General features: G+C 34.6%; 58 protein-coding genes, 6 pseudogenes and 1 CRISPR repeat array (2 of these 65 running past the window's edge). Of the genes and pseudogenes, 50 read left to right on the top strand and 14 right to left on the bottom strand.

The genetic code is table 11. The features are described from left to right. The 29 genes and pseudogenes from TETH514_RS03640 to TETH514_RS12525 all read left to right on the top strand — a co-directional run. Positions 1-1,739, top strand: partial view of a VirB4 family type IV secretion system protein gene (locus TETH514_RS03640; protein ID WP_009052195.1) — the 3' portion only. It extends 97 nt beyond the left edge of the window; the window shows 1,739 of its 1,836 coding nt (coding positions 98-1,836); its start codon lies beyond the left edge, outside the window; it ends in the stop codon at positions 1,737-1,739. Continuing rightward, positions 1,702-3,270, top strand: a complete 1,569-nt coding sequence (locus TETH514_RS03645) for a hypothetical protein (RefSeq protein ID WP_009052196.1) — start codon at positions 1,702-1,704, stop codon at positions 3,268-3,270. Before TETH514_RS03640 ends, TETH514_RS03645 begins: the two co-directional genes overlap by 38 nt. A gap of 96 nt (positions 3,271-3,366) precedes the next feature. After that, positions 3,367-3,642 carry a hypothetical protein gene (locus tag TETH514_RS03650; protein ID WP_009052197.1) on the top strand — a complete coding sequence of 92 codons (276 nt, stop codon included), beginning with the start codon at positions 3,367-3,369 and terminating at the stop codon, positions 3,640-3,642. A gap of 766 nt (positions 3,643-4,408) precedes the next feature. Next, positions 4,409-4,798 (top strand): annotated as a pseudogene (locus TETH514_RS13115) (M23 family metallopeptidase); the annotation flags it as partial. 84 nt (positions 4,799-4,882) lie between these two features. Continuing rightward, positions 4,883-5,368 (top strand): lytic transglycosylase domain-containing protein, encoded by a 486-nt coding sequence (locus tag TETH514_RS13120; RefSeq protein ID WP_353784562.1) that lies wholly within the window; start codon positions 4,883-4,885, stop codon positions 5,366-5,368. Between the two features lie 10 nt (positions 5,369-5,378). Continuing rightward, complete coding sequence (locus tag TETH514_RS03660) at positions 5,379-6,443, top strand: hypothetical protein (protein WP_009052199.1); 1,065 nt, start codon at positions 5,379-5,381, stop codon at positions 6,441-6,443. Positions 6,444-6,457: 14 nt separating this feature from the next. Further along, a complete protein-coding gene (locus TETH514_RS03665) occupies positions 6,458-6,991 on the top strand; it encodes a hypothetical protein (RefSeq protein ID WP_009052200.1) in 534 nt (177 codons plus the stop codon). Then, entirely contained in the window at positions 6,975-7,520 is a 546-nt protein-coding gene (locus TETH514_RS03670) for an SAF domain-containing protein (protein WP_009052201.1), read from the top strand. Before TETH514_RS03665 ends, TETH514_RS03670 begins: the two co-directional genes overlap by 17 nt. 5 nt (positions 7,521-7,525) lie before the next feature. Further along, entirely contained in the window at positions 7,526-8,242 is a 717-nt protein-coding gene (locus TETH514_RS03675) for a MinD/ParA family protein (protein WP_009052202.1), read from the top strand. Next, complete coding sequence (locus TETH514_RS03680) at positions 8,211-9,368, top strand: CpaF family protein (RefSeq protein WP_009052203.1); 1,158 nt, start codon at positions 8,211-8,213, stop codon at positions 9,366-9,368. Before TETH514_RS03675 ends, TETH514_RS03680 begins: the two co-directional genes overlap by 32 nt. 1 nt (position 9,369) lies before the next feature. After that, positions 9,370-10,275, top strand: a complete 906-nt coding sequence (locus TETH514_RS03685; protein ID WP_012268623.1) for a type II secretion system F family protein — start codon at positions 9,370-9,372, stop codon at positions 10,273-10,275. Continuing rightward, positions 10,272-11,021 (top strand): type II secretion system F family protein, encoded by a 750-nt coding sequence (locus TETH514_RS03690; protein ID WP_009052205.1) that lies wholly within the window; start codon positions 10,272-10,274, stop codon positions 11,019-11,021. Before TETH514_RS03685 ends, TETH514_RS03690 begins: the two co-directional genes overlap by 4 nt. Before the next feature lie 33 nt (positions 11,022-11,054). Beyond that, positions 11,055-11,276 carry a hypothetical protein gene (locus tag TETH514_RS03695; RefSeq protein ID WP_009052206.1) on the top strand — a complete coding sequence of 74 codons (222 nt, stop codon included), beginning with the start codon at positions 11,055-11,057 and terminating at the stop codon, positions 11,274-11,276. A 16-nt stretch (positions 11,277-11,292) separates the two neighbouring features. After that, complete coding sequence (locus TETH514_RS03700) at positions 11,293-11,676, top strand: TadE/TadG family type IV pilus assembly protein (RefSeq protein WP_232195929.1); 384 nt, start codon at positions 11,293-11,295, stop codon at positions 11,674-11,676. Beyond that, a complete protein-coding gene (locus tag TETH514_RS03705; RefSeq protein ID WP_009052208.1) occupies positions 11,673-12,080 on the top strand; it encodes a hypothetical protein in 408 nt (135 codons plus the stop codon). Before TETH514_RS03700 ends, TETH514_RS03705 begins: the two co-directional genes overlap by 4 nt. Further along, positions 12,080-12,898 (top strand): AAA family ATPase, encoded by an 819-nt coding sequence (locus tag TETH514_RS03710; protein ID WP_009052209.1) that lies wholly within the window; start codon positions 12,080-12,082, stop codon positions 12,896-12,898. The genes TETH514_RS03705 and TETH514_RS03710 overlap by 1 nt, the downstream gene beginning before the upstream one ends. 383 nt (positions 12,899-13,281) lie before the next feature. Next, positions 13,282-13,410: a hypothetical protein gene (locus TETH514_RS13025; protein WP_013337649.1), complete on the top strand. Its 129-nt coding sequence runs from the start codon at positions 13,282-13,284 to the stop codon at positions 13,408-13,410. Beyond that, entirely contained in the window at positions 13,407-14,108 is a 702-nt protein-coding gene (locus TETH514_RS03715) for a hypothetical protein (RefSeq protein ID WP_009052211.1), read from the top strand. Before TETH514_RS13025 ends, TETH514_RS03715 begins: the two co-directional genes overlap by 4 nt. 91 nt (positions 14,109-14,199) lie before the next feature. Continuing rightward, positions 14,200-17,469: a peptidoglycan-binding domain-containing protein gene (locus TETH514_RS13085; protein WP_009052212.1), complete on the top strand. Its 3,270-nt coding sequence runs from the start codon at positions 14,200-14,202 to the stop codon at positions 17,467-17,469. Next, positions 17,466-17,852 carry a prepilin peptidase gene (locus TETH514_RS03725; RefSeq protein WP_009052213.1) on the top strand — a complete coding sequence of 129 codons (387 nt, stop codon included), beginning with the start codon at positions 17,466-17,468 and terminating at the stop codon, positions 17,850-17,852. Before TETH514_RS13085 ends, TETH514_RS03725 begins: the two co-directional genes overlap by 4 nt. Before the next feature lie 29 nt (positions 17,853-17,881). Next, the gene (locus TETH514_RS03730) at positions 17,882-18,400 is read left to right on the top strand and encodes an HD-GYP domain-containing protein (RefSeq protein WP_009052214.1); all 519 of its coding nucleotides are present in this window, start codon (positions 17,882-17,884) and stop codon (positions 18,398-18,400) included. Next, entirely contained in the window at positions 18,393-19,421 is a 1,029-nt protein-coding gene (locus TETH514_RS03735) for a ParM/StbA family protein (RefSeq protein ID WP_009052215.1), read from the top strand. The genes TETH514_RS03730 and TETH514_RS03735 overlap by 8 nt, the downstream gene beginning before the upstream one ends. Positions 19,422-19,434: 13 nt before the next feature. Further along, on the top strand, positions 19,435-19,611 hold the full coding sequence (locus TETH514_RS12695) for a hypothetical protein (RefSeq protein ID WP_009052216.1): 177 nt from the start codon (positions 19,435-19,437) through the stop codon (positions 19,609-19,611). Between the two features lie 268 nt (positions 19,612-19,879). Then, positions 19,880-20,188 (top strand): hypothetical protein, encoded by a 309-nt coding sequence (locus tag TETH514_RS03745; RefSeq protein WP_009052217.1) that lies wholly within the window; start codon positions 19,880-19,882, stop codon positions 20,186-20,188. Positions 20,189-20,407: 219 nt separating this feature from the next. After that, positions 20,408-21,256, top strand: a complete 849-nt coding sequence (locus tag TETH514_RS03750) for a radical SAM protein (RefSeq protein WP_009052218.1) — start codon at positions 20,408-20,410, stop codon at positions 21,254-21,256. A 121-nt stretch (positions 21,257-21,377) separates the two neighbouring features. Further along, positions 21,378-22,463 (top strand): three-Cys-motif partner protein TcmP, encoded by a 1,086-nt coding sequence (gene tcmP / locus TETH514_RS03755; protein ID WP_009052219.1) that lies wholly within the window; start codon positions 21,378-21,380, stop codon positions 22,461-22,463. 484 nt (positions 22,464-22,947) lie between these two features. Beyond that, on the top strand, positions 22,948-23,571 hold the full coding sequence (locus TETH514_RS03760) for a replication-relaxation family protein (protein WP_009052220.1): 624 nt from the start codon (positions 22,948-22,950) through the stop codon (positions 23,569-23,571). Further along, positions 23,540-25,213 carry a type IV secretory system conjugative DNA transfer family protein gene (locus tag TETH514_RS03765; protein ID WP_009052221.1) on the top strand — a complete coding sequence of 558 codons (1,674 nt, stop codon included), beginning with the start codon at positions 23,540-23,542 and terminating at the stop codon, positions 25,211-25,213. Before TETH514_RS03760 ends, TETH514_RS03765 begins: the two co-directional genes overlap by 32 nt. A gap of 771 nt (positions 25,214-25,984) precedes the next feature. Beyond that, a CRISPR array of direct repeats spans positions 25,985-26,346; the repeat unit is 30 nt; unit sequence GTTTTTAGCTTACCTATAAGGGATTGAAAC. 143 nt (positions 26,347-26,489) lie between these two features. Further along, complete coding sequence (locus TETH514_RS12525) at positions 26,490-26,660, top strand: hypothetical protein (RefSeq protein ID WP_009052222.1); 171 nt, start codon at positions 26,490-26,492, stop codon at positions 26,658-26,660. Positions 26,661-26,747: 87 nt separating this feature from the next. Here the strand turns inward: TETH514_RS12525 and TETH514_RS03770 are convergent, their stop codons facing one another. Then, on the bottom strand, positions 26,748-28,181 hold the full coding sequence (locus TETH514_RS03770) for an ATP-binding protein (RefSeq protein WP_009052223.1): 1,434 nt from the start codon (positions 28,179-28,181) through the stop codon (positions 26,748-26,750). Between the two features lie 422 nt (positions 28,182-28,603). Here TETH514_RS03770 and TETH514_RS03775 point away from each other — a divergent pair, with 422 nt between their 5' ends. From TETH514_RS03775 to TETH514_RS13030, 3 genes are all read left to right on the top strand, one after another. Then, positions 28,604-29,155: a hypothetical protein gene (locus TETH514_RS03775; protein ID WP_009052224.1), complete on the top strand. Its 552-nt coding sequence runs from the start codon at positions 28,604-28,606 to the stop codon at positions 29,153-29,155. Positions 29,156-29,490: 335 nt separating this feature from the next. Then, entirely contained in the window at positions 29,491-29,631 is a 141-nt protein-coding gene (locus TETH514_RS12700; protein ID WP_009052225.1) for a hypothetical protein, read from the top strand. 111 nt (positions 29,632-29,742) lie between these two features. Continuing rightward, positions 29,743-29,871, top strand: coding sequence for a hypothetical protein (locus tag TETH514_RS13030; protein ID WP_019908050.1), 129 nt, complete (start codon positions 29,743-29,745; stop codon positions 29,869-29,871). Between the two features lie 25 nt (positions 29,872-29,896). Here TETH514_RS13030 and TETH514_RS03780 read toward each other — a convergent pair whose 3' ends face one another. Next, positions 29,897-30,469 (bottom strand): hypothetical protein, encoded by a 573-nt coding sequence (locus tag TETH514_RS03780; RefSeq protein ID WP_012268625.1) that lies wholly within the window; start codon positions 30,467-30,469, stop codon positions 29,897-29,899. After that, positions 30,439-30,726 (bottom strand): annotated as a pseudogene (locus tag TETH514_RS12210) (transposase); the annotation flags it as partial. The gene TETH514_RS03780 and the pseudogene TETH514_RS12210, both read right to left, overlap by 31 nt. A 175-nt stretch (positions 30,727-30,901) precedes the next feature. Here TETH514_RS12210 and TETH514_RS03785 point away from each other — a divergent pair. The 4 genes and pseudogenes from TETH514_RS03785 to TETH514_RS03800 all read left to right on the top strand — a co-directional run. Further along, a pseudogene (locus tag TETH514_RS03785) lies at positions 30,902-31,458 on the top strand (Rpn family recombination-promoting nuclease/putative transposase); the annotation flags it as partial. A gap of 156 nt (positions 31,459-31,614) precedes the next feature. Further along, on the top strand, positions 31,615-31,839 hold the full coding sequence (locus tag TETH514_RS03790; RefSeq protein ID WP_013337648.1) for a DUF3006 domain-containing protein: 225 nt from the start codon (positions 31,615-31,617) through the stop codon (positions 31,837-31,839). An 85-nt stretch (positions 31,840-31,924) separates the two neighbouring features. Next, positions 31,925-32,587, top strand: a complete 663-nt coding sequence (locus tag TETH514_RS03795; protein WP_009052227.1) for an SdpI family protein — start codon at positions 31,925-31,927, stop codon at positions 32,585-32,587. A 13-nt stretch (positions 32,588-32,600) separates the two neighbouring features. Then, positions 32,601-32,792, top strand: coding sequence for a hypothetical protein (locus tag TETH514_RS03800; RefSeq protein ID WP_004398746.1), 192 nt, complete (start codon positions 32,601-32,603; stop codon positions 32,790-32,792). On the opposite strand, the gene TETH514_RS03805 is transcribed toward TETH514_RS03800, so the two are convergent. The 4 genes from TETH514_RS03805 to TETH514_RS03820 all read right to left on the bottom strand — a co-directional run bounded on the left by TETH514_RS03805 (position 32,778) and on the right by TETH514_RS03820 (position 35,489). Next, positions 32,778-33,014 (bottom strand): methyl-accepting chemotaxis protein, encoded by a 237-nt coding sequence (locus tag TETH514_RS03805; protein WP_009052228.1) that lies wholly within the window; start codon positions 33,012-33,014, stop codon positions 32,778-32,780. The genes TETH514_RS03800 and TETH514_RS03805 overlap by 15 nt on opposite strands. Positions 33,015-33,277: 263 nt before the next feature. Then, the gene (locus TETH514_RS12855) at positions 33,278-34,108 is read right to left on the bottom strand and encodes an EAL domain-containing protein (RefSeq protein ID WP_009052229.1); all 831 of its coding nucleotides are present in this window, start codon (positions 34,106-34,108) and stop codon (positions 33,278-33,280) included. Between the two features lie 17 nt (positions 34,109-34,125). Beyond that, entirely contained in the window at positions 34,126-34,560 is a 435-nt protein-coding gene (locus TETH514_RS12860; RefSeq protein ID WP_232195898.1) for a GGDEF domain-containing protein, read from the bottom strand. Between the two features lie 140 nt (positions 34,561-34,700). Beyond that, positions 34,701-35,489, bottom strand: coding sequence for a thiamine pyrophosphate-dependent enzyme (locus tag TETH514_RS03820; protein WP_009052231.1), 789 nt, complete (start codon positions 35,487-35,489; stop codon positions 34,701-34,703). A gap of 601 nt (positions 35,490-36,090) precedes the next feature. On the opposite strand from TETH514_RS03820, the gene ltrA reads away from it, so the two are divergent. Beyond that, positions 36,091-37,503: a group II intron reverse transcriptase/maturase gene (ltrA, locus tag TETH514_RS03825; RefSeq protein WP_009052232.1), complete on the top strand. Its 1,413-nt coding sequence runs from the start codon at positions 36,091-36,093 to the stop codon at positions 37,501-37,503. 170 nt (positions 37,504-37,673) lie between these two features. Here the strand turns inward: ltrA and TETH514_RS03830 are convergent, their stop codons facing one another. Then, on the bottom strand, positions 37,674-39,404 hold the full coding sequence (locus TETH514_RS03830) for a sigma-54-dependent Fis family transcriptional regulator (protein WP_012268627.1): 1,731 nt from the start codon (positions 39,402-39,404) through the stop codon (positions 37,674-37,676). A 1,316-nt stretch (positions 39,405-40,720) separates the two neighbouring features. On the opposite strand from TETH514_RS03830, the gene TETH514_RS03840 reads away from it, so the two are divergent. From TETH514_RS03840 to TETH514_RS03850, 3 genes are all read left to right on the top strand, one after another. Continuing rightward, on the top strand, positions 40,721-41,947 hold the full coding sequence (locus tag TETH514_RS03840; RefSeq protein WP_009052234.1) for an ROK family transcriptional regulator: 1,227 nt from the start codon (positions 40,721-40,723) through the stop codon (positions 41,945-41,947). A 124-nt stretch (positions 41,948-42,071) separates the two neighbouring features. Then, entirely contained in the window at positions 42,072-43,361 is a 1,290-nt protein-coding gene (locus TETH514_RS03845) for an extracellular solute-binding protein (protein WP_009052235.1), read from the top strand. 66 nt (positions 43,362-43,427) lie between these two features. Continuing rightward, positions 43,428-44,402, top strand: coding sequence for a carbohydrate ABC transporter permease (locus TETH514_RS03850; RefSeq protein WP_009052967.1), 975 nt, complete (start codon positions 43,428-43,430; stop codon positions 44,400-44,402). Between the two features lie 181 nt (positions 44,403-44,583). Here TETH514_RS03850 and TETH514_RS03855 read toward each other — a convergent pair whose 3' ends face one another. Then, positions 44,584-45,615: an IS6-like element ISTsp1 family transposase gene (locus TETH514_RS03855; RefSeq protein WP_003868888.1), complete on the bottom strand. Its 1,032-nt coding sequence runs from the start codon at positions 45,613-45,615 to the stop codon at positions 44,584-44,586. Between the two features lie 122 nt (positions 45,616-45,737). Here TETH514_RS03855 and TETH514_RS03860 point away from each other — a divergent pair, with 122 nt between their 5' ends. From TETH514_RS03860 to TETH514_RS12530, 5 genes and pseudogenes are all read left to right on the top strand, one after another. Continuing rightward, positions 45,738-46,571, top strand: coding sequence for a carbohydrate ABC transporter permease (locus TETH514_RS03860; protein ID WP_003868296.1), 834 nt, complete (start codon positions 45,738-45,740; stop codon positions 46,569-46,571). 39 nt (positions 46,572-46,610) lie between these two features. Then, positions 46,611-48,443 carry a glycoside hydrolase family 66 protein gene (locus tag TETH514_RS03865; RefSeq protein ID WP_009052966.1) on the top strand — a complete coding sequence of 611 codons (1,833 nt, stop codon included), beginning with the start codon at positions 46,611-46,613 and terminating at the stop codon, positions 48,441-48,443. Between the two features lie 17 nt (positions 48,444-48,460). Next, positions 48,461-49,552, top strand: coding sequence for a glycoside hydrolase family 15 protein (locus tag TETH514_RS03870; RefSeq protein ID WP_003868298.1), 1,092 nt, complete (start codon positions 48,461-48,463; stop codon positions 49,550-49,552). 4 nt (positions 49,553-49,556) lie between these two features. Continuing rightward, positions 49,557-51,242 (top strand): glycoside hydrolase family 66 protein, encoded by a 1,686-nt coding sequence (locus TETH514_RS03875; RefSeq protein WP_009052965.1) that lies wholly within the window; start codon positions 49,557-49,559, stop codon positions 51,240-51,242. 395 nt (positions 51,243-51,637) lie between these two features. Further along, positions 51,638-52,476 (top strand): annotated as a pseudogene (locus tag TETH514_RS12530) (IS3 family transposase). Between the two features lie 145 nt (positions 52,477-52,621). On the opposite strand, the pseudogene TETH514_RS13125 reads toward TETH514_RS12530, so the two are convergent. The 4 genes and pseudogenes from TETH514_RS13125 to TETH514_RS03895 form a co-directional block, all read right to left on the bottom strand. Further along, positions 52,622-52,776: pseudogene (locus tag TETH514_RS13125) on the bottom strand (UPF0236 family transposase-like protein); the annotation flags it as partial. After that, positions 52,761-52,889: a hypothetical protein gene (locus TETH514_RS13130; RefSeq protein ID WP_003868302.1), complete on the bottom strand. Its 129-nt coding sequence runs from the start codon at positions 52,887-52,889 to the stop codon at positions 52,761-52,763. The pseudogene TETH514_RS13125 and the gene TETH514_RS13130, both read right to left, overlap by 16 nt. 233 nt (positions 52,890-53,122) lie before the next feature. Then, positions 53,123-53,407: an SHOCT domain-containing protein gene (locus tag TETH514_RS03890; protein WP_003868303.1), complete on the bottom strand. Its 285-nt coding sequence runs from the start codon at positions 53,405-53,407 to the stop codon at positions 53,123-53,125. A gap of 24 nt (positions 53,408-53,431) precedes the next feature. Next, complete coding sequence (locus tag TETH514_RS03895; protein WP_009052963.1) at positions 53,432-53,626, bottom strand: hypothetical protein; 195 nt, start codon at positions 53,624-53,626, stop codon at positions 53,432-53,434. A gap of 258 nt (positions 53,627-53,884) precedes the next feature. Between TETH514_RS03895 and TETH514_RS03900 the strand changes: the two genes are divergently transcribed. The 3 genes from TETH514_RS03900 (at position 53,885) to TETH514_RS03910 (ending at position 56,251) form a co-directional block, all read left to right on the top strand. Continuing rightward, the gene (locus TETH514_RS03900; RefSeq protein WP_009052962.1) at positions 53,885-54,580 is read left to right on the top strand and encodes a response regulator transcription factor; all 696 of its coding nucleotides are present in this window, start codon (positions 53,885-53,887) and stop codon (positions 54,578-54,580) included. Next, the gene (locus TETH514_RS03905) at positions 54,543-55,928 is read left to right on the top strand and encodes an ATP-binding protein (RefSeq protein ID WP_003868306.1); all 1,386 of its coding nucleotides are present in this window, start codon (positions 54,543-54,545) and stop codon (positions 55,926-55,928) included. Before TETH514_RS03900 ends, TETH514_RS03905 begins: the two co-directional genes overlap by 38 nt. Positions 55,929-56,002: 74 nt before the next feature. Then, complete coding sequence (locus TETH514_RS03910; protein WP_009053008.1) at positions 56,003-56,251, top strand: SHOCT domain-containing protein; 249 nt, start codon at positions 56,003-56,005, stop codon at positions 56,249-56,251. A gap of 231 nt (positions 56,252-56,482) precedes the next feature. Here TETH514_RS03910 and TETH514_RS12225 read toward each other — a convergent pair. After that, positions 56,483-56,578 (bottom strand): annotated as a pseudogene (locus tag TETH514_RS12225) (DUF1540 domain-containing protein); the annotation flags it as partial. 417 nt (positions 56,579-56,995) lie between these two features. On the opposite strand from TETH514_RS12225, the gene TETH514_RS03915 reads away from it, so the two are divergent. After that, positions 56,996-57,361: a helix-turn-helix transcriptional regulator gene (locus tag TETH514_RS03915; protein ID WP_009053006.1), complete on the top strand. Its 366-nt coding sequence runs from the start codon at positions 56,996-56,998 to the stop codon at positions 57,359-57,361. Between the two features lie 20 nt (positions 57,362-57,381). After that, positions 57,382-57,671: the 5' end (the start) of a heavy metal translocating P-type ATPase gene (locus TETH514_RS03920; protein WP_009053005.1), read on the top strand. It continues 1,810 nt past the right edge of the window; the window shows 290 of its 2,100 coding nt (coding positions 1-290); its start codon is at positions 57,382-57,384; its stop codon lies off the right edge, out of view.

Here is a 57,671-nt window from a genome sequence, read left to right on the forward strand (position 1 = left end):
GATACTTGATAGAGAAAGATTATATAAGGGTTGGGAAGAAATTTTACAGGCTTTATGTGCTTACAGATTTCCCTCAGGCCGTTTACGTAGGGTGGCTGGAGGATATTAAGCTTCTTGGCAATGTGGATGTGTCAGTCCATCTTACGCCTGTAGATGCAAGAGATGCTGTAAATCAGCTTACAAGGAAGATAACTCAGTACCAGTCGCAGTATATGCTGGACGACCAGAGAGGAAACATATATGAGCTGGGAATTTTGAGAAAGGCGGTGGAGGACCTTGAAAGGCTGAGAGAAAGCATACAGATGAACAGAGATAAGCTTTATTATGTTACAGCGGTTGTTTCAGTTTCTGCAGACTCAGTAGAAGAGCTTGAAAGAAGCTCAAAAATTCTGGAAGAGGTTTTAGCAGGTAAAAGCATAAGAGCAAGAAGAATGTTTCTGAGGCAGAGCGAAGCTTTTAAAAGCTTTGTGCCGATTTTAGAAAATCACTGTGAGGATTTATCAAGAAATTTCAACAGCGGTGCTGCTGCATCACTTTTTCCTTTTGCATCTCCGGAGTTTTCGCACAAGAAAGGCATACCGCTTGGAATAAATCTTTTTACCGGAAGCCCTGTAATTTTTGACAACTTCATAGGTCCACCTTTTATGACAAACTACAACTTAGGTATATTTGCTACATCGGGAGCAGGAAAGTCGTTTCTCATAAAGCTTTTGTCCATGAGGGGAGCGCTTTTGGGCATAAAAACGGTTTTTGTGGACCCCGACGGCGAGTACAGCCGCATGGTTCAGAAGATGGGGGGAAGCGTTGTTAAGATAAGCACAGAGACTGAGAACATAATTAATCCCTTTGATGTGGAAGAAGAGGAAGATGAGAATGAAATAAGGTATGTGGACATAGTTCAGAAAATAGCCGAGATAAAAGCTTTGGTCGGGATGATAGTGGAAGGAGTTATGAAGGACAAAATTTCAGCAGAAGAATTAGCTGCTGTGGAAGAAGCGGTAAGAGATGAGTATGAGGCAAGAGGAATAAACAAAAGCCCGGAGTCTTTATATGAGAAGAATATTGCAGACAGTGAAGAGTTTTATTTTAAAAAGAAAAAAGAAATGCCCACACTGTCAAGCTTTGTAGAAAGGCTAAAGAAAAATCCAAGGGGAGAGAGAATTGCTGCAGTTATGAAGCCTTTTTTAAAAGGAGGTACTTTAGGTATATTTGACGGACAGACAAATGTTTCATTAGAAGACTCTTACTTAGTTAATTTTGATGTATCAGAGATAAGGGATAGGTTTTTGAGGACGTATGCAATGTATGTCATAACAAACTGGATATGGGAGAAGTTCGTTAAGAAGGATGTTAAGCAGAAAAAGAGGGTTGTAGTGGATGAGGCGTGGATGTTTATGAAGTACAAAGACACAGCTTACTTTCTTGAGAATTTATCGAGAAGGGCAAGAAAAAGAAACACCTCCCTTACTGTTGCTAGTCAGTCCTTTATTGAGTTTTCAAATTCACAGGAAGGAAAAGCAGTGCTTACAAATTCTGCAGCAGTGTTTTTAATGAAGCAGGCTGCTACAGATATAGATTCTGTTCAGGAGGTGTTTCACCTTTCACAGGGTGAAAGAGATTTTTTAACCTCCTGTGGGGTTGGTGAGGCTTTATTTTTAGTCGGCAGGAACAAGACTGCCATTAAGGTGGTGGCAAGTGATTATGAGAAGAAGCTCATTTCTACAAATCCGAATGAGTAGGCTGATTATTTTTGCTGTGGCTTTGGCTCTTTTATTCAGTATAACTGCTTTTGCTGAAACACCTTCTGTTACAAGCCCAAGTAATTCTCCGCAGCCGCAGGAGGACCAGGGCAGTCTTATTGAAGAGCTTATTGCCGCACCAATCAATGGGCTTTATTCGGCAATTCAGATTTTAGGGCTTAAAAACTTTGATGAGCTTATATTCAACACCTCCTACGGTGATCTGGCACCTTACAGCCCGCAGGAGTGGGATATTGTGATGACGTGGTATAGAAGAATAAGAGATGCTGTGTGGGTGCTCCTTTTAATTGCAGTAGCGGCACAGGGATACAGGTTTATGACATCCAGTGTCAATCCATCAAAAAGGATAAACTTCATGCAGAGTGTTTCAAGTGTGATATATGCCTTTTTCATAATTCTGTTTATGCCGTACTTTATGAGGATTATGTTTCAGGCGAACAATGCTCTTGTGGATCTGTTTCACAGTATTGCGCAAAGCATGGGAGCAGTGGGAAGTACTTTTGATATAAATGATATAAAAACGGGAAATGTGCTTGCTACAGCAATTGTCAAGCTGGGCTACATTGGGATTTTGCTTTATTTTAATTTTCTGTACCTGATAAGAAAATTTGTTTTGACCTCAATGTTTATACTGACACCCATTGTAGCATGGAGCTGGACAATATCAGGAAGAAAAGAAGGAATAGGCGTTATAATAGGTGAAACTGCTTCCAACGCTTTCATGCAGGCAGCCCATTCATTGGTTTTATCACTGTATCTGGTGCTCATAAAGGCTGGGGTTTCAACGGATTTTTCTCCCTGGTGGGCGCAGATATTCGGCATGGTGTGCTTAATACCTACTGCAAATGTTATTAGAGACCTGCTTCAGGGCTGGCTCAAATTCTTGGGAGTCAATGAAGAGAAGTGGGCAGGAGCAGCAACTTTGGGTCTTACTGGCCTTTTGGGGCTTGCAAATATTGCAAAGACTACAGCAGCTCCAAAAGCTTCTTTTCCTTCAAGCACTTTTTCGGGGACCCTTCCATCTGGACCTGCAGGAACAGGTGCTGTATCAGCGGGTGTTAAAGCAGGATCAGTTGCAGGCACAATAGGAAGTGCTGTTGGCAGCCTTATAGGCTCTGCAGCTTCTATTCCTTTAAGGACTATGGGTGTGGATGTGACAGAGCACTTCAGGAGTGCCGGTGGCGTAATAGGCAGGAGCACAGCAGCTCCTGCTGCAACAGCTGTTGCCTTAATAAAAGAGGCATATGACAAAGGCAGAGATACCGGTACTGGCTTTATTGGAGGCCTTTCACAGTCTGTTGGAATAGAAAGAATTTTAAATGAGAAAGATGCAGCGGAAGCAGTAGGGAGAGCTGGAGGAATGATTTTGGGCTCTGCCTATGGATACAAAGGAAGTGAGGTAGGTAAAAAAATAGGAGGAGCAATTGGAAGATATGGATTTCATATGGCCTCCTTCATTGCTCCGACTGTCCTGACGTCAAATACTGATATGTTCAGGTGGAGAAACTAGGCTTTAAAAGGCTTTTTAAGTTTTGAAAAAAGGCAGGGGATATATCTTCCTGCCTGTTTTTTTAGACGCTAAAAAGGGAATATGGGAGGGTTTAATGTGCTTGATGAAAGAGATGAATATGGAGAATACTTTAAAAAAGCAGTTATTATGAGAGCTGCTGAGGAGTGGGAGGAACCCATATCATTTCAAAATGCAGAAGTATATGAAGGAGCTGGCTTTGGTATTATTGGTTTTTTAGCAATTTTTTATCTGCTCGACAAAGTAGTGAATTTTTTAATTAAAGCAGAGATGGTGATAAGGCCCTATTTTAAAGAGCTTATGTCTTTTTTGAACTGGGTGTTAGGATACATTCATTTGTTTAACTTGTCCTGAAAAATTCCCGATAGAACCCCTTCGGGAACCTATCAGGAATTTTTCAGGCGTAAATCTTATGGAATTTTAAATAAAAATATAGCTTTAGGTGAGGATATATATGGATAACCAGGTTATGATTCTTAAAAACAGAGTTAAAAACATAATATCAAGATACCTGTGGAAAGCTGTAAAACCTGTGCTCCTCACTTTTTTGCCCTACTTGATAATAATGGGTCTGGTAATACTTATACTTCTTTCAATTTTTGGTGCAGCTCCTAAACAGATGGCTGAAGGAAAAGAAAAGGTGAAGAAGTATGTGGAAAGCATTAAGCCGGAAGTAATATCAAAGTACAGGCAGGAAGAAAATTTTCAGCTGCCGTGGGGTATAGTTTATGCAGTTGAGGAGTATGCAAACGGCTGGAGCAAAGATGTTGATATGACAAGAGTCAGAAGAATAGCTGAAGGGCTTAAGCCGGAGTTTGAGTATATGGACTATACGGAGAAGATTGTAACAGTTAGATTTGAAGTTAATGCTGAGGGAAATGTGACTGCTAAGGAGGAAGTTGCTTATGTGCCTGTTAAACTGCTTACTCAGGTAAGAACTTATGAAGGGATTTATGTGTTTGAGTATCAAGAAGTGACCGATGTAAAAGGAAATGAATCACGCACATATATGGCTTTAAAAGGGATGGAGTTTTATGAGGACTATTCTAAACTGGATGCAGTAATAGCAGGAGAAATTAAAACAAGCTTTTACAGTAGTTATAAACGAGAAACTAAAACCATTGAGCTTTCTGGAGGAAAGCTTTTGTGGCCTGTTCCTTCAAGTCATACAGTAACATCGCCTTTTGGCATGAGGTTTCATCCAGTGACAGGAACATACAAAATGCACACGGGAATAGACATAGCGGCAAACACAGGAGATGAAATAGTTGCAGCAGCTGACGGTGTCGTGACAACATCAGGGCCTTATGGAGGGTATGGGAATACAGTGGTGATAGACCACAGCGGAGGCATTTCAACCTTGTATGCACACAACTCACAGGTGCTTGTTAAGGTTGGAGATGTTGTAAAGAAGGGACAGAAGATAGCACTGGCAGGAAGCACAGGTATTGCTACAGGGTCTCACCTTCACTTTGAGGTGAGAGTAAGCGGAACTCCTGTAAATCCTTTAGGAGATATAAATGTGCCGGCAGGGAGTGTTGCAGTAAATGACAGTATTGACAGAAAGTTTATTCTGGAGACGGGAATTGCTTTTATGAAAGGTGATCAAAACTTGGAGTGGCTGCTGGGCATTGGTGCGAGCAAAGAATATGCGGCAAAACCCGGCAGAATACCGGAAAATTTGCTCCCTGTGTTTAAAGAAGCAGGAAGAGAATACGGTATTCCGTGGTATGTGCTTGCAGCAATAGCTTTTAGAGAATCAAGTTTTAATCCAAACGCAATAGGTCCATATTTGCCTGAGCTGAAAACAAGGGCTGTGGGTATGATGCAGTTCCTGCAAAGTACATTTGACGAGTATGCTGTAGACGGCAACAACAATGGAACAAAAAGTCCTTTTGAGCCCGAAGATGCAGTTTTCACTGCTGCGAGATATTTAGCGGCAAATAGAGATGTTTATTTAAGGAAAGGGTTTAATGAAGATGAGGCTTTAAGATATGCGGTATGGCACTACAATCACGCATGGTGGTATGTAGACCAGGTAATGGCTATTGGAGAAAAGTATAAAAATAATTACCCGTGAGGTGTTTTTTATGGAGAGGAGAAATAGAGCTGCTGCTTTAGCGAGCAGGATAATTCCTTATCATCCGGAATACAGAAAAATAACTGGTTCTGTAACAGCCGCAATTTTATTTGAGCAGCTGGAGTACTGGTTTGACAGGTATAACTACAACAGCTTTTATAAATTTCTTGAGCCAGCACCAGACCATCCTTCTTATGCTCCCGGCGATAGCTGGGTAGAAGAGCTGGGATTTTCTGTTGAGGAGTTTAGAACTGCTTTTGATAAGATTGGTGTAAGGTACAATTCAAAGACAGAGTTTTTAAAAGCCCAGGAGGAGGGAAGGCTTTTCATCAAAAACGGAGAAGAAAAGCTGTACTGCAGCTTTATAGACAAGCAGAAAAATGTAACCTACTATGTAAGAAACAATGAGGTGGTGGATAGACTGCTGGACGAACTCACTCACAAAGAAGTAGAAGGAGAACCTCAGTTTATAAAGCCGGAGATAAAAAATGAAAAGGCTGTGTATCCTGATATTTTAGTGAAAAAGGAGGGTGGTCAATCTCCAGAGATGGGAAATCCCAATCTCCCGAGATGGGGAAAGTCTATCTCTGGAGATAGGGAAAGTCCATCTCCCGAGATGGTAAATCCCGACCTCCCTATATCAATAGATTACATCAGTAGATTACATCATAAGATTACATCAGTCAGTCAGTCAAAAAATATGGAGATGGAGCAGGATGGACTGACTGACGGACAGACTTTAAATCAGTCAGTCAATCAGTCAGATGATTTTGACAGTGAGGTTATAAAGGAACTTAAAGAAAAGTACATGCTAACAGATGAAGATATAAAAGTCTGTTTAAGGAAAATGAAAGGGCGGAACATACGAAGCCCTGTTAATTTTTTAGAGAAAACAATTGAAAACTATATCAAAGAAAAATCGGTAATAGATGCTGTAAAAAAGGCAGATAGAGACAGCAGTACCTTTTCTGTACCTAAAAACTACTTTAACAGCTACTCACAGAGAAAATATGACGTAGAAGAACTGGAGAAAAAACTGCTGGAGCGGTCAATGAAAAGAGAAGACGATGGATGAAGGAGGAGATGAGTGTGATACTTCTTGCAACCGGAATCGAAGCGCTGGACAAAAAGCTTTCTGATGTACTTCCTAATACTGCAGCGGTGTACTACAGGGAAGCTGTTTTTAATTTTAATTTTGACACCCTGATTTTTTCCGAGGCTCTTACAGGCAGCTTACCAGCAGAAAATCTGCTTTTTGAGGTGAGAAAAAGAGGAAGGAGGGTTATTTTCCTTGCAGGAGAAAGCATTAATAAAGACCTCACAGCCAAACTTTTCATAATGGGAATATATGACTTAGTATTTGAGCCTGTAACAGCTGAGAAAGTAAAAGAGGTCCTTGAAAAGCCCAGAAACTTTGGAGATGTAAGCTATCTGCTGACGGATTTAACTAGCAGTGAACTGAAAATTGAAAGCTTTGCAAAGAGTGTAGAAACTGCAAAGAAGCAGATAGAGGGCATAGTTAAATTTTTAGGCGAAAGCTACAGATGCACTGACCTAAACGAAGGCTTATTAAAAATTGAACAGCTTTTAGTAAAGGAGGTTCTTTATGAGCAGGATTATTAAAATTGCTTTAATAACAGCTGCTGTTTCTGCAGCTTTTATGCTTGTGTTTATGCAGAACATCCAGAAGACAGAAAAGGTGGTCATTGTGGAAAAAGACATACCTGCAGGCACTGTTATCTCAGAGGATGCGGTAAAGGTTGTTGATATACCTGCTTCAGCAGTGAGGCCTGACTATGCCAGAAGTCTAACTGATGTTGTGGGGAAAGTTGTGAAGGAAGGAAGAGTAAGAGGAGACTTCATTCCAGTTGAAATTTTAACGTCAAAAGATGCTGAAGCCTTAGGTCCTGACCACGCTGTAATGACAGTGCCTGTAACTTCTGTAGAGGCAAAAACACTTCAATCGGGAGACACAGTAAGCTTTATAGTCTTTGACCAGACAGGCTCTAAAGTTCTTGATGGCTTTAAGGTAATCTCAGTTGTGAAGGAAGACTCTGATAAAGCTAATTTAATTTTAAATGCAGATTTAAACGCTGCTTCAGAGCTTGCACCGTATATTAAACTTAACTCATTTAAAATTGTAAGAAGGTGATAAAAATGGTTATTACAATATTCAGTCCTAAAGGTGGTGTGGGAAAGACTACACTTACTTTAGCACTTGCAAAAGTGCTAAGTGAAAAGAGTAGAGTATGTGTTTTAGAATGTGATTTTTCTCCAGGCGATTTTGTATCTTTACTTGATTTAGATAAAGAGAAAAACATAGTCAATGCATGTTTAGGAGACTATAAAGCCTGCATTCAGAGGCCTCAGGGAGAAAAATTTGACGTCATAGTCGGTGGTTTTCCAGACATGCAGGAAAACTTAAAGTATGCGGATATGGAAAAGCTTATTAAAAGTCTTTCAAATGAATATGATTATGTGCTGATAGACTTACAGCCTCAGATTTCTGAGGTTACTGTCGCAGCACTTTTAAAAGCTGACAAAGTTTTGTTTGTAATGGAAGATGATATATCCGCAGTCTCAAGAACAGTTGGAATGTTTGAGTATTTAAGACTGCATGGATTTTTAGATGCAGGCAGGACCTGTGCAGTAGTTAATAAAGTGAGAGGGAAAAAGAAGTACATCACTGCTGTAGACCTAGGGATACCGGTTATTTACCACATCCCCTATCTTCGAAAATTAAATGAGTACAAAGATAAGAAAATGCTGAAGCATGCCAGAAACTTAAAAGATGCTCTTTTTGGAGTAAAAAAAGAAAAATCCTTGTGGAGGAGGCTTGTGAATGGCTTTAAGAGAGTTAAGCAGAAGAATTAATGATGGAGCAGTGGATGTTGAGAAAATGACAGATGAGATAAGGGAAATTATGATGAAGCACCACGGAAAGCCCAACATCAAGGATATACTGAGAGAAGAAGTGAAAGAGTATCTCAAAAAGAAATATCCTTTTGCACTAGATAGACTTATAGAATACACGGAAATGCTCTACTCTTCTCTTTACGGTTTGGGAATTATAGAGAAGTACCTTAAGGACCCGGAAGTTACAGACATACATGTGAACGGCACAAAAATAATGTACAAGAAAGCAGGAGTAAAAATAGACGCAGAAGAAGAGTTTCCAAACGAACAGGCTGTGAGGGTTATACAGGACAGAATCCTTGCACCTTTAAATAAATCAATCAACATAGCAAATCCTTCACAGGATGCAGAGCTTTATGACGGCTCTCGTGCTCTTTTAGTTATACCTCCAGAGTCTGATAAGCCTGTCATAATTATCAGAAAGCACAATCTCTTAAATGTACCTTTAAAAGAACTAGTAAAAACTACAATAGGTCTTACGAAAGAAATGCAGGAGTACTTCAAAAAGGCGGTAAAAGACAGAAAAAACATCATAGTTGCAGGAGAAACAGGCGCTGGAAAGACGACTTTTATCAACTCTTTAGGCTTTGAGATTCAGGAAAAGCATGTAGTAGCAGTTTTAGAGGATACAAGAGAGATTAAACTTCATATACCCTATGTCTACTACTTCAAAACGAGAAAAGGAACGGCTGAAGCAAGAAGCGTAACTTACTCTGACATACTCAACGACTGCTTGAGAGCAGACCCTGATAGAATAATTCTCACTGAGATAAGAACACCTGAAAGCGCCTATGAGCTTATACACGTTTTAAATTCAGGCCACAGAGGCTCTATGACAACAATACATGCAAATTCCTGCTTAGATGCTTTGTTAAGGCTTGAAATGCTAATTCAGGAGTTTAAAAACCTTGACTACAGAATCATAAGAAAGCTCATCTCAAGAGCAGTCGACATTGTCGTGTTTTTGAGGCTTACGGAGGATGAAAAAGGAAATTTAAAAGGCAGAGAGCTTGCTGAAGTTATTGAAATTGAGGGCATAGATGAAAACGGAGACTACATTTTAAAGCATGTGGTAGGTGATTAATGTGGCAGTCTCTTTTTTATTCGGCGCAGCTGTTTTTATGGTGGTAGTTCTTTTGTACAGTATTAGGGAAAATAAAAGGCTCAAACTTAAAAGAAGGCTGGAGAGGCATTTAGTGATATCACAAAAGAATGAGTTTAGTATAGTGGATTTATTTGGTTTAGGAAGCTTTATTGAGAAGTTAGAGAAAAAGCTTAAAAAAAGCGGTATTAAGGTAGATGCAGAGGAAGTGTTTTTGTGGTTTATACTTTTTACTATTGTGATACTTGTATTTTTGAGCTTTAAAGGTTTTACTTTATTAGGTTTTACACTTCCTGTTATGCTTTATTATCTTATAGACTATATTTTAGACTATTTAGGGAGAAGAAAAATAAGAAAAACTGAAGAGCAGTTTAGAGATTTTGTTAAAATGCTAGGAGCATATCTTAAAATGGTACCAAGCTTTGCTGGAGCTTTTATAAAGGCAGCTGAGGAAGCTGAAAATCCTTTAAAAGAGCACACAGACAGAGTTCTAAGGAGATTTCAGTTAGGAGAAGATTTAGAAGAAGCATTAAAAGAATTTAAAAATATAGAAAGCACATATATAAAAGTATGGATTGACAGCATTATTTTTGCAGTGAGGATGAAATCTGATTTATCGAGAGTGTGTGAGAGGACAGCTAAAAAACTTTATGAGAGAATAAAAATGTCAAACAGAATTGCTGCCATGACTGTGCAGGCAAAATCTTTAATGGTTTCTCTGGTAGGCATTATGGCTTTTATGATTGTTTCAACAGTGTCAGTTAGCCCTGATTTTATCAGGACTTTTTCTTCTCCTATAGGGAAATTAGTAATTGCTTATGCTGCTTTGAGCTACTTTATATCAACACTTTATATTCTAAAAAGAATAGACAGGGAGATGGAACTATGAGAAAGATTGTTTCAGAAAAACACCTTCAAAAACTTGGAATAAGACAGGACATGATAGAAAAGTGGGATAAGGAAATTAAAGCAGTCGGAGGAGTGAAAATATTTTTTTTTAAAGCTCATGATGTACTTGAGCTTTTTTCTTTTGGAGTTCTAATTTTGGGAGGCCTTATAGTTTTGTCAGTAGTAGGAACAGTAAACGGGGCAAATGTTTTTGCTCTTTTATCTGTAGTTACAGGTTCAATTATTATGTTCTATCAATACTGGAAAAAACCAATAGACAGCTACAGGGAGAGCTTCTATAAAGAAGAAGAGCTCCCTGCTGCTATAGAAATCTTTATAAATGGTTTGGAGGTGGGAATGAATAAAGAAAATATTATCAGCTACATTGTTAGAACTAGAGAGGGGGTGGTAAGAGATTTATTACATGAGGCACAGGTAAGGCTCGACACAGGAAGCTCTTTAAAAGATGCACTCACTTATGCAGCTTCTAAAAGTTTAAATGACCACTTTAAAAGATTTGTAAAAATTATTACAGGAGAATTTGCATCTGAACAAGATATTAAAGAAAATTTAGAAGAACTTTTAGATGAAGTAAGAGAAATAAATTACAATAAAAAGACGGAAAGTGCATCTGTGCTTGACAACAGCTTATTCTTCCCTATTTTCTTAGGGTACTTTATCCCAATTTTAATAATCTTTGCACTGCCTTTTGTTCTGTCTTTAAAAGGCTTTTTTAATTTGTTTTAAAAAATAACAAAAATTTCAAGGAGGTAGATTTTAATGATTAGAAATATGTTAATGAAAGTTCAAAACATGGTGAGAGGATTTTTAAAAGACAGAAAGGGTGAGAGTCATCTTTTGTCTGTTATAGGGATGATAGCAATAGTTGTAGGAATACTTGTTGTGGTATCACCTACTATAAGGACAAGTACTGCAAATATGGTTACAAATGCTCTCAATACTGCTTCTAACTTCTTCTCCAATGCCGTTCAAGGCGAGTGATAAACAAGTGATAAAGATGATAAGAAGATTTTTAAAAGACAACAGGGGAGCTTCGCAGCTTATTTCTACAGCTGCCCTGCTCCCTATCCTCCTTTTTATCATGGCTTCTATAGTTAATATTTCTGTTGTAAGCAACATGCAGACATTGGTCAATGAAGCAGCCTTTGAAGGAGCGAGGATAGGAATAAAGTCAGACACTCCAGAGCAGACTGCTCAGATGGCTGTACTTAATTTTGGGGATGGAATAACTGGATGGAAAATAGGAGACAGGCTTGCTGTTAGTACATCACTAAAAAATGACATGCTCACAGTAGAAGTTAGATATACTTTTTACCTTTTAGGAGGGCAGCAGAAGACTCTTGTGGGAAGAAGCTCTTTAAGGATAGGTGATACGCCGTGAGTATTCTAAAAAGATTTTTTCAGGACAAAAGAGGAGATGCTGTCCTTCTTTTTTTAATTTTCTTAGTCTTTTTATCACTTCTTTTTATGCAGGTAGTCTACTATGTCACAAATGGTATAAGTGCAAGGGAATACCTTGTCAAGGTATGTGATGAAATAGCCTACAATATCTCTTTAAATGCCCTTGATATAAATAGTGCAGAAAAAGGAGAAGTAGTTATTGATATTACAAAAGCTAATAAATACGCAGAAGATACATTTAAAAACTTAAATATACCTACAAAAAATATAATTGTAGAAATAAAAAACAATTACGTTTATGTAACTATTGTTGTCGATGGAAGCTATTACAAAACCACAACTGATTTTGTTATAACAGGAATGGCTAAAGTGAGGGATATATGATGAAGGTATTAATTATATCAAATGATAGGGAATATATTAAAAGAGCAAAAAAAAATTATGTAGATGCTGATGTAGTTTTCTCTACAGAGAGCGCAGAAATTATTGTTAGAAAAAATAGATATGATTTTATTGTAAGTAATATGTTAGGTAAGAAATTTAACAATATAGAAGTAAAAGATATAGAAGAGTATAAAAGTAAAAATTTTATAACTACAAAGCAGGAAGTTATTGCTGTTTATTCTTTCAAAGGTGGGGTAGGGAAAACTACGCTTGTGAAAACACTTTTTGAAAACTTCAATAAAGATGTAAAAGTCCTTATAGTAGATTTGAATTTTCAGGATGGAGGTTCTGATTTAAGTTTTGCTTTGGACCTTCCTGTACTTCCTCATATCGGAATGTGGCTTAGAGAAAGAATAAAAGAGAGTTTTTTTGAAAATTTAATTGAGTATAGTCCAAATGTATTTATACTTCAGTCCCCTCCTAAAGTGAGTCTTGTAAAAGATATTAGCGGAAATGATATTGATACAATTGTGAAATTTGCAAGAAGTAAGTTTGATGTGATAATTTTTGACCTCCCGGATGAATTTAACGAAATTGTTAAGGCTGCGCTTGATAATGCTTCAAAAATAATTGTATTATCTCAAGGTACAAAAGGAGAATTGGCAAGGATGAAGGAGTTTCCTTATGAGTATCTAACACTTTTTATAAAGCCTGAAAAAGGGTTTGGAAAGTATGCAAAAATGCTTAATTTAAAATATGAAATTATTGATAATATTAAAAAAGAGATAGACAGAGTATATGATTTTATATTATTGTAGTAAAATGCAAGAAAAAAATTGCTTATTTTTTGTTCGGACTATTTTTTCTTATCTTCCTTAGCGGTCCGGATTTTTCATTTTCGCTTTGCTCAAAACAAAAATCCGAATTAATAGAGCACCACCGCAGACGGCATACGCCGCAGCGGTCGTGCTTTTTTTATATTTTCGGGTCTTTTCTTGTAAGTATATTTAAAATTTGCCTCCCGCTTTTAAGATTATACGCCTGCTCTGTTTCCGGTTAAGGTGCCTTCGAGCATATCCTCCCTCGCTGCACTCGGTCCGGTATCCCTCGACTCCACCTTGACCTCCAATTCGCAGGCTGTTTTTCCTGTTTACTGCCGGGAGGCAAATTTGATTTTGAATTTTTAGGGAGGTGCTTGTAAGTGAGCATGAAAGAGATGAGAGACAAAGTTATGGAGTTTTTGAGGGAACATTTGGAGATTGATGAGTTTACTTTATATTTTTCTAATTTATGTTATAATTATATTAACGGAAAGGAGATGATTCCATGATAGACATAAAAAGAACAATAGCAATAGTAGGCATAGGCTTATTGGTAGGCTCAGCTACAATAGCAGCGCCGAAATTAATAGAGACATACAAAGAAAAGAAAGCTGCTGCGGTACAGGAACAAGTGCAGGAGCAGAAAGAGACACAACAGCAGCAAGAACAACAAGAACAAATACAACAAGAAGAGCAAAAACAAGAACAAACTCAAGAGGAAGTACAGCAGCAACAACAGGAGCAAGTACAAAATCAAGAACAAGTACAACAGCAGGAACAAAAACAACAGCAAGAGCAAAACAAAACAGCAGTAACAAATACAAAAACGACTACAACAACTAATACAACAACTAAGAACAGCACAACTACAAGTACAAAATCAACGACTACAACCAAAACAACAACATCAACAACCACAACGGAAACAACGACACCGACAACTACAACTATAACGTCTAATACAACGTCTAATACAACGTCTAATACAACGTCTAATACAACGTCTAATACGACGTCATCAGGCACTACTACATCATCAGAAAATACAACTTCAAGTGGAACAACTACATCCAGTGGAACAACTTCAAGTAGCGGAAGCAGTTCAAGTGGAAGTAGTTCGGGTAGTGGTAGTTCAAATACTTCAGATGATGGTGTAAAAGAATCTGAAGATGATGGACATATACCCGGTCCTCCACCACCGCCATAAATAATAAATAAGGTAAAACTTAATATAGAATAACAGAAAGAGATGTTATCCGCATCTCTTTTTTTATTATTTTTTTGGAGGTGATTTTTCTGTGTCAAAAATTAAAGTAAACAAACGCAAAATAATTGTTTTTACTGTTATAGGAATTTTATTATTAGCTTTTATACTAAAAGGCTTGGCATATATGGATATTATATCTTTTGGTTTCAATCAAAACCGAACGAGATATAATTATGAGATGTACGGTGGGATAGCAGCAACACAGGTCACAAGCACAACAAAGGCTAAGCTAGGATGGTATGTTACTGGCTTAGGGCCAAGCTTAAGCCAGCCTTTGATAATAAGCCCAAAAGAATTAGGTATCAATGCTTCTCAGCCAATAGTTATAGCGTTCAATGGCAATAATTTGTATGCTTATGAAAGTATATCTCCATACTCAAAAAGTTTATACGATTTTAATACAAGCACAAGTCCCTACACATTTACACCCAAAATTGTTCCAAACAGCAATAAAAAATGGGGGCCTTTGCCTGTATATGGGTCTTCCACAGTACCAGCCAATCCATCTGGCAGCCATCCAACCTATTATGTATCACCAAACGGTAACAAGTACATTGCAGCAGGTTCAAAGGATGGATATGTTTTTATATACCAAATAATAAATGGCTCGCCTGTTTTAAAATTAAGAATCAATACAACAATGGTAGGCGGTACTGATATAGTTTCTGCTCCACTTATGATGAGATGGCAGGGATATAATATTGTGGTGGTAGGAAATGGAAACGGAGGACAAGTTGCAATAGGCTATTTTACCGATGATTTTAGCGATGTTAGAATTGCAGATATCACATTAGGCACCACTTATACACGTATAAGCTCATCAGCAGCACCAGTAAACGCAGGAGAAACATCACCTGAAACAGGCTTTATAATCGGTACAACACATGAGCCTAACAAAACCGCAGATGGCTATCTTTACAGAATTAGATTTAGTGATTTATTCAATGTCATTTCATCTTCAACAATATCTTCAAGAACAGACATCTTAAAATTAGGCAGCACAGGAAATGGAGTTAAGATACTTCAAGAAACGCTTAATATTATAGGCTATTCTCTTGTTGAAGATGGACAATTTGGTACTAGAACTCAAGCAGCAGTCAAGGATTTTCAAAGTAAAAATGGGCTTACGGTAGATGGAATAGTCGGACCACAAACGTGGCAAAAGCTTGGGAGTAAATTAACAAGAACTTATATAAGACCTATATATCAATGGAACTATGCATGGGGAATAAATATTTCAAAAGCCTATGCTGGTGCAGGCATAGGTATTCCAGCAAGTTTTTCAGTAGACGGCTCAAACGCCTACTTCACTGATGTGCTTGGTGGTATCTACAAAATAAATAATATCTTCAGCAGCACCTTAAATCTTACAGTAAACGGAAACCTTAGGAATACAAACAACCTTGTTAACCATTCCCCAGCTGTAGACGATAGATATTTATACATTCCATATTATTATTCAGATAGTTCAAAACAACACGGAAAAATTGTTGTTTTAGATAAAAATAATTTAAATGTTATAAAACAAATAGATTTTTCTTCCTCCAGTTTAAAATCTCAACTACCTAATTCTTCAAACTATATCGTATATTCTGCTGTTTCTGTCGGAGCAGACAGAATATATGCTAATGTAGGAAATTATCTTGTCACGATCAAAAAATCTGACTGGACAATAGATGGAGACGGAACAATACAATTAAATGCTCCAGCTACAGGAGAAGTTTCTATAGCACACGGTTTAGTTGCAACAGAAACTTCTGATGGAATATACGTATATTACCTTGCGAAAAATGGTATAGATTTGGCAATTACAAACGTAAATCCAATAGGCTATATGGAGCCAAATAAAAATTACACTGTGCAGGTCACAGTAAGTTTAGGTAATAGTTCAACAAGTATTCCTGCAACAGTAGCCTTATATGATGCAGGAAGTTTTAATTTCAATACAGTTATAACCGGAGACCCTGTAAGACTCAATACTGCAAATGCTGTAGCAAGTGCACAAATCACTTTAAGTCCCAACAGTTCTCAAACAGTCAATTTAAGCTTTACAGGGACAAGTTCAGATAGAAACTTAATAGCAGTAGTACAGCCCAATCCACCATCAAATCCAGACTCTTATTTGCAGTACTGGGATTATAATCAAACAAACAATACAAGGCAGTTTACTGCACCTGCAAAAAGGTTGGTGGATTTATATGTCACTAATCTTAATGCAGGAACTTCAAACATGGTAGGAGGGCAAACCTACACATGTTCAGTAGTAGTAGGACTCCAAAATGCTTCTTTTATATCAGGATATCCAGTTACGGGAACATTAAAGATATATGATGCAGCTAATCCATCCTCACCATTTAAAACTCAAACAGTGTCATTTACAAGCAATACTACACAGACAGTCAGTTTTAACTACACAGGAAAATCGTCTGATATGATACTAGTAGCAGAAATATCATTAGCAAGTACTGATAAATATTATGAGACTAACCTTTCCAATAATAAGATACAAACACTTGTTAAAGCGAACAATGGAGTGGATTTATATATTGCAAGCATAAATCCGGGAACTACCTATGTAGTCCCTGATGAAACCTACACAGGCTCTGTAACTGTGGGACTGCAGAAAAGCTATGCATTCCCTGTTAATGGTGTTGTAAAAGTTTATGACAAAGCTGATTCTTCTGTGTTTTTAACAAAATCTGTGCAGTTTAACAGCAACTCCACACAGACATTCAGCTTCAGCTATCCTGGAAAAAATACTGACATTACTCTGGTAGCTGAAATACAATTAACAGATACAAATAAATATGATTTAGACTTAAGCAACAACAAAAAGGAAGTTACAGTGCCTTATTCGTCAGAAATGGATAAGCTAAGAGGTACTGTAACAATATCAAAAACACCTCAATATGTGTTTACTAACAAGCACACGAGAGAAGACGGATCTGTCTGCGATATGACTCTGAACATTTCATACACCTTTAACAAAAAAATCACCAGCATAAGAGCAGTACACGTGATAAACAGGTATCAAAATAAGGGTGTACTTTATGTAGAGCCTTATTCGGTTATAAAAAATATAGGTGACGTTACAGGAAGCGCAGTAATGAAGTTCCAGTATGATAAACCAGGAGATGAGAATTCAACACTGTATATTTACTTCACTGCTGAAGATGGAAAAACAGCCGAAGTACAGCTTAAAATCCCGGTAAACGGCTTTTATGCAGACTCAAAATTTAATCTTCCTGATCCACAGTGGAAAAAGTCAGAGCAAGATAACTGGACGGTGATTTTTAAATGAAAATACTAATCTTACTAATTCTATTTTTTGCAGCTGTAGAAGACATAAAAAAGATGGAGGTAGGATACATCTACCCTGCCTCCATCTTAATTCTTTCTTTTATAAATGTATTATTAAATCCTTATATAAATCTAAATTTTATGCTGCTTAATTCTCTTTTAATATTCATTGTTCTTTTTCTCTTCTGGCTTTTAGGAGGAATAGGCGGAGGAGACGTAAAAATTTTGACTGCTCTGTCTTTTTACGCTGGTTTTAGGATATGGGATATTCTTTTATTTTCATCTATGATTTTTCTCCTGTATTCCCTTATCCTTTGCAGGTTCAAAGCAAAGCTTCCTTTTATGCCTGCTGTTGCTGCTGGAACGCTTTTAAGCTTTTTGTAAATTTTCAATAAAAGAAAGGAGAAGAGCTTTTGGAGGACCTTATAAAACACCAATACAGCGTTGGAGTACTGTGCAGGAATATTGGAATTTACATTGGTCTGCCTTTAAAAGAAATTAAACTTCTTGAGACTGCAGCCTTTTTTCATGATATTGGGAAGTTATTTGTACCAAAAAGTTTGCTTAACAAGAAGGAACCTCTATCAATCGAAGAATTTGAGGTAGTAAAAATGCATTCATTATATGGCGCAGAACTGCTTAGAAAAATTGGATTTGACAGCATTGTGGTTTCTGCAGTAAGACACCACCACGAGAGATACGATGGAAGAGGCTACCCTGATGGCCTCCACGGTGAAAAAATTCCCTTGTGTTCAAGGATAATTGCGGTAGCAGATGCGTTTGATGTTATGACAGCCGGCAGGATATATAAAAAACCCATTTCAAATGATAAAGCAGTTGAAGAGTTAATAAGATGTTCGGTCACACAGTTTGATCCTGAGGTTGTAAAAATTTTTGTAAAGATGTTTAAGGAGGAGGATGCATATGTTTAAGGTTGGTTTGGACCTCGGTTACGGGTATGTAAAAGGAATTAATGAGAAAGGAAAAGAAGTACTATTTCCTTCACTGGTTGGAAATGCGTACGAAAGAGTTTTGAGCGGCTTATTTGGTACAGATAATAATAAAGCAGATAATATGCATGTCGTTATTGTGAATGAGAATAAAGAAGAGTATTTTGTTGGTGAGCTGGCAAGGAGAGAAGGGAAGAATGTTTCGTACGCTTTTGATGAAGATAAGATATACCATCCCAACACGAGGGCACTTCTTACTGCTTCGTGCCTTTTACTGCTGCCAGAAGAGGAAGTGCCGGTGCACATTGTAACCGGTCTTCCGCTGGAGCAGTACATACACAAAAAGGAAGAGTTTAAAAATATGCTGAAAAATTTCAAGGTCATGGCATATTTTAAGGGAGATGAAAAGGTAAAAACAATCAAATTTGAGAAGGTTACTATATTCCCTCAAGCAGCCGGAGCGGTGTACCATGCTGTTATGGCTGACATACAGAAGTATCTTGTAAAGGGAAGCTATATAGGCTTAATCGATATAGGATTCAAGACTACGGATTATATAGTTTTCATGGTTGAAGATAAGCTCATTTTAAGAGAGGATATGTCAGGGACTGTAGAAGTTGGAATGTCTGCTCTTAACAATACAGTGGATAAAATATTCACACAGAGAACTGGAAGCAAAATTGATGTCTCTGAATTGATAAGGCTTATAAGTGACGGGAAAATATTCTATAAAGGAAGGGAACTTGATTTTACAAAAGAGATTGATGCAGTGCGCAGCGAGATTGCAAGGGTAATGAAAGATAAGATAAAGCTGATATGGGGAAGTAAGCTGGACTTCTTCAATACTGTCTTTCTGGCAGGTGGAGGAGCAAAAGAATTAGTGGAATATATGAAGGATTTTTACGAAAAGATAGTATTGGTGAAAAATGCACAGTTTGCAAATGCCAGGGGATTTCTTAAAGTTGCGGAATTAGAGGAGAAAAAAGCAGTTAATGTGCGGTGAAAGAGGGGAGAATATGGGCAAAAGAATAAGAGATGAAGAAGAACTGAACTACAAGAATGTGTGGGAGCTTATGAAACAGATGGTGGATTACTATACCTCAGAGAAAAAATACCTTACAAGGAGGGAGATTAAATATATAATCAGGGTGTGTGAGAGCGGACAGCCTTCAATACCTATAAAAGAGAGATGAAAATGTCCGACATTTTGTGTCCGACATGAGTTTTATGAGATGGGAACAGGTTTTGAAGGATGTAAAAAAGACTTTTGTCCGACATATTACGAGGTTGAATAATTGGTATTTGTCGGACAAAATCATATTTTTGTGCCTCCAAACGCTTAAAAATCAAGACTTTAAAGTGTCAGACAAGGTATGTCAGACAAAAAGCAAATTCGAATCCCCATAATACAGATACCATGAGGGTTTGATTGTGTCAGACATATTCTTTTGAGGTGATACAATGAAAGATAAAAAATACAGCTTTAGAATAAGAGAGAATGATGAAGATATTGAAGAAATACTTTCCAGGCTGAGCTCCAATGAACGCTCCGAGTTTATTAGAAGTGCCATAAGATTTTATGCAGAGTTTAAAAGCAAGCTTGATGATATTGACAACAAGCTGGAAGAAATATTAAAGAAGTTGGAGACAAAATCAGAGAGTTTATCAGTCAGTCCATCAGTCAGCCAATCAAATAATGAAGAGAATCAGAAGACTGATGAAACAGAAAAATTACTTATAGAGAGTGTAATGGATTTATTATCCCTATAGATTAATAGTTATATTAAAAACTTGTAAAAATAAAAAACATAATAAAAGCGTGAGCGAGAAGAAAGATACAGATTTTAGGTCTAAGATATTAACAGATACAGTTTATAGCTTTGTAAAACTAAGTAAGATAAAAAAGCACAAAAAAGTCTAAATTTATGCAGGAAATTAATGATAGATGTCGAAGTTTATTTATAATGGTTTCGAAGGAGTGTATTTTAAATGGATAGAATAACAAGAAAAACATTATTATATAAAACGGGTGTCGAATATGGCGACTATACTATAAATCATGTAGAAGGATGTGCACATGGTTGTAAATTCCCATGTTATGCATATATGTTGGCAAAAAGATTCGGGAGGATAAAATCTTACGAAGAATGGATTAAACCTAAATTAGTTTCTAATTCGTTAGAGATTTTGGATAAAGAATTACCTAAATTGAAAGACAAAATAAATTTTGTACATTTAAGTTTTACAACAGATCCCTTTATGGTGGGGTATCCGGAAGTCACTAATCTATCCTTGGAAATTATTAAAAAACTTAACAGTAATGGTATCAAAGTTACTACATTAACTAAAGGGATCTATCCTGATGAGTTATTAGATAAAAATAGCTATAGTGAATACAATGAATATGGGATTACTTTAGTATCATTAGATGAAAATTTTAAAAAAGAATATGAACCTTATTCTTCTGATTATAAAGACCGAATAGCAAGCTTGAAGAAATTACACAATGCAGGGTTAAAAACTTGGGTTAGCATCGAGCCCTATCCTACACCAAATATTATTAATCAAGATTTGAGAGTAATTCTAAACGAAGTGGCTTTTGTTGATAAAATTGTATTTGGCAGGCTTAATTATAATAAAAAGGTACGAGAGTATTTATGGTATAAGGAATTCTACAATTATTGCAGCGATGTTGTAATAAGATTTTGCGAACAACGTAATATATTGTATCATATAAAAGATGGCACAATAACAGATGATGCTCCATATATATTAAAAGGATATCAAAATGATACACAAGATTTGTTTTTTAAGCATACACAGAGAGCAGTAAAATAAGAGATAATGTAAGCAAAACATGATATTGTCCTTAAAACGAAGAGGATAGTAAATTGAAATAGTCATATATAAAAATTTTAACAAATTATGTTTTTTGAAAGATAAAGGAAGGGAAAATTTCATGTTTTTTAATGAAGTTAAAAGTCAGTCGCTTATTAAAAAAGAGATTGTTGTTAAGTATTTTGATGCATGGGCTAAAATTATGAATAAGCGTAGTGATAGATTGGGCTATATTGATTTATTTTCTGGACCAGGTAACTATAAAGATGGTACAGATTCCACTCCTATAGCTATTATGAAGTTAATTCTTAAAAACAATGATTACAGAAATAAATTTGTAACTGTATTTAATGACAAAAATAAAGGCTATATTAGTGACTTAAAATCAGCTATTAGTAATCTTGAAAATATTAAATCTTTAAAATATGAACCTATCTTTCTTAACCTTGAATTGGATATTAAAACAAGTGATATTTTTGCTGCTACTTCAATAATACCAAGTCTTATTTTTATAGATCCCTGGGGTTATAAAGGTGTTACTCAAAAGTTAATTTCTTCATTGACTAAAGATTGGGGCTGCGATGCAATACTTTTCTTCAATTATAATCGTATACGTTCCGGCATAAAAAATCCTAAGGTTGAAGAACACATGATAAGTTTGTTTGGAGAAAAAAGATATTTAAAGTTACGGGAAGAGCTTAATAAAAGCAATTGTCTAGATAAGGAAAGCTTAATTATGAATGAATTTCGTGAGGCCATGAGTGATATAGGTATTGAATATATTCTTACTTTTAGATTTAAAAATGAGGACAAAGAAGATACTAGTCATTACATAGTATTTTTGTCTAAAAACTTTACAGCACATAACATAATGAAAGAAGTTATGGCTTCATTGAGCTCAGATAAAATACATGGTGTTGCAAAATTTGAGTATATCCCTGATAAAGAGAGACAGCTTTCATTAAAGGATTTATACGAAAATCCTTTAGATGAATTAAGAAACGAATTGCTTACACAGTATGCAGGAAAAACAATAACTTTTGAAAGGCTTTTTTATGAGCATAGTAAAAATAAACCTTTCATTAAAAAGAATTACAAGGAGGTACTTACTAGACTTGAAGAAGAAGGAAAGATACTTTGTAACCCTGATAAAAGTCGACGAAAGAAAAATACTTTTAGTGACAAAGTAGTTATAAAATTTTTATAGAGAAATTAGAACATTTTCGAACAAAAAGTCGGAATGGAAATATTAAATTAAGGCCTGTAAGACGGTCTTTTTTATTGTCCGATATATCCAATAGTATATCCAATAGAAGTGCGAAATGATTTGGATACATTATTGGATATGGTTAACGTCCCACCCCTACCTTTTAATTTCTCACCGCGCCTCACCCCGAGGCTGTCGCCTCGCCCTCGCTCTGCTCGGGTTTCGAAGCGAGACCCCGCTCTCTCATCATACTCCGCTAACGCTTCGTATAGAGAGCGGGGTCTCGCTTCTCAAGGGTTCGGCGCGGCTCCTAGATTTGGTAGGGGTGGGACGTTTAAAATAAAAAATACAGAATGCATAAAAAGAAAAACAATACAACGTGAACTTCTCGGCAGATATAAATAACAGTTTTATATAAATAAAAAAGTTATGCTAGCAGGGCAGGAAAACTGTTCTGTTTTTATTTTTTACAGGAGGTGGTTCTATGCAGCTTACAAAAAGAGATTTGGAAATTTTATACTGGATAAATAGAATGAGGTATGTAACTGTAAATCAGGTAGCCAAAAAATTTAAGATAGGCATTTGGTATACATATAAAAGATTGAAAAAGTTGTGCGATGATGAATATTTATATTCCTTACGAATCTTCAGAAACAAGCCAGGGGTTTATATATGCACCAAAAAAGGAGCAGAAATTTCAGGGTCAAATTTATGGGCTCCGAAGCATTATGTTAATTTAGCCAATTACGAGCACGATTTAAAGGTTGTAGATTTAAGCATTGAGCTAGAAAGACAGGGAGAATGGATTTCCATGAGGGAACTGAGGCAGGACAGCAAGACAGACATGATACCGGATGGAGTTTTGATAAAGGATGGTAAAAAAATAGCTGTTGAAGTAGAGCTCACAAAAAAGTCAGAAAAAAATTTAAAGAAGAAAATGAGCTACTACAAAAGAAGTATTGATTACGATGAAGTATGGTATTTCGTGTCAAGCAAGGCAGTCTATGATGCAGTGGAAAAAGCAGCTAAAGAAATGGATTATGTTAAGATTTTTTATTTGAGCGAGGTGCTTAAAGATGAACAGCAGAGAGCTTACGCAAACAGATAAAATAGTGATACTAGTTATTGGCCTAGTAGGAGCTTTGATGTTTTTACCTGGAATTGCTTTTGGATTGATTATATATGCTGCAGCCAATAAGTTGAAAGCTAAAAAATGGCTGGCTTATGCAGCAGCTGGAGTAATAACAGCATCTATAGTTTTTGCTGTGAAAGACTTTAATGGGTTAGTTCTAAATTACTTTAAGCAGGTAATAGGGGCTTATAAAGCGATGTTTAACAGTAGGATACCACATAACTTAGACTGGATAGTTTTAATAAAAGTCGGTATCCCTGTTGGATTTACTCTGTCACTAATGATGGAGTTGTATACTGCGGCACAGCCTGAGTGGGTAAAGAAAAAGAAGAAAATAGGGAAAGATAAAGAAAGAAGTTTTAATGAAAGGCTTGTAAAAAAACTGGAGAAGCTGTCACAGCCGGATGACGGAACCCTTATAGGTATTGATGAGGCCGGTAACACAGTGAAAATTACAGACGAGGAGCTTAATGGACACTGCTTGGTGTTAGGGGCTACGGGTGCAGGGAAAACTACTACTCTTATGAATTTTATTGAAAGCGCTGCAAGAAGAGGGATACCTGTGATTATAGTTGACGGGAAAGGTGAAATAGGTTTTGCGGAGAAAGTAAAGAATATGGCAGGAAAATATAGCCGAAAGTTTTACCTTTTTTCTATGACACACGAAGGAAGCATGCACTACAACCCTTTGAGGGTTGGGAACTTTACAGAATTAAAAGATAAGCTGATAAGCTTATCCGAATGGACAGAGCCTCACTACAAGTTTTTGAGTGAAAGGTACTTACAGTCGGCTATAAAGATTTTGCAGAAAACGAGTGAAAAAGTAGATTTGGTCAACATATCTAAAAGATTAAATTACAACGCTTTACTGGAAGAAGCCAAGAAATTAGTTAGAGAAGGAAAAATGGATAAGGAAGAATACGAAGCTTTTTACGATATGATTGACGGCGCAAAAAAAGACATTATCGGCCTTGTGAACAGGCTTGCAGTGTTTTCAGAAAGCGAGATAGGGGAACTGCTTTCTGATACAGAAGATGAAAATACTATTGACCTTATAAAGTGCATTCAAGAAGATGCAGCAGTATTTTTTAGCTTAGATGCATTGAGGTTTTCTGAATATTCGAGGCTTTTAGGTAGATTGATAGTCATTGATTTAAAGACGACAGCGGCGAGAATGTTTGAAAGTAACAAAAAGGTGTTTACAATTTTTGATGAGTTTGGAGTGTTTGCAGGGCCTCAGGTTACAGATTTTATAAATAAATCAAGAGCTGCAGGATTTCATGTCATACTATCCACGCAGGAGCTTGCAGATTTAAGAATAGAGGGTAAAATAGAATTAATGGAGCAGATATTGGGCAACACAAATATTAAAATCATACACAGACAGGATGTACCAGTATCAGCTGAGCTTTTATCCTCACTCATAGGTACAAGGGATGATATAACCATCACAATGCAGGTGAATGAAATTTCACCTACTGGAATGGGTACAGTCAAGGAAGAAAAAAGCTTTATTGTGCATCCTGATGAAATAAAGCGGCTTAAAAGAGGAGAAGCTTTTGTGGTTAGAAAATTTCCAGAGTTTTTTGTGAAAAAGGTGTGGGTGAGGAAAATATAACAGAATTTTCTTAATTCAGTTCAATGATCTGCTGGATAATACTCTGCCTGCTCACATGAGAAGCAGTACAAAGTTCACTTTCTTTTCTGCTGAATTTATTCAAAAATTTGAAATTGAATATCGTACAGAGTCGGGAAAATGCACTGGAAAGTTTCACTAAAAATTTATACAATATTACTAACAAACGACAAAAATGTGCACAGAACAAATAAATGTAATACTATGGTAGTAGCAACTAAGAGCAGAACAATATCATTTAATACTAAACTGGGTAAGTTGTACGGCCAGTAGCAGTAGAAATGGCAGTATATAAAATACACTTTCATTAGATGCTTCTCGAAGGGCTACTATACTGCTGTTATGGAAAATCTGGTAAAGTGTATATAAAACGGCAGCAACAAAAGATTAACTAATAGTAACATCAGCAACAAGGATAGAAAATAATTACCTTTATATTTAGGCAACCCGTGGTATAACAAGCTACAGTATAAAATTTTGGCAAGTGTTTCACATATTTTGAAAGAAAAATTTTAATGGAGGAAGCTATGGTAGTTTTTATGAATATCTTATGTACTATAAAGAGGCAGAAAGACCTTGTCGTCGATGACCAATAATGCAAAAATGCCTGGAGATCGACGACAATTTTATTTTTTTGATTTTTAAAAAGTAATTGATTTTCATTGGACAATATGGTACAATAAAGTAAAAATACTTGACAAGAAAGATATAAAGGAAAAAATTTTTTACCTCTTTTTGTGCTGTTTTTAACGTGTTTTTAGCTTACCTATAAGGGATTGAAACAAGGAAAAAATGAGGTTTTGAATTTGGGCGGGAGTGGGTTTTTAGCTTACCTATAAGGGATTGAAACCTATTCAAATTCAAGGGATAAATCAGGTAGGAGAATGTTTTTAGCTTACCTATAAGGGATTGAAACCTTTGAAGTATTTTTTCCTTCGATAATACAGCTCTCGTTTTTAGCTTACCTATAAGGGATTGAAACAACAAAAAATCAATATGAAAAATATCAGGCGTTACGGTTTTTAGCTTACCTATAAGGGATTGAAACTTCATTTCGTTTTATGTCTCCTCCCCTGCAAAAATTTGTTTTTAGCTTACCTATAAGGGATTGAAATTAAAATTAGATACAAATACTTTTACAAGCGGTAATGCTGGTTTTTAGCCTACCTATTGCTTCCATTAGGTATTTGGCAGGATAACATTGTTCACATAGAGATTATGGCACACTAAACACACCAAAGCAGAAGGAAGAGATGTTGTGGTAATCATTCCTAGAAATATGCCTGATGGTACTTACAAGATAGTGTTTACGGCTTATAAGCAGCTGGCAGGCGGAGGAGTAAAAACAGCTACAGATACTATTACCGTCAGAGTGAAAGGTTCAATATACGACAACTCAAAATCACAAATTATTGGTCCTAAATTTTGATATGAAGGCCCTGTATAAAGTAGTTACTCTATACAGGGCATATTTTTTTATTTCATTCATACTCCAATTTTCAATTAAATGAATAAGTTATCGTCTCCCAAATAAATACATAAATGCATAAGCAGGAATTTTTGTTATTGGTACCTTTGTAGAAATCTTAACTTTTCCATAATCTTCTGGTCTTTTTGTTACTAATACTGCTGAAGCAATATTTTTTTCCTTTTGACTCATCTCAACGATAGCTTCATTTTCAGAAAGTGTTGTATCTTCTCTGAATTTCACTTCAATTAAGGATTTACTATGTGGGAATTCAACAACTACATCAATTTCTTTTTGATTATCAGAAGATTTTCTAAAATAACCTATTCTAGCATTTGTTTGCAAGTAAAAATTATAGATATGTTTAAAAATTGCTGTCTCAACCGTTATTCCAAGTTCCTTACTGTCTAAGAGTATATTGTCTATCATCAAAACTGCATTTCTCAAAGCAGGATCAGAGACGTAAATTTTTGGTTTTGCTTTTAAAACTTTTTTCCCGCCTAATTCTATGGGTAAACTTTTGTAAATTAAATTCGCATTTTCTAGAAGATGAATATAGTTTTCTACCGTTACCGTTGAAACATCTCCAATTTCTTTACTTATCGTTGAAATATTTATAACACTTGCAGAATTGAAGCATAAGTATAAAAATACCTTTTCTAATACCGCTAAGTTTCTTACATTAAATAAAGAAGGTATATCTCTTTTAATAACTTTGTCAACCACGTCTTCTCTTAATATTCTTTGCACTAAAAACTGATCTTCTGAGAATACAAATTCGGGGAATCCCCCTATTGTTAAATACTTATTAAAATACTTTTGCAAGGGCATAAGTAAAAACATAAGCTCACTTAATTGAGACTCATTTAAATTTGAAATTTCGTTTAAATCTAAATCGGGTAAGTTATTTGGTCTTTCTGGGACTCCAAGTATTTCACAAAATTCATAAAAAGAAAGAGTAGGTACAGAAATAACAGTCCACCGACCAACACCACTTTCTTTTGTACCTTCAATAAGTGCAGGAGAAGCTGAACCTGTGGCAATAATTCTCCAGTTTGGTTTGGTGTCATAATAGACTTTTAACCATCTGTCCCAATCACTTGCATATTGAATTTCATCTAGAAATATATAAGCTTCCTTTTCTTGATTTATGGCTGTTTCATAAAGGTTAATAATTTGGTCGAAGGAACTTAATTTAAATAAAGGATGATCAAAAGATACATATAATATTTTTTTTGGGTGCACTTGATTTTTTAAAAGGGTTTCTATCATTTGATATAAAATTGTGGTTTTACCAACACGGCGTGCGCCTGAAAGTATAACATATCTTCTAATGGCTGGATGCATTAGTAATTCGAATGCTTGATGATAGACTACTCTCTTTACGGGTTTAGACAGATCTTGAGGGAAATATCCTTCCCTCCACCATGGGTTATAAGAGTATAAAATCCTTAATATATTTTCTGAGCTTGTAATAGACATTTTTTCACCTCCCACTTATAATATTATAACACATACTTTATGTTTTTATACAAAAAATATAAAGTATACTTTATATTTTATAGACAATTTTTTAAACCGCATTTTAAATTTAATGATATTAGTTGAAAAGACGTGCTTTTTTTGTTTGCCCCCGCACAAAAGATTATACGCCTGCTCGCCTAACGGTCAAGGGGCAAGCCCTAACGGGTCGGTGAGCATATCCTCCCTCGCTGGCGCTCGGTCCGGTATCCCTCCCCGACCCCTTGACCTTCGGCTCGCAGGCCGTTTTGTTTTAACTGCCGGGGGCAAACAAGAAACAAACAAAAAATGAGGAGGTGTAAGCACATGGCGTAAGAGAGTAAGTTCTAGCGGTAGACTATCAAATCCGAGCAAGTAAGAAATTTTAGGGGAGGGAATGTAAAATGACTGCTAGAGAAATTGCTGAAGAAATAAGAAAAAGTTTAAAAAAGCATGGGATAACATCAAGGCAGGTAAGTGTCAGAGCAAAAACATATACATTTGATGAAGCAATTGAAGTTAGAATTAAGGATTTAACAGTATCTAAAAAGCTTGTTGAAGCAATTGCTAAGGAATATGAATATGTAAGATGGGATGACTACACTAATGAAATACTTGCCGGAGGCAATACCTACGTAAGTGTTGACTATGATTACAAAGCATTAAGAGAAAAAGCTAAAGAATTTATAGGTATAGCTGAAGAGATATTAAAAGAAAAAGAGAAATATAAAGACAATTTAATGAGATTAGCTGAAAAAGATGATTTAGTGGTATTATATCAGCCTTATCATAATGGGACTTATCCTCACGTTAAATTATGTAAAAGAAATAAATACAGCTGTATTCTAGATAATGTTGAGAGTTACTATGCAGTTGATGAGTATACCTTAAGTGAGGCCTTAGTAATTTTAGCGTATCAGTATGGCTTCGATTTTAATAAAGTAATGACAAAGTAACTAATGCGGTGGCAAAACTGCCACCGCCTAAAAAATAAAGGTGGTGAAAAAAGTGCTTAAAATAGTAATCCCAGAAACGAAGGAAAAATTGAACAGTACATTGAGGCATTAGAATATCTTTTAAACAATGTTGATAAAGCCGAAAAAGATAGACAGATACATCAGCAAGCCCTTAAAGATTTAAAAGAAGCTTTAAGAAACTTTGTATAGAAATGTCATAATATACTGTGTTATAATTAATGTGAAAGAAAAATTTTCGAGATATGTGGGAAAAGGCATTCCCCTTACATGGGACACTTCGGGAAATCTCACATAAGAAAAGGGGGAATGCCAATGTGGAGAAAAGTATAATCAATCTACTAACTGTGGTAGCAGCAATTGTAGGACTGTACATTGTAGTTAATGCCCCCAAATCCATAACAATTAAAATAGAAATTGCGAACTTTAAAATAGAAATAAATACAAAAAAAGAATAGGTAGCTAATATCTACCTATTCCCACATCCCACATATCTATGACACCCGAAGTGTCCCTTCATTTATTATTATACCACATCATTTAGAAATTAAAAGGGGGAAACAAAAATATTGACTGTTTTTTTAAGTATTATAACTGCATTGATAGTATTTATTGCTTCTTGTGTGCTCTTCAATATTAACTTTGATTACAAAAGTAAGTTTTTAAAGATTTCTATAAAAACAGAAAAGGATTCTTGATGATAATGATAGAATAAAAGTACGTTCAAAGTTGAGAGCGATTCGCCGCTACCATCCATGCGCAAACTGTCTCGTCTACCGAAAGCCTGAAATGGGCTTCAATTCTATCAGGGTAGACGATTATTTTATTGATATATGTTGGTAAAATTTGTTTAATTTTCTGAGGGTCACCCGCTTCCAACACTTCTTTGTCTTTTAGAAGGTATTCTTTTATCTTTTCTTCTGTTACAAAAGAAGTATCAGGTAAGTTATCCATCTCTTTTAACCTTGTTTCTATTTCGATTTTTTGCTGCTCAAGTTCGGTTAATTTATCATCAAGACTGGGATGAAAATATCCTCGTGCTATTACGTCTACAATCATATTTATGCCTTTTACAACATCTTCATATCTTTTTGCGAGTATCTTTCTTTCTTCGTTTCTTTCTAGAATTATTTTTTTATTTTCTTCATTTAGTTTTTCGACAAGCTTTGGTAGTGCAGCTTCAAAAAATACTTTTTTAGATAATTCAGACAAAAGAGACTTATCAAAAATCTTCTGTCTGATAATAGTAGTGTAACTGGAAAAGCTGTATAATAATCTTCGAAGACTTTGTTCCAATCAGCTTTGTTTTCTTTGCCGTCAAGATCAATACCAAGAACAATATAGCAGGTAGCTTTTTTAACTTTGGAAGAATCTTTAATTTCACAATGATAAGCATCAATAATTATAGCAAATGCTTCTTGTGGTAGTTCCCTTTACTTGAAAAAATCTAGCTCTTTTTTAAGGTTGTTTTTGATTTTAGTAATTTTTTCTTCAGAATAAGGTAAATTCAAACTTTTAAGATCGTTTAAAAGTGAACTTTCCGAATAACTATTGACGAATTTCAATAGATATATTTTTTACTGTTTCAACGAATACAACAGGAAAACCCTGATCTTACATATTCCATGGGTTGTCACTAAAAATTATCCTACAGTATCTTGACACTATCTAGAGAGTGTAATGGATTTATTATCCCTGTGAAGTGTGTTATAATTACAATAGAAGGTAATTAAGGAGAAACGGGAGGAAGAAGATGAACTCAACATTGAATTTACGAAAGTTGAAAACAGAGAAAGTGACATGGTCTTTAAAAGCAGTACCGAGAAAGGAGATATTGCTGTACATATATAATTTCAATCCAGCAATGATGATAAGATGCCTTACAGGATGCTAAGATATTCCCTTGAAATAATGGAAAAACACAATCTAATACCTTATCAAATAGTAATTTACATGGGAAAAAATGAGTTAAAAATGGAAGACAAATTAAATTACAACTTAGGAGAACAAAATATTTTAGACTACAGGTATAGAATAATTGATGTAGAGGAAATAAAATTTACAGACATTACAAAAACAGATTATTATGACTTATATGCACTTTTGCCTTTAATGGAAAAAAGAAAGAGAGAAGGAGAAAATTATCTTAAAGAGTGTGTGGAAGCAATTCAATAAAGAATATGCCTGTAGATACGGCCAAGAAAAAAGACATAGCTTTTAAGGCAGAAATATTATCGGGTATAGTTTACAGCAGGGAAGTCATAGAGAGAATTTTTTCGGATATGCACGCTCTTCAAACTAAAAAGCGGGATATATTAATGTGATAGATATATGAATATAGATATTATAAAATTCATGGGAAAAATATGAAGATGCAGGAATGTTACTTAAATAAAGCATTAAAATCAAATATAACAGAATTTAATGGAGAGGTGCAAATAATGTCTAAAAAAACATCCAGACTCTGCATTATAGACAGATTTGAAGGTGATTGGGCAGTAATAGAATATGGAAATAAAACATTCAATTTTCCGAAAGAACTTCTTCCTCAAAACGCAAAAGAAGGAGATGTGCTTATATTTAACGTCCTAATAGACGAAAAAGAAACAGAAAACCGCAAAAAGATAATGGAAGACCTTGCAAAAGAATTGTTTAAAGAGGCATAATGTATGTTAAATATGTTTGCCAAAATTATTAAACAAGTATATGTACAACGAGTTTATCATAAACATGGAAAGGAGTATGAATATTATGTATGAGAACTACGATGTGAAATACGAAATCAAAAAAGATTGGTGGTTAATTGCGATCATCATATTGATATGGATTTTTACGTTTACTGTTTTTGGACGTTTGCCGGATAAAATTCCAATGCACTGGAATATTTCGGGTCAAGTGGATAGTTTTGGTCCAAAACATGATATATTTATTTTGCCGTCAATTATTACTGGAATATATTTCGCAATGTTGTATATACCCCTTATTGACCCTAAAAGAGCCAATTATGGTAAATTTGCTGGAGCTTATAGAGTGATAAGGGCAGTTTTAGTAATTATTTTATCAGAAGTATATTTTGTTTCTACATATTCTGCATTAGGGTATAAGATTGATATAAATAGAATGGGCAATCTTATTATTCCTTTTATGCTGATTGGATTTGGAAGTGCTATGGGTAAACTTCGCCATAATTATTTTGTAGGGATAAGAACTCCATGGACGTTGGCGGATGAAGAGGTATGGAATAAGACACACCAGCTAGGCGGAAAACTATGGCTTATTGCAGGTATTATCGGTTTATTTGCTTCCTTTTTCACCGGTACATGGGTGGCTATTTTGATGTTTGTGCTGTTAATTACTGCTGTTATAGTACCGATTGTATATTCTTATATAGTTTTCAAAAACAAAGAAAAGTAGAGGAGACAATACTATGGGAAATAATAAATTAGGCTTATTTGTAGTTTTATTAGGAATATTTGTAATATCTACTACAACATATCTAAGCAGACATATTTATATTACTGATTTTTTGCGAGGGATATTTAACGGGGTAGGCATTGGATTAGAAATTATAGGGATTATTATCATGCAGCAAAAGAAGCTACATTTAAAATTTATGTAAAATTTCCCAAAGTGCCCTGTGACAGGGGAATGCTCTTCTTTCGCATATCGATATTTTAAATGAACTATTCATTTCAGCAAATTCGTTCTTACCTTCATTATCAATTTCCACTGTAAAGTCATAATTTGATAGTTTTTCAACAAGAACATTAATCTGCTTCATTGAGATTCCTAATAATTTTGTTATAGCAAATCCTACAATTATTGATATTACCGTCAACAAGATAAATACTCCTATAAAGATACCTCTTGATTTTGAAAAGCTAAATTTGCTTTATTTACAACTTCCATTAAATTTTTAGCATTTAATTCAACTGATTATGCCATTTTAGAATTATACAAATTATTCATAGCTTCTTAAAATCTTCATGTTATTTATAACAAAAAATGAAATTATTCCAAAAGAAATGGCAACTATTCCTATTAGAATAAAAAGTAAAGTTGTTATTTTTACATTTTTCAGTATGTTTTTACTTCCTTTTACGTTCACGTTCTGAACATCAGTTCTATCTCCTCTGAAGTTTTAGGTCTCGATATATAATAACCTTGTATTTTGTCACAACCCCATTCCTTTAGCATACTAAGCTGTTCCCCTGTTTCTACCCCTTCCGCTACGACTTCATAGTTCATTTCCTTTGAGATATACAAAATTCCCTTAATTAATGTTTTTACTTTGTTTTCGTCAATCCTGTCAATAAGGCTTTTGTCCATCTTAATAGTGCTTATAGGAAACTCTATCATGTTTATTAAGGAAGAATATCCAACTCCAAAATCATCTAGCGAAATCTTTATTCCCCTTCTTAAAAATTCGTCTATTTTATTTACCTTTTGCTCTTTAATGTCTAATATTTGAGTTTCAGTAAATTCTATGCCGATGAGATTTGATGGTATATTGTATTTACTAATAAGCTCATCAAATTTAAAGAAAAACTCATCGTCCCTAAGCTGAAGGGGAGAAACATTGATGTTAACCTTAAGCTCGATACCCTTATTCCGCCAATCTTTTATTTGTTTAAAAACATCTTCAATAATAAAAATACCAAATTCTTTGATAAGACCAGTCTCTTCAAGCACTGGGACGAATCGAGAAGGAGAGATGTCGCCATATTTGTTGTTCCTCCACCTTGCAAGTGCTTCAACTTCCTTTATCCTATTCTCTCTCAAATCATAAATAGGCTGAAATAAAAGGTAAAACTCGTTGTTTAACATCGCTTTCTTGATATTTACCATCATTTCAGTTTTTTCGATTATCTTGTCCTCTATAGTTTTGTCAAAAATGACATATTTTGATTTGCCCAACTTTTTAGCTTCAAACATTGCAGCATCTGCTTTCCTTATAATATCATCATAATATCATCCATATGTTCGCCTATTTTTGATACATAAATGCCTGCGCTTATTGTTGTTAAAATATCTCTTTCCTCAACTTTGAAAACATAATTAAACTTTTCTATAACATCTTCTATAACGCTTATTGCTTCATCCAAATTACAGTGAAAAAGAATAATGAACTCATCACCCCCAAATCTAAAAATCTTTCCCTTTTCTTTTACTATTTCGATCAGCATTTTGCTTATTTCAATTAACACTTTATCCCCAAAATGATGTCCATAGGAATCGTTAATGTATGTGAAATTATCAAAATCAAGGAGAGCAACAACAAATTGGCAATTGCTAGAGCTATAATACTCATATAAAAAATATCTGTTTGGAAGGTGGGTCAAATAATCATAATAATACTTCTTATCTCTAAGTTCCTTTTTCTTCAACACATAAATCATCCTTTCATATTCGGTCGGCGGTATCGAAGATATGCCGGACAGAAATGATATATTCTTCAAAATCAAACAGATTCATGGGAAAGGCTCCCATTCCCACGGTGAATTTTTCAAAAGCCAACTGAAACAAATTAAATAATGTCTTCAACGACTTTTTCATCTTTGTCTAAATATAATTTTATTTTTTCACCATTTTTTAATTTGTAGCCTATTTTATCAAAGTATAATTCGACTCCTTCATAGCCGTAAAGGATTTTTACTATTGAATTTTTACTTCCCTTTAATAATACGTGACTGCCGACGCCGTGCGATCCGGCTTCTTTTACAAAGATATTTTTGTCAAATTCGATCGTGCTCATTTTAACCTTACCATTAATGGAAACTGAACCATTTGTAGAAATTTTTGTGTTATAACAGCCTGCTTCTGAGGTTATAATTACGTCCTTCATAGCATAAATTTCACCAAAAAAGGCCACAGCTACACGTTTTTCCTTGCGCATTTTGAAAGTTAGGGCTGCTCCTACTGCTTGGGGAATGCTAGCACCGACGATGCCGCTACAGCTGAAGTGTACATCAGGGTCAAAGAGGTGCATGTGACCACCTTTGCCGCGTCCTAAACCGGTAACTTTACCAAATATTTCTGCTGTCATACGTTTGAGATCTACTCCTTTTGCAATAGCAAAGTGGTGAGGCCGGTGAGTACCGACTACAGCATCCTCCTTTTTAAGGTGCATGCATACTCCTACAGCTACCGGCTCCTGTCCCGCAGCTAAATGCATCTCACCAGGGACTGGGCCTGATGCAATGTTGAATACTGGGTATTTCCCCTCCTGATAGGCTTCAGCCATAGTTTCCTCATATAATCGAATTGTAACCATCTCAAGATACATACGTATAAGAGTTTCTTTAGGAATGTTCATACCTTTTCACTCCTATCCATTTACAATTTTTCAATTTTTCACAATATACTACTCTGCTTTATAATGTCAAAGAAGGTGAATATGTTTTAATTTTTTTTGTTACATCCCCCCTTTTAGAATTTTGCATTAAATATATTCTTGCAAAAAATATGCCAGCACCCATTATTGAGTGCTGGTTTACGTGCGCCCGGCATGGGCGATAGCTAGGCGGTGAAAGTCCGCTGTGGGCTTGGTAGTGGGAACCACTAGCCAAGAGCAAGGGTGTCCATCGTGAGGTGGAATCTGAAGGAAGCTTAAGGCAAAATCTCGGTCTGATGAACAAGAACCAGATAAGAGGCTGAATTGGGATGGATGAGTTTGCGTAACAAAACGAAGTCCAACACTACCCGAATCCCATACAGTAAATCTGGCAGATATATGAGATGAAAGTTATCGTTCTTACCCGGGGAGGTCTCAAGGATAAGTCACTAAAGTGAACTCTGAAGTGACAACCCATACAGTGATGTATGGTTGAACCTTGAGAAGTCAGCAGAGGTCATAGTACTTATCTAGTCATGAATAGATAAGGAAGGGCCGAACGTTAGGAGGTTTTGGAAATCTTATGGACTCGAAAGATATGCAGAGACTGCAGACAACTCAACAAAGAGGCTATCCGTTGAATAGAGAAATGGAATTTCAAAAGACAACGGAAGTGCATAGTATATCATCGGCGTCAAAAGATAGAAGAAACGATGTACAAAGATATACCAGCAAGATGCTTGAAATGATAGTAGAACGAGGAAACATGAGAGCAGCATACAAGCGCGTTGTTGCAAATAAAGGAAGCCATGGAGTCGATGGGATGGAAATAGATGAACTTCTACCGTATCTCAAAGAAAACTGGGCAACCATAAAACAACAACTGCTGGAGGGAAAATACAAACCACAACCAGTGCGAAGAGTAGAAATTCCCAAACCAGATGGAGGAGTAAGACTACTAGGAATACCTACAGCACTAGATAGGCTAATACAACAAGCAATAGCCCAAATACTAAATAGAGTCTACAACCATACATTTTCTGATAGCAGTTATGGATTTAGACCAGGACGCAGTGCAAAAGACGCAATAAAAGCCGCAGAAGCATATATAAATGAAGGATATACATGGGTTGTAGATATGGACTTAGAAAAGTTCTTTGACAGAGTAAACCACGACATAATAATGTCCAAACTAGAAAAGCGGATAGGAGATAAAAGGGTACTAAAGTTAATACGAAGATACCTAGAATCAGGAGTAATGATAAACGGAATCAAAGTATCAACAGAAGAAGGGACACCCCAAGGAGGGCCATTAAGTCCCCTATTAGCAAACATAATGTTGGACGAACTAGACAAAGAACTTGAGAAACGAGGGCATAAATTCTGCCGATATGCAGATGACTGCAACATATATGTAAGAAGCAGGTCTGCAGGAAACAGAGTAATGAAGAGCATAAAGAAATTCATAGAAAGCAAATTAAAACTAAAAGTCAACGAAGCAAAAAGTGCTGTAGATAGACCATGGAGAAGAAAATTTCTTGGATTTTCATTCTACACAAAAGAAAACGAAGTAAGAATAAGAATCCATGAAAAATCCATCAAAAGGTTTAAGGAAAAAGTAAGAGAAATAACCAATCGGAACAAGGGAATAAGCATGGAAAACAGAATAAAAAGACTAAATCAAATAACGACAGGATGGGTCAACTATTTTGGATTAGCAGACGCGAAAAGCATAATGAAAACCCTTGACGAATGGATAAGGCGAAGACTAAGGGCATGTATATGGAAACAATGGAAGAAGATAAAAACGAAGCATGATAACTTAGTAAAACTAGGAGTAGAAGAACAAAAAGCCTGGGAATACGCCAATACAAGGAAAGGCTACTGGAGAATATCCAATAGCCCAATCCTAAATAAGACTCTTACAAATAATTACTTTGAAAGCATAGGTTATAAGAGTTTATCCCAAAGATATCTAATTGTACACAATTCCTAATGAACCGCCGTATACCGAACGGTACGTACGGTGGTGTGAGAGGACGCTGAATAAAATAATTATTCAGCTCCTACTCGATTCATCTCTTGATTTTTACAAGAAATTATGAAATTTTAATCTGCTTCTTTGTAACTTATGTCTCCTCTTGTAACGTTAGATTTTGGAACACCCTAACGAGTCTTTAGTCCATATTTATAAAGCTTCCTATACAAGGTGTTCCGTGCTATGCCTAAGGCTTTAGCAACTTTAGTTATATTACCTCCATAATGTTCGAGAAGTTGACTAATCTCCTGCTTTTCCAGTTCAATAAGAGAGGTAGAAGAAAAGCTATTACTGTTCTCGCGGATAGTTTGAGAACCAGATAAGTAAGACGGCAAATGACTAACAGAAATTGTATTAACCTCTGCTATATTCACTGCCCATTCTGCCACATTTCGTAATTCCCTAATATTCCCTGGCCAGTCATAATTCCCTAATAAAGGCCAAATTGATGGATCAATATTGGTAATATTTTTACCTAATTTTTGTGAAAATTTATGAATAAAATGTTGAAAAAGAAGAGGTATATCACTTTTGCGTTCTCGTAACGGGCATAAATGAATAGTGAGAACTCTCAGGCGAAAATACAAATCCTCTCGGAATTTTTTCTCTCTTACTAACTTCGTTAAATCCGAATTGGTCGCAGCAATAATTCGAACATCTAACGGTATCTCCTTATGCCCGCCTATTCGAACTACCTTTTTTTCTTCTAACACTCGTAAAAGGTAAACCTGTATATCCATAGGCATATCGCCTATTTCGTCTAAAAATAAAGTACCTCCTTGTGCTTGTTCAAATTTACCTGGCTTGCCCTCTGGTCGTGCACCGGTAAAAGCTCCGCCTACATAGCCGAAAAGCTCACTTCCAATTAATTCTCGCGGCAAAGCACCACCATTTATCGCCACAAAAGGTCCTTTCCTACCGCTAGCCTCATGAATGGCTCTTGCAAAAAGGTCTTTCCCTGTCCCTGTCTCTCCTAAAATAAGGACTGGTGCATCGCTATTTGCTGCAATTTGGGCTAATCGTATACTTTCACGCAAACAGGGATGATTTCCTAATATTACTTCGAATCCTTTTAAAGCTGGAGGAGAGCTTATATAAAATTGACTACCTTCATGCATTTTTAGAGCTATTAGAGCCGCTACATTTTCATTGTAATAACCACTTATAGGTGAAACATCTGCGCTACACCGCAAGATACCTTTTTTACTTTGCACTAATATTTCCTTGCCTTTTATACTCTGCCGCGCTTTTATGAGGAATAGGATTTCCTGCGAATTGTCAAATATTTCATCAGCTCTTCGTCCTATTAAATCTTCTTTTTTCCATCCCAAAACTTTCTCAGATGCATAATTAACCTTGATTAATCTTCCTGTATTATCCATCACTAATAAGGGATCACTGTTGTTTTCTAAGAAGTATTCTGAGAGTTGTCTGTAAGTTAAAGTTTCTTTAAAGGCTTTACTCTGCTTCAAATTGTTTTCAATCGCAATTGCAGAAGATACTATAGTAGCTAATGCCAGTTTGTTTTCTCGGTACCAAGGTCCCGAAAGATCAATAACTCCAATAGGTTTTCCTTCCGGACTAAAAATTGGAGAACCAGTACATGTCCAAGAGTGAAGTCCGCGAGAGAAGTGTTCAGCCCCAGTTACATCAAGGGCTTGCCCTATAACCATTGCAGTTCCTATACCATTAGTGCCAACTTTATCTTCTCGCCAGCATGCGCCAGGAATGAAATTGGTTCTTCGAGCTAGGTCTATAGTTTCTTGGTGGTTCCCTAATGTCTCTAATATATAACCGTCCTCTCCTACTAAAACTGCGAGGAAACCATAGTCACCAGACAGCGATAAAAGCTTTTCCATAATCGGCCTAGCAGCTTGAATTAGTTCTTCTTGTTTTTCTCTGACTTCTTTTAAAGCGGCACCCTCGATAATTTCTTGTCCTTGTTCCTGGTACGGATCGACGCCTGCAATTTTGCACCTTTCCCAAGATTTAAGTATATCAGACCTTATATTTTTTTCGATATAGTCATCGTGTTAAGATAGTCGTTCCATTGATGCCACACTTCTTCATAAACTCCATAAAAATTTTCTTTCATTCACCTCTCCCCCCGTACCAAGTTATATCAGATAAACCCCTAATTTATGGGGTTTTCAAACCTTATAATACTTGATACAAAAAGATTTGAGAAAAAGAAGGCTTCCCTCCCTTTAGTGTCGAAGGTAGGAATTACCGAAACCCAAAACCCACAAAGGAAGAAACTCTATGTTATATTTCGACAACCACTACGCAATCTCCTTCTTCGTTCTTTATTAAATTTTTACTTGAAAATTTTTCTTATAGCTGCAAAGCACTTTAAAGTAGATGTCAAACCTTATATTGACAAGCCTTCATGTTACAAAACCTTGTCTACCCATAATACGTTGCTCTTCCAGCTATTCTACAACCATTTGAAACCTTATGCTGCCTTTGGTAACAGGCGACCTTTGCCCCTCAAAGATCGTTACGGTAACCCTGTTGATGATTGGGCTAAGCTTATTCAATGGCTTATTGATTGTGTTGCTTAAAGGGATTCTTGGTATTGGTTCTAGTTACTTTTTGCTTACCTGACGGGTTCTGTCAAGAGCCAGCGCTAGCTGGGGCGAAGACAGGGGAAGAAATAAAATATTTTCATTTATATTTTAGCGGTAAGTAGTGCCTGAAAAAACCTAATTAATAAAGAAAAAAGTTACTTTGAAAACAGTGACAACAAAATGGCAACATAAAGTATTTGATTTTGAATAAATTGAGGTGATTTAAAAAGAAAATAAAAGACTTGAATGCCTTGAAACTAATGAGTTTTGAGATAAATGAGATGGTTTTTAAATATTTCCTAAAGAGCATTTCAATCAACTTGTAATCAGCAAATCAGCAGGTTGAAGGTTCAAGTCCTTTCGCCACTTTTGCTTTTGAACTCCAAATATTTAATTCTACTACATTAAAGTATTTGCAAACATTAAAAGTGTGAGAGATTTTCTTGTTTTGCTGTGCGAGTACAAAAAATATTGTTCTTTAATGAATATTAGAAAAAGCCGTCTAATATTAGCTTTTGACAAAGAAATAAAATTTTTAATTTTTTATTAAAAAGATACTTGATTCAGTGAAAAAAGTATGTTATTATATATACAGGTGATGGCAAATGAAACTAAGGATAGGAAACAAGGAACTTATAAAAGATATTAATCGCTCTTTAGTAATAAATGAAATAAGAATGAACGGACCTATTAGCCGTACTGATATTTCAAAAAATCTTAATTTAGGATTATCTACTGTTACAAACATTGTTGAAGAATTAGAAAGCCAAAATCTCGTTCATGAAGTAGGAGAGGCTGATTCTACAGGTGGAAGAAAACCTATTCTTTTGGAATTTAATTATAATTACGGATATATTATAGGCATTAAAATTGAGGAGAATAACTTGATATTTGCTTTGACAAATCTTAAAAGTGAGATTATTGAAAAGAGAGTTGTACCATTTAAAAAAGGGACAAATAGTAATACGGTATTAAACATGGTGGTTGAAAACATAGAAAAATTAATTACAAAGATTCCTTATAACAAAAATTTGATGGGTATAGGAGTCGCAGTTTCTGGTTTAGTTGATCAACAAAAAGGAAAACTTATATATTCTGGTATGTTAAATTGGAGCAATGTTGAAATTGGTAATATTTTGGAAAATAAATTTAACGTTCCTGTATACATTGATAATGACGTGAATGCCTATACATTAGCTGAATTGTGGTATGGACATGGAAGAGAATTAAATAATTTTATAGTGGTAACTTATGGTTCTGGTATTGGTTCAGGAATAGTAATTAATAAAAAATTGTATACTGGTGATTTTGGCGGTGCTGGAGAAATAGGACATATGGTGTTGGTTGCTGAAGGCAGAAAATGTGAATGCGGACAAAGGGGTTGCTTGGAAGCATATGCTTCAGAAGATTTCATAGTAGATTATATTAGAGATAATATAAAAATGTATAGTGAAAGTAAAATAGATTTAACAGAAGATTTATCTATTGAAAAAGTCTATGAATATGCAAAAGAAGGAGATATGCTTGCGATTGATGTATTAAGGTTGTCTGCAAAATATTTGGGGTATGGTTTATTAAGCGTGATAAATCTATTAAATCCATCAACAATAATTCTTGCAGGAGAAGGAATGATTGCTAAAGATATTATTTTACCTGTTATAAATGATATTGTAAAAAATAATTTTTTCAAAATGCATGAAAAAAAAGTACAGATAAAAGTATCTGAACTTGGAGATGAAGGATGGGTGATTGGTGCTTCAACATTAGCGATTAGCAAACTTTTTGAAATACCTTTGTATGAAGGGCAAGATAATGCATTAACAGTATTTTAAGTGAGTTTAATTAATTTATTTTTAATACTTCATTCACTGAAAAAAGTTGAAGGGAGGGGTAAAGGGAACAAATTAAATAAATATTTGACTTATAGATTTGATTAATAAAAGGGGGAAATTTAGAATGAGTAAAAAGATGATAAGTGTTTTAGTAGCAGCTATTTTGGTTTTGACATTTGTACTGCCAGGGTGTGGTTCAAACAGTAGTACGAAGCAATCTACTGATAATACCTCTGCAAACGATACACAAAAAGTAGAACCTGTTACAATTGAATTTTGGCATACTTTCAGTGATACGGAAGATAAAATTTTAAATGAGCAAATTATCCCTGATTTTGAGCAGAAATATCCCAATATTAAAGTAAAAGCTACACGAATGCCTTACGATGGATTAAAACAACAAGTAATATCAGCAGTTGCAGGTAATGCAACTCCAGATGTAATGAGGATGGATATAATTTGGGTACCAGAATTTGCGAAATTGGGTGCACTACAACCGGTGGATAACCTTGAGGGTTTTGATGCTATAAAAGAAAAAGCATTTAAAGGACCTATGGAAACTAACTATTTCAATGGTCATTATTATGGAATTCCTCAAGATACAAATACTAAGATAGCAATATATAATAAAACGTTATTACAACAAGCAGGATTAACAGAACCGCCAAAGACTTTTGATGAACTTGTTGCAGCTGCGGAAAAAATAAAGGGAAAAGATAGATGGGGTATAGCAATCAGTGGAACAGGACCTTGGGGAATTGCTCCTTATTTCCTTTCATTAGGTGGTAAAGTTACTGACGACAAATATACAAAAGCTACAGGATATTTGAATAGCCCTGAAAGTGTAGCTGCGTTGCAGAAATTACTAGATTTATATAATAAAAAATTAATTGGACCTTGCATTTTAGGAGGACAGCCAGACACGTGGGGTGGTATGAAAGGTAATAATTATCTCATGATTGACGATGGCCCATGGTTTTACAGCATACAAGGAGATGCTGCAAAGCAATCTACAGTACCTGCTTTATTTCCGCAAGGACCTGGAGGAAGCATATCAGTTGTAGGCGGTGAAGACCTTGTTTTATTTAAAACTACTAAACATCCTAAAGAGGCATGGATATTTATGAAATATATGTTTTCTGAAACACCTCAGAAGTTGCTGGCAAAACAAGCAGGGCTTATACCAACAAATATGGATGTAGCTAATTCACCTGAGGTAAGTGGTGAGCCGATTATTAGCCTTTATGTTGAACAATTAAAAACTGCATGGCCAAGGACACCAAGTCCAAATTGGGGTAAGATAGACGAAACTTTAGGTCAAGCCTTTGAGAAAGTATTTAGAGGTAAAGCAACACCTCAACAGGCATTGGATGAAGCTGCAAAACAAATAGATGAATTTTTGCAAAATAATTAAAATTAGTTTTGTAAGAAGGATTAGGAGTGTACTCTTAATCCTTCTTACAAAAAGGAGTTGGATTCAATGTTATCACAGCCTATATTAGAAAATAAAAGTAAAAATAACAAAAAGAATAGCCATTTTAAGCAAAAATTTAAAGAATGGTTTGAGGTTTTGCCTTTTATAGGATTAGGGTTAGTTTTATTATCTGTATTTGTTGTTTATCCACAAATAAAAAATATTTATATGGCTTTTACAAATTACAATATAATGCCAGGGCAACCCAGTGAGTTTGTAGGGTTTGCAAATTTTATGAGAGCGTTTCACAGTGAAAAATTTTGGTTAGCTTTTAGAAATACGGTTTTATATGGAGTTGTTACAGTACCTGGTCAAATGGCGATAGGGCTTATTGTTGCAGTTTTAATTAACAATGTAATCAAAGGGAAAAATTTATATAAAGTTATGATATATATACCTGTAATTACTTCCTGGATAGTTGTTTCATTAATTTTTAAATATTTATTTACAGATGGTAAAGAAGGTCTAATTAATTATGCATTGTTGAAGCTACATTTAATTTCTAATCCTATTTCCTGGCTTCAGAATACATGGACAGCTAACTTTGTAATCTGGGTTCTTGGCATATGGAAGGGTATAGGATGGGTAATGGTTATATACTTGGCAGCACTTCAAGGTATACCAAATGAGCTGTACGAAGCTGCTGAAGTAGACGGGGCTAACCCTGTTCAAACGTTTTTTAAGATTATTATACCGTTAATAAAACCTACCACTTTTTTTATATTGATAAATCTAATTATAGGTGCATTTGGAGTATTTATACAAGTTATGATGATAACAAATGGTGCTCCACTTGGTACAACGGATGTGCTTTTGAATTATATGTATAATAGGGCGTTTTCAGATTTTGAATTCGGATATGCATCTGCAATTAGTGTAATAATTGGTATAGTAATTATGGCTATAACTTTGTTACTAAAAAGACTCTTGAAGTATGATGAGTTTAATTATTGGCTTTGTAAAGTAAACATGAAAAAATAGCTTAATATTTCTTAGGATAGCTTTAAAATTTATCAAAAATCACCAAAAAGTAATCACAAACAGACTAAATAAGATGAGCAAATTAATTTCCAGATTATTACAAAAACAAAAAAGGGTATAACAAAGTACACCCTTGTCATTTCCAAGGATGGCCAGTTAGGAGATAAAGATTAGTTCAATTTCAAGCAACAAGAAGATACTTTTTCTTCTCTTTTGGAGAAAGACATAATCCAGCAACTTGAGCTGGTGTCAAGCCATTAAGAGAAGAATGGGGCCTTACAAAATTATAGAAGAACACAAACATGTAAATTAAATTATTTGCGGACTCAAAAGAGGCAAAACCTTGTTTAGTATTATACCAGGCTTTAAATTGATGATGGAAAGATTCTATCAAATTATTGGTGATGTCATCCTTAAAGCTTTCAACTCTAATATGTTTAACACTGTCACCGAACAAAGACTTAACAGGTACTTTGTAAGCACTATAGCGATCAGTTACGATAGCGGAAGGGGTTCCTAGGTTTCTAACAGAATTAAGCAAAGCAAAAGCTTGCCTGGAATCTCTGTAAGGGGAGAGGTGAAAGCCCAAGATAAAGCGGGTTTCAGAATCTATGACAAACCAAAGATAATATTTCTTACCAGCGATTTTAACAACAGTTTCATCGACATGCCATTCATCAGAATTAAGATTTAACATAGGAATAAGTTCTAAGGAAATATTATGGAACAAAGGAGCAAACTTTTTACACCAGTTACTAATGGTTGTATGAGAGACTTTTACATTAAAAACAGTTTTCAAAATCAGAGCAATATTTCTGAAAGAATTTTTACCAAGGAAGAACATAGACAAAGCAGATAGGATTATATGTACAGGATAACGGATACGTTTAAAATTGGTTTTACCAGAAAGTTTAGAGATAGAAGTTGAAGGTATAGCAGTAACTTTGGGGACGAAAAAGGAATGATTGCACTTTTTATCAGAACAACGATAGTTAGAGTAATACTCATAATCATGATGAAGGAAAGAAGACTTACCGCAAACGGGGCAGCGAGGATATTTAGATGTTTTTTTAGGAGATGGTTTATCAGGTGCAAATTGATGGTAGCATTTACGGCAAAGATATTTTTGATAACCATCTTTATCTTTGCCATATTTGTAAAACAAATGAGTATTATTGCATTTTGGACACTTTAATGGTACAATGTTTTGCATGAGGACTTCATCCTTTCTGGGAGGTATTTGTTTTTCCTGCGAAACATTGTACCAGAAAGGATTGAAGTCCTCAACTTTCATTTAAGTTTACAAAACGTAATTATTAAAAAGGGGCAATATTTATGGTTAAAAGCAAATTTGGTCAACTTATTATTCATATTTTGCTATTGATTTGTTCTGCTGCCATGGTTATTCCTTTTATGTACATGGTAGCTACAGCTTTGACACAAGATACGTATGTTATGCCATATCCTCCTATTTTGATACCAAAATCTTTATACTTAGGCAATTTTATAGAGGCGTGGAATGCTAACAATTTCGAAAGATACTTTTTAAATAGCTTATTTCTCGCAATAACGAATACAATATTGTCTCTCTTTATTTCTACCTTATCAGCATATGGGTTTGCAAGGTTCAATTTTCCTGGCAAAAATTTAATTTTTAATATCTATCTTTTTACAATGATGGTACCAGGAGTTTTAAACATTGTAGCACAATATACGGTTATTAATGGAATGCATCTTGTTGACACATATACAGGACTTTTACTCCTATATGTAGGAGGAGGAATTGCAGGAAATACATTTTTTTTGAAGGGCTTTTTTGAACAGATACCAAGAGAATTGGAAGAGTCAATTATTATTGATGGAGGTTCTAGGTGGACTATATACAGACACATAATACTGCCACTTTCAAAACCTGCATTAGCAACTTTTGCAATTTTTGCTTTTTCAGGTACATGGGATGAGTTTTTCACTGCATTGACACTAATAAAGACCCCAATAAAAAGAACATTGCCCATTGCGATAAGAATGTTTCAGGGACAGTTTGCAACAAAATGGGGACTTGTATTTGCAGCATCATTGATAGCTGTTATACCAATAATTTTAATATTTATCATATTCCAAAAGTATTTTATAAGGGGAGGTATCCAAGAAGGAGCTTTGAAAGGTTGAGCATAATAGAGTTTCATAAATATGGGAGAGGATTAAAAATTGAGTAAAAAGATTATTGCGTTAATATTAATAATATCAACTGCTATATTTGGAGCACTCTACATGTATAGTAATATTTTTAGTTTTAAAGATGACAATAATATAGTAGCTTTAACAAAAGGCAAACTAATAAGCGATGTATATACAGATAAAGCAAGATATTATCCAAGTGATAAAGTAACCATAAAGATAGAATTGAATAATGAACTACAAGAAGATTTTCGTGGAACGATTTATATTTTTTATAAACATCTTGAGAGTATTGTGGGGAAAGCAAAAATACAAGTAAATATAAAAAGTGGTCAGAAAAAACAATTGAATATATTTTGGGAAGCTCCGAAAGATGATTTTAAAGGATATTTAGTGGAAGTCTATGCCGTAAAAGGAAATAAAGCAATAGATAACAAGAATACTGCTGTGGATGTTTCTTCTGATTGGTCAAAATTCCCAAGATACGGATATATAGCTAATTTTCCGGAACAGAGTAAGGAAAAATCTGCCCTTATTATTGAAGTCCTTAATAAATATCATTTAAACGGATTATTGTTTTATGACTGGCAATACAAACATAACAAGCCGTTAGCCGGGACAGTTGAAAACCCAGATCCAAAATGGAAAGACATAGCAAACAGGGATATCTATGGCCAGACAGTTAAGGACTACATTGAACTTGCTCACTCTAAAAACATAATGGTTGCAAATTATAATCTTATGTATGGAGGATATTTCGATTATGTAAAAGACGGGGCGAAACCAGAGTGGGGTCTTTATAAAGATCCCAATCATGAAGAACAAGATAACCATCCACTTCCACATACATGGGCGACAGATAGATTGTACCTTTTTAATCCTGCAAATAAAGACTGGCAAAACTACATTTTTAATGCTGAAAAAGATGCTTTTAGGGTTTATAACTTTGATGTATGGCATGTAGATACATTAGGGCCAAGAGGTATGGTTTATGACTACAACGGAAATCCAGTAGAACTATCTTTTACGTATGCAGATTTTCTAAACAATGCGAAAAATGCATTAGGGAAAAGAATAGTATGCAATACTGTAAATGAATATGGTCTTATTAATGTTGCGTCTGGTGCTGACGTAGACTTTTTATATGTGGAAATTTGGCCGCCGGCAAGAGCTCATTATAACTTTTTAAAACAAACTGTCGATAATGGATATAATTATTCTGATGGCAAGAAAGCTACTGTTGTAGCTGCGTATATGAATTATGGCATTGCAGATAGAAGTGCTGAATTTAATAAACATAGTGTAAGACTTACTGATGCTGCAATATTTGCTGCTGGTGGCGACCATATTGAGCTTGGTGATACGGGAATGCTTTCAAAAGAGTATTTTCCGTCAGCAAATTTAAAAATGTCGGAATCACTTGTAAAAGCTATGAGAAATTACTATGACTTTTTAACAGCATATGAAAATCTGTTAAGAGATGGGCTTAAAGAATCAGATAACAAAATAGAGATACCTGGAATTGAGATAAGTAACAATGGTTCAGCACGAACAGTATGGACATATGCGAAACAAAAAGATGGGTATGATGTTATACACATGATAAATTTACTTGGTATTGAGGTTTCGAACTGGAGAGATGATCTAGGGAATTATAGCGCGCCACCTATAATAAAAGATTTTAAGGTGAAGTATTACTTAGAGAATGATAATATTAAAAATGTTTATCTTGCTTCACCAGATATTAATGATGGTAAGGTTATGAAACTTCAATTTAAAAAGAAGGAAGATAGTAAAGGTAAATATCTGGAAATATCTGTTCCTGAACTGCAATACTGGGACATGATATTTATTAAAAAATAATTTTTGGAGGAATTGAAATGGAAAATTTGGTAGAAAAGAGTATTAAAATTATTAAAAATAATCAATCAGAACATGGTTCATTTATAGCATCACCTTCATTCCCAACATATCATTTCAGTTGGTTGAGAGATGGCAGTTTCATTGCGTATTCTATGGATTTAATGGGTCAGTATGCTGAAGCAGAGAAATTTTATCGTTGGGTAAATGAAGTGATAATAAAATATAGTTATAAAGTGGATAAAATTATAGAGAAAATAAAAAATGGCAATAAACTTGAACCGAATGACTTTCTTTATGCGCGATATACGCTGGAAGGTTATGAAGAGAAAGATAGTGGATGGGGTAATTTTCAACTTGATGGATATGGTACATGGCTTTGGGGATTATCAGAACATATAAAAATTACAGGTAAAACGGAACTTATAAATGATTTTTTCAAAAGCATAGATATTACAATTAAATACATTGATAATTTATGGTATTATCCTAATTTTGATGTATGGGAAGAAAATAGTGATAAAATACATACCTCTACACTAGCATGCCTTTATGGGGGACTTAATTCTATAAACAAGTATTTAAATGATGATAAAGTTAAAGAATTAGCGAATAAAATAAAGACCTATATTTTGACAAACTGTGTTGTTGAAAATAGTTTTGTAAAATACGTAGGAAGCAATAGTGTTGACAGTAGTTTGATATGGCTGGCAATACCTTTTGAAGTAGTTGATGTAAATGATGAGATATTTCTAAATACAATTAAAAGAATAGAAAAAGAACTTTTACACAATGGGGGAATGCACCGCTATAGAAAAGATACTTATTATGGTGGCGGCCAATGGATATTATTATCTGCATGGATGGGGCTTTACTATTGCAAATCAGGTGATTATAAAAAAGCGGAAGAAGTAAAAAAATGGATAGAAGAGCAAGCGGATGAAAATGGATATCTGCCAGAACAGGTACCTTATCATTTAAATAATGAAGTTTATTATCCCTATTGGGTTAATAAGTGGGGTAATATTGCAAAGCCATTATTGTGGTCACACGCTATGTATTTAGTACTTGACTATGAACTTAAAAAGGCAGGTGTACAACTTGAGGATTAAAGATGTGTATCCGTCAAAATCACAATATAGGCCTGGTGAAAAAGTTGAAATTATTGCAACATTTGAGGTAACGGATGATTTAGGTAACTATACTGTATCGTGTACTGTTTTAAATTTTCATGACATACTTTATAAAACAGAAAAAGAATTAAAATTGCATGACGAAAAAGTTGTTTTTGAGTTTAATATAGAAAAAAACGAAAAAGAAATGATGGGCTTTGGGGTTGAAGTGGATTTGTACAGGAATAATGAAAAGATTAACAGTTTATCAACATCGTTTGATATTACCGAGTCATGGAAATTAGCACCGAGATACGGTTTTCTATCGGATTTTTTTGATAGAGATAAAAACGATGATAAAGATTTAGTACAGTTGAACAAATATCATATAAATGTAGTACAGTTTTATGACTGGATGTATAGACATCATGAACTGTTACCCCCGACTAATAGTTTTGCTGATCCTCTTGGTAGGAATTTGTCAATTGATGTGGTAAAACAGAAAATTGATTATGCTCACAAATTTGGTATGATGGCTATTGCTTATGGTGCTGTTTATGGCTGTGAAAAGGAATTTTATGAGGAGCATAAAGTTTGGGCACTGTATAAAAATGATGGAACTGTTTTTGATCTTATAAATTTGATTTACATTATGGATATATCAAAGAAATGTGGATGGCATGATCACATAATATCTGAATTTTTAAAGGCCATTAAATTTGGATTTGATGGTATACACATGGACCAGTACGGTTTCCCCAAAGAGGCATTGAGTGTTACTGACCAGGTTAAAAAAATAAGAAAGCTAAGGGACGAATTTACTGTTTTAATAAATGATACAAGGGAGTATATTGAGAAAAACGGATATAAACCTGCCTTAATTTTTAATGCTGTAAATAACTGGCCTATTGATACAGTAGCAAGTGCAAAACAAGACGTTGTATATATAGAAGTATGGCCTCCAAATGATACGTATCAGGATTTATATAATTTAATTACAAATGCGAAAAAATATGCTCCTGATAAGCAGGTTATTCTTGCAGCATATATGGAGCCTTTTTCAAAGAGGTCAAATATACCGATAGAATATGCAGAAAATGCTACAATTATGGTGATGGCTACAATATTTGCAAGCGGTGGTTTTCACCTTTTGCTTGGTGAATTAAACGGCATATTAACAGAGGCCTATTACCCTAATTATACAACAATAGACAGTGAAAGATTTATTAGAGAGTTAAGAGACTATTATGATTTTATTGTAAGATATGAAGAATTCTTATATGATTTTAACATTGTTGATAATACCATGACATATACTGGAGGAATAAATACTGAGTATGTTTTTAAAGGTACAAAGTTTTCACCAAAAGCTGAAAAGAATAGTGTATGGACTCTGGTAAAGGAAAAAGAGGGATATAAAATAATACATCTTGTCAACTTTACTGGAGTACAAAGCATGAAATGGAATGAGGGCAAGGAGATAAGGCCCAAAATTATAAATAATATTGAAGCTACTGTACTTGTAGCAGAAAGTGTAAAAGGTGTATATTTAGCATCACCAGACATTGATTCTGGTAAACCGAAGAAACTGGATTATGAATATGTACCTCATGAACATGGGAAAGCTATTAGATTTGTTATACCAGAATTAAGAGTTTGGGATATGGTTTATATAGTTTGTGAGAGTTAAACTAATGTAATATTGTTTAATAATGGATAAATATGATATATTGAGCTATTTACCACCTTTATAGTTAGTTTTTTAGCTTTAATTACTTTAGTTTTAACTGCAGGGTAGGGAAAGGTTCAATCCATTTTTACACAATTATATAAAGTTAACTAATAAATAGTAAATCATATTTAGCTATTATGTTTAAAAAATAGGAATATATAGAATATTTTAGGATCAAAATTATGTAGCTATTAGTACATCTTAAAGTTGGACGCTAAACTAGAAGCTGGGTTTGCACCTAAATTTATGTCTATATAAAGTATTTCATGGAGAATTGGTGTTAGTATATTATTGTAGACACTTTAACTCGAACAGGATAAAATAAAAATATAAAGAGAGGAAGTGTCTACAAAATGCCAAGAGGACAAAGAAAATATAATGATGAATTCAAGAATACTATAGTAGAGTTGTATAACCATGGTAAAAGTCTATCAGAGCTTTCAAGCGAATATGGCATCTCAAAATCCACAATATCAGGTTGGTTAAAAAAAGCAAAACCAATAAATATAGACAACAAAGGCACAACAATTACAGTAGAAGAATATCAGGCTATGTTAAAGAAGATGGCAAGACTTGAAGAGGAGAATGAAATATTAAAAAAAGCCATGGCCATATTCGAAAAGGAGTAAGCTCTATATTTGAGTTTATTGAGGAAAATAAAAAATATTATGATGTTAAATAAATGTGTGAAGTTTTAAAGGTTTTAAGGAGCTCCTATATAACGCATATTTACACTGTCAAGGACAAATGGTGTTACCTTGCCACAGTAATAGATCTTTATACCAAGAAAGTCATTGGCTATGCGTTTTCTAAAACGATGGATACAGAGCTTGCTATTCGTGCTGTAGAAAATGCCTATAATGCTCAAAAGCCACAGGGAAAGCTTATACTCCATAGTGATTTAGGTTCACAGTATACAAGCACCAAATTTCAAGAATATATATTATCCAAAGGTAACATAAAACACTCATTTAGTCACAAAGGATGCCCTTATGATAATGCATGTATAGAATCTTTTCATGCTTCTTTAAAAAAGGAAGAAGTAAATTTAGCTACTTACTATGATTTTGATACTGCCAGACTTGCTATATTCGAGTATATTGAATCCTGGTATAATAGAAAGAGACTACATAGTAGTATAGGGTATATGACTCCGCAACAATTTGAGGTTTTGATTAAAAAGTCAGCATAAAAATTTCGAGTTTTTGTGTCTACTATATTGACATAAATCCACATAAATCCAATTCCGCCAAGCAAGTTTTACAAAGAAATTTTACGAAACAATGCGAGCCGAGGAGTTTTAGTCGTTTAAGTCCAAATAAATAGGGGCCAGTACATTCTTCTCCTACATATGTTTTGTAATAGACGTTCTTTAGTTTATTCCTACCATTTTTTGTTTCTCTTCCTTCATGTATGTATACAAGCCTTGGCATTTCTTTTTTCCATCTTGTAAAGCTACATGGTCTTCATCCGCTTCTATGTATAATACTCCTTTTTGTCCTCTTTTATTATCTTGTCTAATTCCTCTATAAATAGCACAGCTACCTTCGCTCCTAATTCATCTGACTTTTTCTTGATTTCCGGAATAATCTCAGTTAAATCCATCCCTTCTTCTAACTCTTTTTAAATATTTTCATCATATCATTACTGAAATCCAATGCAAATTGTAGTATAATATTATTTAGATTATTGTTCACAAGAGACAACTCCTTTCTGTGATTTTGTGTTTGCAAATTCTATTTTATCACAGGGGTTGTCTCTTGTTTATTTTTTTACTTAAAAAATCCTACGATAATTTTACACTATGATGTAACAACAATAATATTAAATTATTTGGTTTATTTTTTTAACATTTTTACTATTTCTGTATATTCGTCTAAAGTGATTTCACCGCGAACGTATCTTAACTTGGCAATTTCTAATGCTTCATTATTAGGATCTGTATCGTGTTTTTTAAAAAAGTTAACATTTCTAATCTGTTTTACTAGCAAGTAAATTACTACACCTATTAAAATTAAGAACAATATATTGGTAAGTCCACCACCGAACCAAGTTCCGTAACCACAAGGATAATATCCTCCAAACCAACGACCTAAACCACCCATCATATATCCTCCAAACATTATTTTCTCCTCCTCTCTAAATATTTAAATTTTACAAAATATTTTTAATTTGTTATACTCTTCTTCTGTAATTTCACCTTTAGCCAAGCGTATATCGAGTATTCTTTTTGCTTCGTTTGTTTGGTAATTTTTGCTTTCATGTAAATTATTAATCATTCTTTGCAGGTCACCTGTTTTGTACAAATAAAAGCCAATTGCCAAGATTAATATAAGACCCATACTTTTCAACTCCTTTCTATTTATCGAAAAATTGTTAACTTGCTTTCACCTTTATTTTAAAACTTACTTTTGAAGAAAATATGAAGAGAAAAAAGATATAAACTGTTGGTAAATACAGCTTAATTAGAATGATTTCTAAAAATAGATGGTTAGATTTTCATAAGCCGTGATGTATAATATATGAAGAAAGAAATTTATCAAGCTATTTTCATACATTATTCATAATTTTACAATAAAATGATAAAGGATGGTTGAAAAATGGGTAAAAAGATATTTGTTGTTGATGACGAAATAAAAATACTGGAAGTTGTAAAGTCATATCTTGAACATGAGGGATTTAGCGTTATTACCGAAACCAATGGCAATAACGTTTTAGATACATTCAAAAAAGAAAAACCAGACCTTGTTATATTGGACCTCATGTTGCCAGGTATTTCAGGAGAGGAACTGTGTAAAAGGTTACGTCAGTTTTCCAATGTTCCGATATTGATGCTTACAGCAAAAGTTCAAGAAAGTGATAAAATTAATGGATTTTCTATAGGTGCTGATGACTATATTACAAAACCATTCAGCCCACGCGAATTGGTTATGAGAGTAAAAGCAATATTAAGAAGAACAACTGATGATGTGCCTCTTGCTGAAGTAATGTCTTTTAATAATGATGACCTTGTGGTTGATTTAAGAGCACATACAGTGAGGAAAAAGGGTGTGGTTGTAAATCTTACTCCAAATGAATTTAAAATTTTAAAGATTCTAATTCGCAATCCAAATAGGGTCTTTACAAGAGAAGAATTAATTGAAAAAGTTATGGGATTTGACTATGAAGGCTATGACAGGACGATTGATGCACATATTAAAAATTTAAGACAAAAAATTGAAGACGATACGAAAAATCCAGTGTATATTAAAACGGTGTATGGCGTTGGATATAAATTTGGTGATGGAAATGTTTAGAAATAATTTAAGAACAAGGACGGCTATTGTATTTATTTCAATAGCTCTTATATCGATTGTTATTGTAAGTATTACAACAAACATCTTAATAATAAATAGCTTTGGAAATTATGTTACAAAGTCAACAGATAAAGAATTTAGCAATATAGCTAACACTCTTGCTGCAGTGTATAAATCTGAGGGAGGTTGGAAAAGTACAACAGGGCGTGAAATTGCTCATGCAGCTATGATGAAAGGATATGGATTAAGGCTTAGAGATAAAGATGGCAAAATTATATGGGATTTTTCTTCAATGTCATATATGATGAATATGATGGGAAAATGGAATAAGAAAAATATTTCTGAAAAAACTCTTCCCATCATTGTAGATGAAAAAACAGTGGGATATGTAGATATAATTTATTATGGGCCGATAATGATGAGTGACTTGGATTTTAAGTTTTTATGTGATATTAGCAGATATAATATTATAGCAACATTGATAGCTCTTTTTATAGCATTGACTATAAGTATTTATGTGTCAAATTATATTACAAAACCGTTAATTAATATTACGGAAGTTGCTAAAAAGCTTGAAAAAGGTGATTTTACTGCAAAGGTTTATGATATACCTAAAGAAGATGAGCTATTTAAGCTCACAGCTGCAATAAACCACCTTGGAGAATCTTTAAAAAATCAAGAAATACTAAGAAAACAAATGACCTCTGACATTGCACATGAGCTTAGAACACCATTGACAACATTGCAGAGTCATATTGAAGCAATGCTTGATGGGATTTGGGAGCCGACGCATGAAAGATTGAAGAGTTTAAATGAAGAGGTCTTAAGGCTTATAAATATTGTAAAAGACCTTGAAACATTGAATAAATTTGAATCTGATATGTTAAAGCTTAATAAAATCAAATTTGATGCAAGCGAATTAGTAAAGAGCATTTTGACAAATTTTGAAGCATCTTTTGCTGAAAAAGAACAAGAAGTTGTAAAGAACATCGAAGATAACATTATGTTGTTTGGTGATAAGGACAGGATAGCACAGGTCTTCGTTAACCTAATATCAAATTCAAATAAATATACTCCTGTAGGTGGCAAAATAAAAATAGACTTTTATAAAGATGGTGATTATGCAGTATTTGTAATAGAAGATAATGGAATGGGCATATCAAAAGATGATATTCCTTTTATTTTTGAAAGGTTTTACAGAGGAGAAAAATCAAGAAATCGTGAAACAGGTGGAAGTGGAATAGGGCTTTCGATTGCAAAAGCTATAGTACTAGCCCATGGAGGCGAAATAAGCGTTGAAAGCGAGATAAATAAAGGGAGTAAGTTTATTGTTAAAATTCCCCTATAAAAACTGGTTCATAAGTTTTTCATAATGGCGGTGTATAATTATTTTTGAAAGGAAGAAGGGATGGTGAAAACATTATGATGAGAATGATGTATGGCTGGGGCTGGGGATATGGAATAGGTGGATTTATTTGGAGCATTGTCTGGATGGCAATAGAGATAGGTTTAATAGTTGCTGCAATATATCTTATTATATCATTATTTCGAGGCACAAAAAATAGAAACAAAGAGAGGGATGCGATAGAAATTTTAAAAGAAAGATATGCAAGAGGGGAAATAAGCGAAGAAGAATATCTTGAACGAAAAAAACGACTTGAAGAAAAATGATTATATCATTGCATGCAGGCATCTTTAAATTGATTTGTATTATATATTAATAGGGAAAGGGTCTTCTATATGAATCTGCAAATAGTGAGAGACCACTTTGGATTGGTAACAATTGCGATAATTGTAATATCAGTAATACCTGCATTGTAAGCTTTGTAAATGCGGAGACTTTTCTGTTATGTCTAAAGTCTGAAACGTTGAATACTTATCAATGGTTTTCTTTAGTTATTTTTATCTTGGTTTAAATGTTGTGCATTCTGTTTCTGCACTAGTTTTTGCAGGCATTACTTTTGAACTTACTTCAATTGATGGAGCGTGGCATTTCATTAAAAACTATTCACCGAAAATGTCATTGTTATCGTAATAATTAACCCAAAAATAGAATTTATTACCATAAGACAGCTTTAACAATAGGAAAGTAGTTTACATTAGTAGTATACAAATACAATTATTCCCTGTAAAATAACAAAAAAAGACAATACCACTTTATGGCTTACAATGCAGCTTCCCTCACTGTTAGTGTTCTTGCATTTGTTTTTTTGAATGATGATTAATTTTTGTAATTCCCTCTTTGCCATATTATTTCTCCCCTTTTCATACTGACATTATCGCAGAATACTTTTAATATGGCAATATCACAGAATAATAACATTCATCAGATTTCTGATATTGACATGAGGGAAAAATAATTATATACTAATATATGAACAATTATTCATATGTTCAAGTATTGAGGTGCTTTTTATGAAGGAGAAAGGAAATAAAGCAGAGGCTTGTGAAGTTACTATAATACATGAAGATATTGTAAACAAAGTAAAAGAAATTATGCCCGAAGAAACAAAATTATATGACCTTGCAGAATTATTCAAAGTATTTGGGGATACTACAAGGATAAAAATACTCTGTGCGTTATTTGAATCAGAGATGTGTGTTTGTGACATTGCGGCACTTCTTGGCATGAGCCAGTCTGCTGTTTCCCACCAACTTCGAGTATTAAAGCAAAATAAATTAGTGAAATTTAAAAAAGAAGGAAAAGTAGTGTATTATTCTTTAGCGGATGACCATGTAAAGAAAATATTTGAGCAGGGATTTAATCATATTAATGAGTGAATGAATAGAGGGTGAGTAATGTGCAAAATAATAACAAGTCATTTATTTTAAAAGGGCTTGATTGCGCAAGCTGTGCTGCCAAAATAGAAGAGGGTGTGAAAAGGATAGAGGGTGTGACTTATGCTAATTGTGATTTTGTCAACAGCAAGCTTTCCGTTGAAATAGATGATTCATATGAGCTGGAAAAAACGATAAAAGAATTGAAAAAACTCGTAAAAAATATAGAACCAAATGTTGAAATTATTGAATATGAAAATGAAAAGATTAAAGATGATAATGAGCTATTGAGAAGGGGCATTCGATATGGAAT

This window comes from Thermoanaerobacter sp. X514, assembly GCF_000019065.1.
Lineage (GTDB): Bacteria > Bacillota > Thermoanaerobacteria > Thermoanaerobacterales > Thermoanaerobacteraceae > Thermoanaerobacter > Thermoanaerobacter pseudethanolicus.

Bases quoted from the DNA above. Each gene is read 5' to 3' on its own strand.
- TETH514_RS03855 (WP_003868888.1), bottom strand. From the start codon at position 45,615: ATGCAAAACATTGTACCATTAAAGTGTCCAAAATGCAATAATACTCAT.
- TETH514_RS03820 (WP_009052231.1), bottom strand. From the start codon at position 35,489: ATGAACATTCCTAAAGAAACTCTTATACGTATGTATCTTGAGATGGTT.
- TETH514_RS03915 (WP_009053006.1), top strand. From the start codon at position 56,996: ATGAAGGAGAAAGGAAATAAAGCAGAGGCTTGTGAAGTTACTATAATA.
- TETH514_RS03900 (WP_009052962.1), top strand. From the start codon at position 53,885: ATGGGTAAAAAGATATTTGTTGTTGATGACGAAATAAAAATACTGGAA.
- TETH514_RS03675 (WP_009052202.1), top strand. From the start codon at position 7,526: ATGGTTATTACAATATTCAGTCCTAAAGGTGGTGTGGGAAAGACTACA.
- TETH514_RS03845 (WP_009052235.1), top strand. From the start codon at position 42,072: ATGAGTAAAAAGATGATAAGTGTTTTAGTAGCAGCTATTTTGGTTTTG.
- TETH514_RS03735 (WP_009052215.1), top strand. From the start codon at position 18,393: ATGTTTAAGGTTGGTTTGGACCTCGGTTACGGGTATGTAAAAGGAATT.
- TETH514_RS03660 (WP_009052199.1), top strand. From the start codon at position 5,379: ATGGAGAGGAGAAATAGAGCTGCTGCTTTAGCGAGCAGGATAATTCCT.
- TETH514_RS03745 (WP_009052217.1), top strand. From the start codon at position 19,880: ATGAAAGATAAAAAATACAGCTTTAGAATAAGAGAGAATGATGAAGAT.
- ltrA (WP_009052232.1), top strand. From the start codon at position 36,091: ATGGACTCGAAAGATATGCAGAGACTGCAGACAACTCAACAAAGAGGC.
- TETH514_RS13120 (WP_353784562.1), top strand. From the start codon at position 4,883: ATGAAAGGTGATCAAAACTTGGAGTGGCTGCTGGGCATTGGTGCGAGC.
- TETH514_RS03790 (WP_013337648.1), top strand. From the start codon at position 31,615: ATGTCTAAAAAAACATCCAGACTCTGCATTATAGACAGATTTGAAGGT.
- TETH514_RS13130 (WP_003868302.1), bottom strand. From the start codon at position 52,889: ATGGATTTAACTGAGATTATTCCGGAAATCAAGAAAAAGTCAGATGAA.
- TETH514_RS03725 (WP_009052213.1), top strand. From the start codon at position 17,466: ATGAAAATACTAATCTTACTAATTCTATTTTTTGCAGCTGTAGAAGAC.
- TETH514_RS03890 (WP_003868303.1), bottom strand. From the start codon at position 53,407: ATGTTTGGAGGATATATGATGGGTGGTTTAGGTCGTTGGTTTGGAGGA.
- TETH514_RS03830 (WP_012268627.1), bottom strand. From the start codon at position 39,404: ATGGAAAAGCTTTTATCGCTGTCTGGTGACTATGGTTTCCTCGCAGTT.
- TETH514_RS03800 (WP_004398746.1), top strand. From the start codon at position 32,601: ATGGGAAATAATAAATTAGGCTTATTTGTAGTTTTATTAGGAATATTT.
- TETH514_RS03680 (WP_009052203.1), top strand. From the start codon at position 8,211: ATGGCTTTAAGAGAGTTAAGCAGAAGAATTAATGATGGAGCAGTGGAT.
- TETH514_RS03860 (WP_003868296.1), top strand. From the start codon at position 45,738: ATGGTTAAAAGCAAATTTGGTCAACTTATTATTCATATTTTGCTATTG.
- TETH514_RS03700 (WP_232195929.1), top strand. From the start codon at position 11,293: ATGATAAGAAGATTTTTAAAAGACAACAGGGGAGCTTCGCAGCTTATT.
- TETH514_RS03695 (WP_009052206.1), top strand. From the start codon at position 11,055: ATGATTAGAAATATGTTAATGAAAGTTCAAAACATGGTGAGAGGATTT.
- TETH514_RS03770 (WP_009052223.1), bottom strand. From the start codon at position 28,181: ATGTCTATTACAAGCTCAGAAAATATATTAAGGATTTTATACTCTTAT.
- TETH514_RS03760 (WP_009052220.1), top strand. From the start codon at position 22,948: ATGCAGCTTACAAAAAGAGATTTGGAAATTTTATACTGGATAAATAGA.
- TETH514_RS12695 (WP_009052216.1), top strand. From the start codon at position 19,435: ATGGGCAAAAGAATAAGAGATGAAGAAGAACTGAACTACAAGAATGTG.
- TETH514_RS03870 (WP_003868298.1), top strand. From the start codon at position 48,461: ATGGAAAATTTGGTAGAAAAGAGTATTAAAATTATTAAAAATAATCAA.
- TETH514_RS03710 (WP_009052209.1), top strand. From the start codon at position 12,080: ATGAAGGTATTAATTATATCAAATGATAGGGAATATATTAAAAGAGCA.
- TETH514_RS03840 (WP_009052234.1), top strand. From the start codon at position 40,721: ATGAAACTAAGGATAGGAAACAAGGAACTTATAAAAGATATTAATCGC.
- TETH514_RS03765 (WP_009052221.1), top strand. From the start codon at position 23,540: ATGAACAGCAGAGAGCTTACGCAAACAGATAAAATAGTGATACTAGTT.
- TETH514_RS03795 (WP_009052227.1), top strand. From the start codon at position 31,925: ATGTATGAGAACTACGATGTGAAATACGAAATCAAAAAAGATTGGTGG.
- TETH514_RS03905 (WP_003868306.1), top strand. From the start codon at position 54,543: ATGGCGTTGGATATAAATTTGGTGATGGAAATGTTTAGAAATAATTTA.
- TETH514_RS03690 (WP_009052205.1), top strand. From the start codon at position 10,272: ATGAGAAAGATTGTTTCAGAAAAACACCTTCAAAAACTTGGAATAAGA.
- TETH514_RS03715 (WP_009052211.1), top strand. From the start codon at position 13,407: ATGATAGACATAAAAAGAACAATAGCAATAGTAGGCATAGGCTTATTG.
- TETH514_RS03645 (WP_009052196.1), top strand. From the start codon at position 1,702: ATGAGAAGAAGCTCATTTCTACAAATCCGAATGAGTAGGCTGATTATT.
- tcmP (WP_009052219.1), top strand. From the start codon at position 21,378: ATGTTTTTTAATGAAGTTAAAAGTCAGTCGCTTATTAAAAAAGAGATT.
- TETH514_RS03910 (WP_009053008.1), top strand. From the start codon at position 56,003: ATGATGAGAATGATGTATGGCTGGGGCTGGGGATATGGAATAGGTGGA.
- TETH514_RS03775 (WP_009052224.1), top strand. From the start codon at position 28,604: ATGACTGCTAGAGAAATTGCTGAAGAAATAAGAAAAAGTTTAAAAAAG.
- TETH514_RS03750 (WP_009052218.1), top strand. From the start codon at position 20,408: ATGGATAGAATAACAAGAAAAACATTATTATATAAAACGGGTGTCGAA.
- TETH514_RS12855 (WP_009052229.1), bottom strand. From the start codon at position 34,108: ATGTTTGAAGCTAAAAAGTTGGGCAAATCAAAATATGTCATTTTTGAC.
- TETH514_RS03895 (WP_009052963.1), bottom strand. From the start codon at position 53,626: ATGGGTCTTATATTAATCTTGGCAATTGGCTTTTATTTGTACAAAACA.
- TETH514_RS03850 (WP_009052967.1), top strand. From the start codon at position 43,428: ATGTTATCACAGCCTATATTAGAAAATAAAAGTAAAAATAACAAAAAG.
- TETH514_RS03670 (WP_009052201.1), top strand. From the start codon at position 6,975: ATGAGCAGGATTATTAAAATTGCTTTAATAACAGCTGCTGTTTCTGCA.